The organism is Flavobacterium myungsuense, assembly GCF_042677265.1.
Lineage (GTDB): Bacteria > Bacteroidota > Bacteroidia > Flavobacteriales > Flavobacteriaceae > Flavobacterium > Flavobacterium myungsuense.
In genome coordinates this window covers 1-57,671 of the sequence record NZ_JBHTIZ010000024.1, presented here as the reverse complement: position 1 = coordinate 57,671, position 57,671 = coordinate 1, and the positions used below count along the sequence as shown (strand labels likewise).

Annotated in this window: 36 protein-coding genes and 1 tRNA gene (1 of these 37 running past the window's edge); 16 read left to right on the top strand and 21 right to left on the bottom strand. The window is 32.9% G+C overall.

From position 1 onward, the window contains the following. Window positions 1-4,378: the 3' portion of a DNA polymerase III subunit alpha gene (gene dnaE / locus ACFQ0S_RS09475; RefSeq protein ID WP_379758565.1), read on the top strand. It extends 170 nt beyond the left edge of the window; 4,378 of the gene's 4,548 nt are visible here — the last part of the coding sequence; the start codon falls outside the window, past its left edge; its stop codon occupies window positions 4,376-4,378. 175 nt (window positions 4,379-4,553) lie between these two features. Here dnaE and ACFQ0S_RS09470 read toward each other — a convergent pair whose 3' ends face one another. Further along, a complete protein-coding gene (locus tag ACFQ0S_RS09470; RefSeq protein WP_379758562.1) occupies window positions 4,554-5,543 on the bottom strand; it encodes a hypothetical protein in 990 nt (329 codons plus the stop codon). A 269-nt stretch (window positions 5,544-5,812) separates the two neighbouring features. On the opposite strand from ACFQ0S_RS09470, the gene trxA reads away from it, so the two are divergent. From trxA to ACFQ0S_RS09455, 3 genes are all read left to right on the top strand, one after another. Next, on the top strand, window positions 5,813-6,130 hold the full coding sequence (gene trxA, locus ACFQ0S_RS09465; protein ID WP_379758559.1) for a thioredoxin: 318 nt from the start codon (window positions 5,813-5,815) through the stop codon (window positions 6,128-6,130). Between the two features lie 109 nt (window positions 6,131-6,239). Further along, window positions 6,240-7,166 (top strand): DUF58 domain-containing protein, encoded by a 927-nt coding sequence (locus tag ACFQ0S_RS09460; RefSeq protein ID WP_379758556.1) that lies wholly within the window; start codon window positions 6,240-6,242, stop codon window positions 7,164-7,166. Between the two features lie 86 nt (window positions 7,167-7,252). After that, window positions 7,253-7,326, top strand: a tRNA-Asp gene (locus ACFQ0S_RS09455). Window positions 7,327-7,794: 468 nt separating this feature from the next. Here ACFQ0S_RS09455 and ACFQ0S_RS09450 read toward each other — a convergent pair. From ACFQ0S_RS09450 to panC, 7 genes are all read right to left on the bottom strand, one after another. Next, window positions 7,795-9,414, bottom strand: coding sequence for a DUF4139 domain-containing protein (locus tag ACFQ0S_RS09450; RefSeq protein ID WP_379758553.1), 1,620 nt, complete (start codon window positions 9,412-9,414; stop codon window positions 7,795-7,797). Between the two features lie 11 nt (window positions 9,415-9,425). After that, window positions 9,426-11,381 (bottom strand): transglycosylase domain-containing protein, encoded by a 1,956-nt coding sequence (locus ACFQ0S_RS09445; RefSeq protein WP_379758550.1) that lies wholly within the window; start codon window positions 11,379-11,381, stop codon window positions 9,426-9,428. Window positions 11,382-11,409: 28 nt separating this feature from the next. Beyond that, window positions 11,410-12,771, bottom strand: coding sequence for a DNA repair protein RadA (radA, locus tag ACFQ0S_RS09440; RefSeq protein ID WP_379758547.1), 1,362 nt, complete (start codon window positions 12,769-12,771; stop codon window positions 11,410-11,412). An 8-nt stretch (window positions 12,772-12,779) separates the two neighbouring features. Further along, window positions 12,780-13,922 (bottom strand): alpha/beta hydrolase, encoded by a 1,143-nt coding sequence (locus tag ACFQ0S_RS09435; protein ID WP_379758544.1) that lies wholly within the window; start codon window positions 13,920-13,922, stop codon window positions 12,780-12,782. Window positions 13,923-14,044: 122 nt separating this feature from the next. Continuing rightward, on the bottom strand, window positions 14,045-15,265 hold the full coding sequence (locus ACFQ0S_RS09430) for an alpha/beta hydrolase (RefSeq protein WP_379758541.1): 1,221 nt from the start codon (window positions 15,263-15,265) through the stop codon (window positions 14,045-14,047). Window positions 15,266-15,320: 55 nt separating this feature from the next. After that, window positions 15,321-16,283, bottom strand: a complete 963-nt coding sequence (locus ACFQ0S_RS09425; protein WP_379758539.1) for a lysylphosphatidylglycerol synthase transmembrane domain-containing protein — start codon at window positions 16,281-16,283, stop codon at window positions 15,321-15,323. A 72-nt stretch (window positions 16,284-16,355) separates the two neighbouring features. After that, complete coding sequence (gene panC, locus ACFQ0S_RS09420) at window positions 16,356-17,204, bottom strand: pantoate--beta-alanine ligase (protein ID WP_379758536.1); 849 nt, start codon at window positions 17,202-17,204, stop codon at window positions 16,356-16,358. A 107-nt stretch (window positions 17,205-17,311) separates the two neighbouring features. On the opposite strand from panC, the gene ACFQ0S_RS09415 reads away from it, so the two are divergent. The 6 genes from ACFQ0S_RS09415 (at window position 17,312) to ACFQ0S_RS09390 (ending at window position 32,251) form a co-directional block, all read left to right on the top strand. Next, window positions 17,312-18,118: a glycogen/starch synthase gene (locus ACFQ0S_RS09415; protein ID WP_379758533.1), complete on the top strand. Its 807-nt coding sequence runs from the start codon at window positions 17,312-17,314 to the stop codon at window positions 18,116-18,118. A 21-nt stretch (window positions 18,119-18,139) separates the two neighbouring features. Further along, window positions 18,140-19,723, top strand: coding sequence for a DUF4270 domain-containing protein (locus tag ACFQ0S_RS09410; protein ID WP_379758530.1), 1,584 nt, complete (start codon window positions 18,140-18,142; stop codon window positions 19,721-19,723). A 9-nt stretch (window positions 19,724-19,732) separates the two neighbouring features. Further along, window positions 19,733-21,577, top strand: a complete 1,845-nt coding sequence (gene glmS, locus ACFQ0S_RS09405; protein WP_379758527.1) for a glutamine--fructose-6-phosphate transaminase (isomerizing) — start codon at window positions 19,733-19,735, stop codon at window positions 21,575-21,577. 270 nt (window positions 21,578-21,847) lie between these two features. Next, window positions 21,848-24,802 carry a TonB-dependent receptor gene (locus tag ACFQ0S_RS09400; protein ID WP_379758524.1) on the top strand — a complete coding sequence of 985 codons (2,955 nt, stop codon included), beginning with the start codon at window positions 21,848-21,850 and terminating at the stop codon, window positions 24,800-24,802. Between the two features lie 30 nt (window positions 24,803-24,832). Further along, complete coding sequence (locus ACFQ0S_RS09395) at window positions 24,833-26,410, top strand: G-D-S-L family lipolytic protein (RefSeq protein WP_379758521.1); 1,578 nt, start codon at window positions 24,833-24,835, stop codon at window positions 26,408-26,410. Window positions 26,411-27,304: 894 nt separating this feature from the next. Further along, window positions 27,305-32,251, top strand: a complete 4,947-nt coding sequence (locus ACFQ0S_RS09390; protein ID WP_379758518.1) for a LamG-like jellyroll fold domain-containing protein — start codon at window positions 27,305-27,307, stop codon at window positions 32,249-32,251. 297 nt (window positions 32,252-32,548) lie between these two features. Here ACFQ0S_RS09390 and ACFQ0S_RS09385 read toward each other — a convergent pair whose 3' ends face one another. From ACFQ0S_RS09385 to ACFQ0S_RS09370, 4 genes are all read right to left on the bottom strand, one after another. Continuing rightward, window positions 32,549-35,035, bottom strand: a complete 2,487-nt coding sequence (locus ACFQ0S_RS09385) for a PAS domain S-box protein (protein WP_379758515.1) — start codon at window positions 35,033-35,035, stop codon at window positions 32,549-32,551. A gap of 90 nt (window positions 35,036-35,125) precedes the next feature. Further along, complete coding sequence (locus ACFQ0S_RS09380; RefSeq protein WP_379758512.1) at window positions 35,126-35,665, bottom strand: heme NO-binding domain-containing protein; 540 nt, start codon at window positions 35,663-35,665, stop codon at window positions 35,126-35,128. A 26-nt stretch (window positions 35,666-35,691) separates the two neighbouring features. Continuing rightward, window positions 35,692-36,087, bottom strand: coding sequence for a response regulator (locus ACFQ0S_RS09375; RefSeq protein ID WP_379758509.1), 396 nt, complete (start codon window positions 36,085-36,087; stop codon window positions 35,692-35,694). A gap of 742 nt (window positions 36,088-36,829) precedes the next feature. Then, window positions 36,830-36,994, bottom strand: coding sequence for a hypothetical protein (locus ACFQ0S_RS09370; protein WP_379758506.1), 165 nt, complete (start codon window positions 36,992-36,994; stop codon window positions 36,830-36,832). Window positions 36,995-36,999: 5 nt separating this feature from the next. On the opposite strand from ACFQ0S_RS09370, the gene ACFQ0S_RS09365 reads away from it, so the two are divergent. From ACFQ0S_RS09365 to ACFQ0S_RS09345, 5 genes are all read left to right on the top strand, one after another. Further along, window positions 37,000-38,256 carry an MBOAT family O-acyltransferase gene (locus ACFQ0S_RS09365; RefSeq protein WP_379758503.1) on the top strand — a complete coding sequence of 419 codons (1,257 nt, stop codon included), beginning with the start codon at window positions 37,000-37,002 and terminating at the stop codon, window positions 38,254-38,256. Next, window positions 38,256-39,137, top strand: a complete 882-nt coding sequence (locus ACFQ0S_RS09360; RefSeq protein ID WP_379758500.1) for a hypothetical protein — start codon at window positions 38,256-38,258, stop codon at window positions 39,135-39,137. The genes ACFQ0S_RS09365 and ACFQ0S_RS09360 overlap by 1 nt, the downstream gene beginning before the upstream one ends. A 332-nt stretch (window positions 39,138-39,469) precedes the next feature. Then, window positions 39,470-40,906, top strand: coding sequence for a circularly permuted type 2 ATP-grasp protein (locus ACFQ0S_RS09355; RefSeq protein ID WP_379758497.1), 1,437 nt, complete (start codon window positions 39,470-39,472; stop codon window positions 40,904-40,906). 39 nt (window positions 40,907-40,945) lie between these two features. Next, the gene (locus ACFQ0S_RS09350) at window positions 40,946-41,899 is read left to right on the top strand and encodes an alpha-E domain-containing protein (RefSeq protein ID WP_379758494.1); all 954 of its coding nucleotides are present in this window, start codon (window positions 40,946-40,948) and stop codon (window positions 41,897-41,899) included. Between the two features lie 5 nt (window positions 41,900-41,904). Next, on the top strand, window positions 41,905-42,852 hold the full coding sequence (locus ACFQ0S_RS09345; protein ID WP_379758491.1) for a transglutaminase family protein: 948 nt from the start codon (window positions 41,905-41,907) through the stop codon (window positions 42,850-42,852). Between the two features lie 87 nt (window positions 42,853-42,939). On the opposite strand, the gene ACFQ0S_RS09340 is transcribed toward ACFQ0S_RS09345, so the two are convergent. The 6 genes from ACFQ0S_RS09340 to ACFQ0S_RS09315 form a co-directional block, all read right to left on the bottom strand. Continuing rightward, window positions 42,940-44,175: a M20 family metallo-hydrolase gene (locus ACFQ0S_RS09340; protein WP_379758488.1), complete on the bottom strand. Its 1,236-nt coding sequence runs from the start codon at window positions 44,173-44,175 to the stop codon at window positions 42,940-42,942. A gap of 60 nt (window positions 44,176-44,235) precedes the next feature. Further along, complete coding sequence (gene preA / locus ACFQ0S_RS09335) at window positions 44,236-45,504, bottom strand: NAD-dependent dihydropyrimidine dehydrogenase subunit PreA (RefSeq protein WP_379758485.1); 1,269 nt, start codon at window positions 45,502-45,504, stop codon at window positions 44,236-44,238. A gap of 41 nt (window positions 45,505-45,545) precedes the next feature. Further along, the gene (locus ACFQ0S_RS09330; RefSeq protein WP_379758482.1) at window positions 45,546-46,931 is read right to left on the bottom strand and encodes an NAD(P)-dependent oxidoreductase; all 1,386 of its coding nucleotides are present in this window, start codon (window positions 46,929-46,931) and stop codon (window positions 45,546-45,548) included. Between the two features lie 39 nt (window positions 46,932-46,970). Continuing rightward, entirely contained in the window at window positions 46,971-47,837 is an 867-nt protein-coding gene (locus ACFQ0S_RS09325) for a nitrilase-related carbon-nitrogen hydrolase (RefSeq protein WP_379758479.1), read from the bottom strand. An 87-nt stretch (window positions 47,838-47,924) separates the two neighbouring features. Further along, window positions 47,925-49,307: a dihydropyrimidinase gene (gene hydA, locus ACFQ0S_RS09320; RefSeq protein ID WP_379758476.1), complete on the bottom strand. Its 1,383-nt coding sequence runs from the start codon at window positions 49,305-49,307 to the stop codon at window positions 47,925-47,927. Between the two features lie 40 nt (window positions 49,308-49,347). Next, complete coding sequence (locus ACFQ0S_RS09315; RefSeq protein WP_379758473.1) at window positions 49,348-50,805, bottom strand: NCS1 family nucleobase:cation symporter-1; 1,458 nt, start codon at window positions 50,803-50,805, stop codon at window positions 49,348-49,350. Window positions 50,806-51,247: 442 nt separating this feature from the next. Here ACFQ0S_RS09315 and ACFQ0S_RS09310 point away from each other — a divergent pair, with 442 nt between their 5' ends. After that, window positions 51,248-52,642 carry a CotH kinase family protein gene (locus ACFQ0S_RS09310; RefSeq protein WP_379758470.1) on the top strand — a complete coding sequence of 465 codons (1,395 nt, stop codon included), beginning with the start codon at window positions 51,248-51,250 and terminating at the stop codon, window positions 52,640-52,642. Between the two features lie 58 nt (window positions 52,643-52,700). On the opposite strand, the gene ACFQ0S_RS09305 is transcribed toward ACFQ0S_RS09310, so the two are convergent. From ACFQ0S_RS09305 to ACFQ0S_RS09295, 3 genes are all read right to left on the bottom strand, one after another. Next, window positions 52,701-55,841 carry a DEAD/DEAH box helicase gene (locus ACFQ0S_RS09305; RefSeq protein ID WP_379758467.1) on the bottom strand — a complete coding sequence of 1,047 codons (3,141 nt, stop codon included), beginning with the start codon at window positions 55,839-55,841 and terminating at the stop codon, window positions 52,701-52,703. Beyond that, window positions 55,838-56,224 (bottom strand): (deoxy)nucleoside triphosphate pyrophosphohydrolase, encoded by a 387-nt coding sequence (locus ACFQ0S_RS09300; protein ID WP_379758464.1) that lies wholly within the window; start codon window positions 56,222-56,224, stop codon window positions 55,838-55,840. The genes ACFQ0S_RS09305 and ACFQ0S_RS09300 overlap by 4 nt, the downstream gene beginning before the upstream one ends. A gap of 417 nt (window positions 56,225-56,641) precedes the next feature. After that, entirely contained in the window at window positions 56,642-57,391 is a 750-nt protein-coding gene (locus ACFQ0S_RS09295) for a hypothetical protein (protein WP_379758461.1), read from the bottom strand. Between the last annotated feature and the right edge of the window lie 280 nt (window positions 57,392-57,671).

Below are 57,671 nucleotides of genomic sequence, written 5' to 3'. Positions count from 1 at the left end.
TATTCCTTATGATGCCGAACGGATACACGGAATATCAACAGAATTAGCTGATGCTGAAGGAATCACACTAGCTGATGTTTTAGAAAAATTCAATAATGCTCTATCAAAAACTAAATTTATTGTTGGTCAAAATTTAGGTTTTGACATCAATATCATGGGTTGCGAATTTTATCGATTGGGTATTGAAAGTCCGATGAGTGAAATGCCTATTTTAGATACCTGTACAGAAACAACTGCATCCCTTTTGAAATTACCTGGAGGTCGTGGTGGAAAATTCAAACTACCAACTTTAACAGAATTACATCAATACCTTTTTAACAAACCATTTGCGGAAGCCCACAACGCCACTGCCGATGTCGAAGCAACGACACGATGCTTTTTTGAATTAATTCGTACAGAAGTTTTTACCAAAAAAGAACTTGAAGTTGAACAGGAATATTTCGAAGATTTTCAATTAAAGAACCCAAAACAAATTCAGCTTATAGGATTAAAACACATTAATCTAAAAGAAGCATCTGAAAAAATTCGTCAGCAACTAGGAGATAAGGTTGTAGCGCCTATTTCTAAAAAAGAACTTTCCGAAAACAAACAAATACTCATTGATACTGATTTTGTGCATTTACACAATCATACTCAATTCTCTGTTTTGCAATCAACAATAAGTGTAGCATCACTTGTAAAAGCTGCTGCTCAACAAAAAATGTCTGCTGTTGCCATTACCGACCATGCTAATTTAATGGGTGCTTTTCATTTTGTTCGCGACATTATCAATCATAATAAAACTGCCGAATCAAAAAACAAATCGGCTATAGATAATGGCGAACTTCCAACAGAAGTTTTAATAAAACCTATAGTTGGTTGTGAATTTTTTGTTTGTGAAGACCATAAAGATAAATCCCGAAAAGACAACGGCTATCAAATTGTGTTTTTAGCGAAAACCAAAAAAGGGTATCATAATTTAGCTAAAATGTCATCGCTTGCGCATACTGATGGGTTTTATTACGTTCCTCGTATTGATAAAAATTTAATAGAAGAATACAAAGAAGATATTATTGTTTTATCGGGAAATCTTTACGGAGAAATTCCAAGTAAAATTTTAAATTTAGGAGAAAATCAAGCTGAAGAAGCACTCCTTTGGTGGAAACAACAATTTGGCGATGATTTTTATATTGAAGTCATGCGTCACAATCAAGAAGACGAAAACCGTGTTAATGAAGGCTTGATTTCATTAGCAAAAAAACACGATGTTAAGATTGTAGCCACCAATAATACATTTTACATCGAAAAAGACAATGCCAATGCTCACGATATTTTGCTATGTGTTCGTGATGGCGAAAAACAAACCACCCCAATAGGACGAGGTCGAGGCTATCGGTATGGGTTGCCTAATCAGGAATACTATTTCAAGAGTGGCGATGAAATGAAACAACTTTTCTACAATTTACCCGAAGCAATTTCGAATATTTCAGAGATTGTTGATAAAATAGAAATTTACAACTTGGCACGTGAAGTTTTACTTCCCAAGTTTGAAATTCCTGCTGCATTTGAAATTGAACAAGACAAAACAGATGGTGGTGTTCGCGGAGAAAATAACTATTTAAAACATCTTACCTATTTAGGCGCCAACAAACGCTATAAAGAAATCACAGAGGAAATTAAAGAGCGAATAGATTTTGAATTACTCACTATTCAAAATTCGGGTTATCCTGGGTATTTTTTAATTGTTCAGGATTTTATAGCTGAAGCACGTAAAATGGGCGTTTCTGTTGGTCCAGGTCGTGGTTCTGCAGCCGGTTCAGTTGTAGCATATTGTTTAGGAATTACCAATATTGACCCATTATTGTATAATTTACTTTTTGAAAGATTTTTAAATCCAGATAGAGTTTCTCTTCCTGATATTGATATCGATTTTGATGATGAAGGTCGAAGTAAAGTTATGGATTATGTAATTCAAAAGTACGGTTCCAAACAAGTAGCACAAATTATTACTTACGGGACTATGGCTGCTAAATCAGCTATTCGAGATACAGCAAGAGTTTTAGATTTGCCGTTGTTTGAAGCTGATAAAATTGCAAAATTAATTCCGAATTTAATTCCATCCAAATGGAGTTTATCACGGTTTTTAAGAGAGGCAGAAGGCGAGATCAAGAAAATTCTTCGTCCAGAAGATTTCGAAAAAATAAAAGAATTAATAGCATTATCTAAAGAAGATGACTTAGGAAGTGAAACCATACAACAAGCACAAATCCTAGAAGGAAATTTAAGAAATACAGGGATTCATGCTTGTGGCGTAATTATTACCCCTAGCGATATTACCAATTTTGTTCCTGTAGCAACAGCAAAGGATTCTGATTTATATGTAACTCAATTTGACAACTCTGTCGTTGAAAGTGCAGGACTATTAAAAATGGATTTTTTGGGTTTGAAAACCTTAACCTTAATTAAAGATACAGTTAAGCTTGTAAAATATAGAAGCAATATAGACCTTAATCCTGACGAATTTCCTATTGATGATGTAAAAACCTATGAGCTTTTTCAACGTGGTGAAACAGTTGGTATTTTTCAGTATGAAAGTGCAGGAATGCAAAAATACATGAAAGAATTGAAGCCAACAGTTTTCAATGATTTGATTGCCATGAATGCTTTGTATCGTCCAGGGCCAATTGCGTATATTCCTAGTTTTATTAAAAGAAAAAACGGCGAAGAACCTATAGAATATGATTTAGAAGCTTGCGAAGAATTACTAAAAGACACCTACGGAATTACCGTATATCAAGAACAAGTAATGCTTTTGTCGCAAAAACTGGCCGATTTTTCTAAAGGCGATGCCGATGTTTTGCGAAAAGCCATGGGAAAAAAACAACGCGACGTTTTAGATAAAATGAAGCCCAAATTCATATCGCAAGCGGCGTCAAAAGGACATTCTGAAGAAAAATTAGAAAAAATTTGGAAAGACTGGGAAGCCTTTGCCGAATATGCTTTCAACAAATCACATTCTACTTGTTATGCTTGGATTGCCTATCAAACAGCCTATTTAAAAGCAAATTATCCCGCAGAATATATGGCAGCAGTTTTGTCAAATAATATGAGTGATATTAAACAAGTTTCGTTCTTTATGGAAGAATGCAAGCGAATGGGATTAAAAGTTTTAGGTCCTGATGTAAATGAAAGCTTCTATAAATTTACCGTAAATGATGATTATGCCGTTCGGTTCGGGATTGGAGCTGTAAAAGGTGTTGGAATGGGCGCTGTTGAAACCATTGTTGAAAACAGAAAAGAAAGCAAATACAAATCTATTTTTGATTTAACTAAACGTATTGACTTACGTGCTGCGAATAAAAAAGCTTTAGAAAATTTAGCTTTAGCTGGCGGATTTGACTCATTTATAGGAACCACACGTGCCCAATACTTTCATGACGATGGTGACGGAATTACATTTTATGAAAAAGCCATACGGTATGGCGCCAAGTTTCAAGAAAACGAAAACTCCTCGCAAGTAAGTTTGTTCGGCGAAAGCAGCGATGTTCAAATTGCTGAACCTATCGTTCCTCCTTGCGAAGATTGGAGTACCATGGAGAAATTAGCCAAAGAAAAAGAAGTAGTTGGGATTTACATTTCTGGACATCCACTGGATGATTATAAATTTGAGATGAAATATTTTTGTAATGTGAGATTGTCAAATTTAAAAAATATAGAAACATTAGTGGGTAAAAACCTAACTTTTGCAGGAATAGTAACCAATGTACAATACCGTACTGGAAAAAACGGAAAAGATTGGGCAGTGTTTACTTTAGAAGGCTATGACGAAAGTCACGAGTTTAGAATTTTTGATGAAGAGTATTTAAAATTTCGGCATTTTTTAGTAAACAATCAATTTATTTATTTTAAAGTAAATATAAAAGACGGATGGGTCAATAGAGAAACTGGTAAAAAATCAGATCCAAGAATTACGTTTCAAGACGCCAAATTATTAGCCGATGTTTTACCTACTTTTGCTAAAAAAATTGCGATACAATTAAATATAAATGATTTGAAACTAAATTTAATTGAAAATTTAGAGAAAATCTTTCAAGCTAATAAAGGAGACCACCAAGTAACCTTTGAAGTTTTAGAAGTGGAAAAAAATAAGAAAGAATTAGAAGCCCCTACAATACAAATAGAAACTATTGTTTTAGATAATTCTGAAATTGACATTGATGATTTAGATTTTGAACAAGAAATTGAAGATCAAGTAATCCAAACAAATGTTTCTAATATTATAGAGGAGAATATAGTTGTAACAAGACTTTCTATGCCAAGCAGAAAGTTAAAGATAAAAATTTCTAATGAACTGTTACAGAATTTAGAAAAGATGCAAGTTAATTTTAAATTGAATTAGTAATAAACTACCTCGGGGCAGAGCACCAGAGGTATTAAAAAACACAGATTTCACAAATTTGCACAGAAAAATCTGTGTTAATTTGTGAAATCTGTGTCAAAAAATCGGAGCAGAGCTTCAAGGAATTAAACCTAAAGAGATTAAATTTAGAATAGAACTCCCATGAAAAAATAATTTATTGTAATTTAGCTAACCAATAAGATGCGTTTAAATGCAATCTGGAGTGACTATCAGCAACAGTCGCATCAGACCAGCCATTATACAATACATCAGTTGTATTTCCTGTGCCATCATCAGCTGGTGAACTATCTGTCACTAAAACTACTCTTCCATTGAAAAAAGTTGATGACGCACACATCACACCAGATGTACTAGTTTTTGCTAATCCAGTTTTCCAAATCATCCCTTTAACAGCAGCATTTGCTGTTGGTGTTAGTTTGATAGAAGAACCCGCACTAAATTTTAATTTTGTAACCGGTCCCTGTGCACCATTCAAAATAGTATTTGTAGCATCACTCAAAATGTTGGTAGTTGTTTGAGAAAAATTGACTAATTCTACTGTCAATCCAAATGGATTAGATTTAACAGAATTGTTTGTCATTAAATCATTCCAAATTGCCGCTGAATCTCTTCCGTCGTTATTTCTATCAGAACCATTATGATTAGCAATCATAAACAAACCACCTCCATTTTTAACAAAATTTAGAATAGCTGTTTTTTCTGCAGATGTAAATAATATATTTGGTTCATCAACAACAAAAACATCAAACTTAGATAAATCTTGAGCATTAGAAGTATTACCATAAGTTATAGAACCTCCAGAGACAATAGATTCAACATAGTGCCCTTCTTTTACCAATGCAATTCCCCAAGAAGATAATCCTCCCCGCCAATACGTTTCAAGCGTAGTTGGTGTTACGGTGAGCTGGTCTGGATTTGGATAACGTAACGGTGTTCCGCTACTGTTTTCAGAAATTACCCAATCCGCATTTCCAGCAGTTTCAGCTTTTATAGCGTCAAAAAGGAATTTTTTTGGAGTTGTTGATATGGACAAACGTTTAATAGCTCTACTGCTTTTTTCGGTTGTTGTGGTATTTATTTCATCTGAACAAGAAAATAATAAAGCAACAAATGTTAATGAAGTTAGGATTTGTTTAATTGACATATGTGAGGCATTTAAAAAATTTAGAAATCAAATTTATAATTTTTTTCTTAATTATTTTAAAAATCATAATTAAAAACATTTAATATTTAAAAAAAATGTAACAGTAATGAAAAAGAAAACCCTACCTAGAGTATCGTATTTGTGCTAAAATGTTGATTTTTTTAAAAATAAGTATTGATAATACATTCATAACTAAATCTAATTTCAGAAATGAATTTCATTACAAATAAAGCCGTAAATTTGTATTTCAATTATTAAAAGAAATTAAAATGGCATTAGCAATAACAGATGCGACTTTTGAAGAAGTGGTATTAAAATCAGACAAACCAGTAATGGTCGACTTTTGGGCAGCGTGGTGCGGTCCTTGTAGAATGGTAGGCCCAATCATTGATGAAATTAGCGAAGAATATGCAGGAAAAGCAGTAATTGGTAAAGTAGATGTTGATGCCAATCAAGAGTTTGCGGCAAAATATGGTGTTAGAAATATTCCAACGGTTCTAGTTTTCCAAAACGGAGAAGTGGTTGGTCGCCAAGTAGGAGTTGCTCCGAAACAAACTTATGCAGATAGCTTAGACGCATTGTTATAACTAGCAATCTAAATATATTAAACAGAAAGGTTTGGCGAGAGTCAAACCTTTTCTTATAAAAATGATTTTTCAAATAACCTCACATTGAATCTTTTAGTATATTTGAGTTATGAACATTGAATCACAACAGGAAAAGATTTCCAGTTTTCAACACTTAGAATTACTTGCTAATCAAGTAGTGGAAGGCTTTATTTCAGGTATGCACAAAAGTCCTTTTCATGGTTTTTCGGCTGAATTTGCTGAGCATAAAGTATACAATTCAGGAGAAAGCACCAAACACATGGATTGGAAATTATTTGCCAAAACAGATCGTCTTTATACCAAACGTTATGAAGAAGAAACCAATTTGCGCTGTCACTTGATTATCGATAATTCCTCATCAATGCATTATCCAAAACTAAAAAAAGAACAACCTTTTTATGAAAGTAAGATTGGATTTTCTGTTTTGGCTTCGGCAGTACTAATGAATCTACTAAAAAAACAACGCGATGCCGTTGGACTAAGTGTTTTTTCTAATAATTATGAATATTATGCTCCAGAAAAAGGAAGTGATCGTCATCATAGAATGCTATTGAACACTTTAGAAAATCTTTTAGAAAATACTACAGCTACAAAAAGTACAGACACTATAACATTTTTACATCAAATTGCCGAAAAAATGCATCGCCGTTCGTTGATAGTACTTTTTACAGATATGTTTCAATCTGAAAAAGAAGAAACTTTATTCAATGCGCTACAGCATTTAAAACACAACAAGCATAAAGTAGTATTGTTCCACGTCATTGATAATAAAACTGAACTGAATTTTGATTTTGATAATGCCCCAAGAAAATTTATTGATGTAGAAACAGGTGATGAAGTAAACATTTTTGCCGACACTATTAAAGAATCTTATGAAAAACAAGCTGAAGACTATTTTAGGAAAATTTCTCTGACTTGTGCTCAAAACAAAATAAAGTATGTTCCTGTAAATGTTGGAGCTAACTTTGAAAAAATATTAACAACATACTTGATTGAAAAACAAAGCTTTGGTTAATAGTCAAAAAATTAAAAAAATATTTTTCACCGAAAGGTTTGCAAATCTAAAAATCTATAGTATATTTGCAACCGCAATTAAGCAGAGGTTTGGTAGTTCAGTTGGTTAGAATACGTGCCTGTCACGCACGGGGTCGCGGGTTCGAGTCCCGTCCAGACCGCTAAAATTGGGAAAAGGTTTTCAGAGATGAAAACCTTTTTTGCCCAAAAATAGTATTTAAAGTAGTTGTGTTGTTTTCGCTACGGCTTTGTAACCCGTAGCAGGTTTAGTAGTTAGACCAATGAAAAGCTGTCCACTTTTGTGGAGAGCTTTTTTGATTTAAGGAGTTTTTTTTTAAATTTATTACAAGTTAAAGCCTTCAAGATTTGAATCATAAAAACACTTTCCGATTTTCCTTTAAATGATTTCATGTGAATCAACTGCTATTTATTTATGAAAAATATTTAAACTTACCATTAACATTTATAAAATTCCCCAGTAGTATTGGGCAACCTATCAAACTGATTTAAAATAATTTCAATAACAATTTCATTTTCTTTAACCCAAATAACCAGAGGTCTTTATAGGTTTGGATATTTAATTTTGTATACTCTTTTTTATTACAAATCAAACCATCCTTTTTAACACATTACAAATTCCCAATACTTTTGTCTTTGGGATACTTGACCTTGTAACTCAAACGAATTTTCTTGGTTTCATTGGGTTTTAAATCTAAATCCCAAGTTATAATTCCAGTTTCGGTATTTATTTTAGCTGAGTTACTTTCTTGCAATTCAACTTCAATTTCTTTATCAAGACTTAACGGATATTGGTCTTTTAACAACATTTGAACGGCTTCTTTTTTGTTGTTTCTAACTGTAATATCGAATGTAAAAGTTTGCTCTTTTTTTGAAGATAGAAATTTGGTTCCTGATTTATCGACTACCTTTTCTCTTTTTATACTAATTTTTTTGTCTCTTCCCATACTCAAATTTAATGTATCTGAAGTTTGATTGGGATTGATAAATGTTTTACCAACATACATACCTTCAAAAATAATATTGGCTTCGCCTTGAAGTAAATTGTATTTAGAATAGTCTTTTATTTCAGCTAATAAAAAAGCTTCTTTTTCGACTCTTGGTGCGGCGTAATATTTGTAGGTTGCAGGTAATTTTATTTCTTTTAAAGCTACACTATGCGCTTTTCCATTAGATAAAATATCATAAGGAATATCAATATCGAAGGAAATATTAAGTTGATTTTCTGAAACGGTTGTATAATTGGAAACGGAAGACAAATCGTTCATAACAGTTTCTTCGCCTAAAGCAATTCTAGGAGCACTACTTTGTATTTGATTACTCACACTTTTTTGCTTGTACTCATATTGTTTTTGAATACTGAATTGCAACCACCATGCATTTAAAATAGGTGCTTGATTGTTCTGATTCGGATTGCCGCTAGACAAAGTTAACTTTACTTTTTTCCAATCAATTCCAGTATTTTGAACTACTTGAGCTTTATACATCATGTTAATAGGTTCTAAAATGCTGTTGGATCGCAAATCATAAAAAGGATTCCAAGAGGCAGCATCTGAGATGTAATTGACATCTAAATCAACAGTTCCAGCAACCTCATTCATTACTTGAAGAATCAATTTTCCTTTTGAAGTTTTCTCTTCATTTTTAGTATTAACTTCAAGCCTAGCATTTAATTTTACCAAAAGCTCATTAAGTTTAATTGTCTTCTCGTCTAAAGCGTCAAAAGCATTACTTACCTCGGTTCGTTTGAGTTTGTAGTAATCAACCATTTTCATTAATTCAGTTACATTCAACCCAGAATTCAGACCAGAAATTTGCTGATTTTTGTCTAATAATTCGATGGCTTTTACATCTGAATCTCGTTCATTTTCTACCCTTTGTATTTCCTTTTTTACCAAATTAATGCTGTCACGTACTTTTTTTATTGCTGGATTGTTTTCGTTTATTTCATATTCTGAAATGTAATTATTGGTAAACTGCACAGAAAGTACAGTTATATTTGAAGGAGCACCAATTTGAACTGTATTTTCATTTAAATAATCGGCTACATTTTTTACTACAATTTCGCTAGTGCCTTTTGGCAAAAATACTTGCGCAGATTGAGAAAGTTCAACAGAATTAAAATATACGGTTGCAGCTCTAACTCTTGCCGAAGTAAAAATAGATTTTTGAGCAAAAGCAAAATTAGAAATAAAAAGGAGTACAAGTAAAGAAAAAACTGATGTTTTCATGAGTTTATATTTTAAAATGAAAATTCTTCAATAGAAGTAGAATCAATTTGTATGGTATCTTTTACTTCGGTTTTAATAAACGAATTGGCTCTGCCAGAAACATAAATAGGCATTTGATTGATGGTGTCGTCAGGAATTATAATTCCGCGACGCATCATAATATTTTTCAGATATTTTTCCTTGTTAACAGCAAACGATTTTAAATTGCCTTCTGAATTGAATTGGTACATGAAATTTCGAGGACTCGGAATAATAGTAGCCAAAAACAAACATTCGTTTAAGGTTAATTGATCGGGTGTTTTTTCGAAATAGAACTGAGACGCTTCACCAATGCCATATACATTTGGCCCCCATTCAATAATATTAAAATACACTTCTAGCATGCGCTCTTTACTTACAATTCTATTGTTTTCGAGAATATAAACGAGTAAAATTTCTTCTAGTTTTCGAGACAATGTTTTTTCGCGAGTTAAAAAAGCATTTTTTATCAATTGCATACTAATGGTACTGCCTCCTCTAGAAAATTTCTTCGTTCGAATGTTTTTCACAATCGATTGTCTGAACGCTTCTGTAATAAATCCTTTGTGCGAAAAGAAAGAAGGGTCTTCGGTGGTGAGTACTGATTTTCTTAAATAAGGCGAAATTGCATTTAATGGTGTATAGTTTGGATTGGCTTGACCCACTAAAATAGGCCTTTGCAATACGTTTTTAATGATGGCGCGATAAATGAATTCTCCGTTAAGTTTGTTCAGATTGGCTTCGCCATATTTTGTAATTTTTAAATTCTCCTTATCTAATTTGCTGTCAAAAACAATAGTGTTGGGTTTGTTTTTGTTAAATACAAAATTCAGATTGTAAATGAAATTCCCAGTGGCTTCCATTCCTTCAAAATGAGTAAAAAGACCATCGGGTAATGAAGTAATAAAATCTTGAGCCTTCATTTTTGGAATATCGATTTTTAAGGTGTAAATTTTATCTGTTTCATTGTTGTAAGAAACATATGGGTTGAATTTTATCTTATTCAATTCTACAGTAGAACTGCTGTCAATCGCTATAAAATTTTCTCCAAATAGTAAGTTATAGTTGAAATTTGCATTTTTAATTACAACATCTTTATTGGCAATTTTAGGATGGTTGACGGTAAAATTTGAAATAGATGTAAACCCATCTAGATGTAATTCTCCACTATCCATATCCATATTTGTAACTTTGAATCGAATAGAATCAAAACTAGCTTTTATATTATACCGCTCATCAAAATAGGGCACTTTTATTTTTCCGGTATCTATATTAAAGAAACGAATATCGGTTTGTTTTTTTCTAGGATCGGCAAACCCTTTTATGCTCCAGTTTTGATTAAAAGTATTGGTTTGAACAAGGATTGACGACTCAAGGTTTTTGTCAATTAGGTTTAATTTATTGAGCCTTACCGTTGCTTTTTTACCCATATCATTCATCCTCAAGGAAAGGTTTTCTAAATGCATGTCAGTAGGTACTAAGTTTAAAGCTCTATTTAGTAATTTATAGGCTAGTTTAGCATAATTGGTTTTTTTGCCAGTATCAACGGTGTCTTTGTTTTTAGACAAAAAAGCTTCGAAATTTCGACCATTTTTATTTTTTACTAATTGCAAAAAACCATTTTTGGCTTCTAATTTTTCTATTTGAATGGTTCCGGTAAGTAAACGCCAAAAGTTAATTTTTGTCTTAAGATTTTCAATGTTAAAAAGGGTGTCCGCTTTTTTTGGAACTAACAAAACGTTTTCCATTTCTACTCCAGAAATGCCTATAAAATTCGCTTTTTTTACTGAAAAGGAGCTATTATAATCCCGATCCAATTTATGCGTAATCTGAACAATGGCTTTTTGCAAAATGGCATCACGAAAAACAAAAAGACCTGCAATAACTAATGCAAAAAATATGCTAACGATTTTAGTGATTAGGAATATCTTTTGTTTTCTAGTTCTCATGTATTTTATTTAATTCAATTAGTTTGATTTACCCAAACAATTCACTTGCTACATCTTCAATTTTAGAAACCAATCGTATTTTTATAAACGTATTTTTTAATGAAATCTTATTGTACTTAGATACAAAAATGGTCGAAAATCCTAATTTCTCCGCTTCTTGAATGCGTTGGTCCACACGATTCACAGGGCGAATTTCGCCAGAAAGCCCAACTTCACCAGCAAAACAATACCCTTCTCCTATTGGAATATCCTCGTTTGAGGACAAAATAGCGGCAACCACAGCCAAGTCAATCGCAGGGTCATCAATAGAAATTCCTCCAGTAATGTTCAAGAAGACATCTTTAGTTCCCAATCTAAAACCAGCACGTTTTTCAAGAACTGCCAAAATCATATTCAGCCTTTTAGCATTATAACCTGTTGTGCTTCGTTGTGGAGTTCCGTATACTGCCGTACTTACTAATGCTTGAATTTCTATCATTAAGGGTCGCATGCCTTCTAATGTTGAAGCAATAGCAGTACCTGAAAGTGTTACATCTTTATGCGAAATCAAGATTTCGGAAGGGTTCGAAACTTCTCTTAAACCACTTCCTAGCATTTCATAAATTCCTAATTCAGAAGTAGAACCAAAACGATTTTTTAAGGACCGTAAAATGCGATACACATGATTCCTATCGCCTTCAAATTGCAAAACGGTATCAACCATGTGCTCTAAAATTTTTGGGCCAGCAATATTTCCGTCTTTAGTAATGTGACCGATTAATATAACAGGAATATTGGTTTCTTTCGCAAATTTTATTAGTTCAGCAGTAGTTTCTCTTATTTGAGAAATACTTCCAGGGGATGCTTCTATATATTCGGTATGTAAGGTTTGAATAGAGTCGATGATGACAATTTCAGGTTCAATCGCTTCTATTTGTCTAAAAATATTTTGTGTTTTAGTTTCCGTAAGAATGTAACAATTGTCGGTTTTTGATGTAATTCGTTCCGCCCGCATTTTTATTTGCTTCTGGCTTTCTTCTCCAGAAACATATAAGGTTTTGTATGGTAATTTAAGAGAAATTTGAAGCAATAGGGTGCTTTTTCCTATTCCGGGTTCACCGCCTAAAAGAATTAGAGATCCCGGAACTATTCCGCCACCTAGAACACGATTTAATTCGCCATCACAAGTATCCATTCGGATTTCTTGAGCGGAATCGATTTCATTAATTTTTAATGGTTTTGAAGCTTTTTTGGTTTCTGAGTTGCCCGATTTCCAAATTGACTTTTCTTCCTTTTGAATGATTTCTTCGGCTATTGTATTCCATTCTTTACAGGAATTACATTGTCCTTGCCATTTGGCGTATTGGGCTCCGCAATTTTGACAAAAAAAAGAAGTTTTTACTTTAGACATTTTAGATTTTACTGATTCTTAAGTTCATCTGCTTTATCTAACATAATTTGTGTGGTTAAATCTCTTATTTCTTCTTTGAGATAAGCTCCTTGGTATAATTTAGAGGCCTTTTTAAATTCCCCTTTCTTTTCATACATTAGTGCTAAGTAGAAATCGCTCAACATGGATTTTGGGTAATCTCTTTTGGCCAAATCTGATAAATCTTTAAATTCATCATAAGTTTTATTTTTTAAAATAGCAGCTTCAATTGCCCTATAATCGTTAATTCGGATAGGCATATTAATACTCAAAGTTTTTTTAATATTTTCATATTTATTAACCAAGTAATCAACATGACCATCAGGAAGTTTTACAATAACTTCTAAAAATTCTTTTATTGAAATTGGACTATACGTGTAAAAGAAAGAACTTAAGGCTTTAGGAATGGATATTGAAACCATAGAATAATGGTTTTCGCCTTTAAAATTATTAAATTTATAGTTTAATTTTGAATTTGAAACAGTACTGACTACACTATCTAGTTCTCTAATATTGGTTTGCATTTTTTTTATGTCACCATCAGCCGTTGATAAGTAATAAAAAATAGGTTTTTGAATAACAGCAAGTCTTTTCGGGATTTCATTTATCATTCCTTTAGCAAGAATGGGACTCATAGAAATGTAACCATCAAATAATGGTACATCTTTATAAAGATAAAAATTTAAGAAACCAGCCGTGGTGTCATGACCCGCAATAATTTTAAAAGGAGCAAGTCGATATTTTTCTTGAATATAGGGAATTAATTCCTGCCCAATAAACTCAAAAAAAGCACTTCCTTGATCAATAGGGAGGCCAGTATTTTCTCCGTAAGTACTGTCGGATTCTCGTTCATTATTTTTATTTTGACTAATTCCAACAGTAATGGTCTCTGGCAAATCATCCCAATAAGCACCGTATCTCAATGCGCCAAGGAAAGGGTCAAACAAATAATCGCCGTCGAGTATAATAACTAATGGATATTTTTTCTCTGGGTTTTTATCGTAATTTTTAGGCAATCCTATAGTAATTTCTCTTTCTCCGTTTAGTTTCAAAGAAGGGTACATTATTTTAGTTACTTGACCGAAATTACTGGCAGAATAAATCAGAAAGAGGAGTAAAAATAATTTTCTCATACTTTATAGAATGGTCTATTTTTATGACTTAAAAATGATTAGCAAGATAATAAAAAAATTCATTTTATTTTATGTTAATAAAAAAAACGAATCATGTTACGTTTTTTTTTAATTAGTTACTACTACTCGGCCTTTTTTTCTTCTGTAGGTTGTTCGATAATTGGTTCCGTTTGTTCGACAATTTTAGCATCTTTACTAGGGATTAAGCTTTTTAATTCTTCTGATTTATCAAACATCATGTTTTTTGTTAAGCTTCCAATTTCGTCTTTTTGAAAAGCGTTTATATAAGCTTTAGCAGCTTTTTTTAAATCGTCTGTTTTTTCATACATCATTGCTAAATGATAATCACTAAGCATTGTTTTTGGATAGTTTTTTTTGGCTAATTCTGATAAAGTTTGAAACTCGGCATAGGCTTTGTTTTTAAGAATTGCCGCTTCAATGGCTTTAAAATCATTGATGCGTATAGGCATTTTTATATTTAATGTTTTTTCTAATGCATCGTATTTATTGCTTAAATAGTCTACGTATCCTGACTGTAGCACAACTATTTTATCTAAAAATTCTGAACTTGAAATAGGTTTATAAGCATCAAAAATTTGATAGAGCGCATTTGGGATAGATTTTAAAACTAAAGAATAATGATTGGATTCTTTAAAATCATCAAATTTGTAATTTAAGTTTGGTTTTTTGATGGCTTTAGCTAATTGGTCTAAATCTCTAATTTTTTTTTGTTCTTTTTTTATATCTCCATCTGATGTAGATTGATAATAAAAAATTTGTTGTTCAAGAAATGCTAGCCGTTCAGGAATTTGTTCTGCCATACCTGACTTTAGTTCTGGGCTTAATGAAATATAAGCATTAAAAAGGGGTTGGTCTTTATAAAGATAAGAATTTAGAAAACCGGCTGTAATATCATGACCGGCAATAATTCTGAAAGAAGAAGTTCTATATTTTTTTTGAATGTATGGAATTAATTCTAAACCAATAAATTCGTAAAATTTCTCGCCTTTATCAATGGGCAGCCCATTAGCGTTATCAGTAGCGCAATCTAATTCACGTTCATTGTTTTTGTTTTGACTGATGCCAACTATAATAACTTCTGGCAAGTCATCCCAATACGCACCATAATTTAGCGCTCCTTGAAACGGGTCAAATAAATAATCACCATCGAGTAAAATCAATAAAGGATATTTTTTTTCTGGAGTTTTATCGTAATAAAGTGGGAGTCCAATAGTAATTTCTCTTTCTTCATTAAGTTTTGAAGAGGCAATCATTTCTGTGGTTTTTTGAGATAGAACCTTAGAGGCAGTAATGAAAATGAGAAATAAAAATATTTTTTTCATTTAGTTAGTAGTATTTCTTTGTAATAAAATTAAAATAGTTTACTAATGTAAACAATTATTTATTTCTATTTAAAATTGGTAAAAATAAAAATGATAAAAGACCAAGTATTAAAACCAAAAGCATTTGAGAACTCCATACAATCCAGCCAAAAGCATTTCCTGCAGTTTCAGGAATAGAATAAAAAAGTAAAATTTTAGAGATTAAAAAGGGATATGATCCTAAACCACTGTTTGTAAAAGATATTGCTACACTTCCAACAACAAAAGCAGTCATAATTGCGCCAATAGATAGATTACTGGTTTGCGGAATTACAAAAAGAGTAATATAGAATGTAAACAAATAAGAGAACCAGATAAATGAAGTATGAAAAAAATAAGACCATTTCTTTTTAATATGAAGAATACTTACAAAACCTTCTTTTAAACCAGAAACTTTTTCTTTTAATTTTAGAACCCATTTTTTCTTCGAGTATATATAAGTTCGTAATAAAACAACGAAAAATAAAACAACGAGTACAATTAAAAACAATAATTTTTTTAGTGGAATTTTATCAATTATAAATGTTTTTACAATGTCAAACTGCAAAAAAACAGCTACAATTACAAAGAAAAGCAAAACAATCATGTCTATAATTCTTTCTGCAACTATAGACCCAAAACCTTTGTCAAACGGTACATTTTCATATTTTTTTAAGATAACTGCTCTTGAAATTTCACCTGATTTCGGAACAGTTAAATTTAGTAAATATCCAATGTTTACAGCTATAAAATTATTGTAAAATGAGGTTGAGTACCCCATATGCTCTAGTGCAAACTTCCATCTATAAGCTCTCGAGGCATTACCTAAAAAAGCCATAACCAAGCCAATATATATATAGGAATAATCAGCATTTTTAAAATAGCCTTTTATTTCAAGAATTTGTTCGGCTGTAAACTTTTCGTAGGTATAGATAATTAAGAAAATGCCTAATAAAACAGGAAGTAAAATGGAGAGCCATTTGCTAATATGTTTTTTCAATCGAGTTGTATTTTTTCTATAGTTCAAAAAGCAGAAAACGCTTGCTTCCAAAAATTATTGGAGCAAAAGTAATTAATTTAATGAAATGGTATCAATCAATCTTACATTGTTCACATATACAGCAATGAAAGCTCTATAATTTGTGTTCTTATTTTTCCTTTTGCAAGGCAATAAAAATGTTTCATCGGCAATTTCAAAATATTCTAATTTTAGGTTAGGAACAGTTTTAAATTGTTTTTCAACCCAATTGGATATAGATAAAACACTTTCAGTTTTAAATTTTATTTTTACTTCTTTAATGGTTTTGTAAATTAAGGCCGCTTCATTTTTTTCATCTGAACTTAGTCGTTCGTTTCTAGAACTCATAGCGAGTCCGTTTGGTTCTCTAAAAACAGGACAGATAATAATATTTACAGGAATACGGAATGTTTTAACTAACTTTTTTATAATTAACAATTGCTGAAAATCTTTTTCTCCAAAATAGGCGTTTGTTGGTTTTACAATTTCAAATAAGCGCTTAACAACAGTTCCAACCCCGTCAAAATGTCCTGGTCTGAACTGACCTTCCATTAGTTTTTCTAAGCCATCAAAATTAAAATGTTCTGTAATGGTTTTTCCCTCATAAATATCATCAACTGTTGGAGCATAAATGATTACTTTACATGATATAGATTTAATCTTATCAATATCCTTTTCTAATGTTCTTGGATAGTTTGACAAATCGTTCGGGTTATTAAATTGCGTCGGATTTACAAATACACTAACAACTGTTATCTCGTTATTAAGTAAAGATTCCTTTATTAAGGAAAGGTGACCCAGATGTAAGGCTCCCATAGTAGGCACAAAACCAAGAGAGGCTTTATCACTTACTATTGTAGATAAATAGGTTAACAAATGAAGCTTTTTGTCGAAAATTAACATGTGTTTATTTTTGAAATAGGTGCAAACTTAAGTTTTTAGTTATTAACTGCATAAATTTTTGTAAATTTGCACTGTTTTTATTGACAATAAGTAAAGTAAATTACAATATGGAGGAAAAGAGGATATTATACGTATCATCTGAAGTGGTGCCCTATCTAGCGGAAAATGAAGTATCTTTAATGTCATATGACGTTCCTAAAATGATCAACGATCAAGGAGGGCAAATTAGAATTTTCATGCCAAGATATGGAAATATTAATGAAAGAAGACATCAATTGCATGAGGTAATTCGATTGTCTGGAATGAATTTAGTGGTAAATGATTTAGATTTGCCACTCATCATCAAAGTTGCATCTATACCTAAAGAGCGTATTCAGGTTTACTTCATAGATAACGAAGAGTATTTCAAAAGAAAAGCAACTTTTACCGATGAAGACGGGGTTTTATATTCAGATAACGACGAAAGAGCCATATTTTTCGCAAAAGGTGTTGTAGAAACCGTAAAAAAACTCAATTGGGTTCCTGATATTATTCATGTGCACGGATGGATGGCCGCCATGTTGCCCATATATATGAAGCATTTTTATAAAGACGAAGCATTGTTTGCACATACTAAAATTATAACATCTGTTTATAGTCAGTCTTTTGATGGTACTTTAGATGTTGAAATGATAAATAAAGTAAATTTTGATAATGTTCCTTTAGAAGCGATTGCACATTTAAAATTGCCAAACTATGAGAATGTATTAAAAGCTTCTATACTTCATTCTGACGCGCTAATCGTTGCATCAGACAATTTATCTTCAAGTTTAACACAATTTATAGAATCCTCAGGTAAACCTTTTTTACCTTTCACTCCAAAAGATAAATTTGCTGAAGCGTATACTAATTTTTACAAAAATACGCTACTATAATTCAATAATTTAAAGTCAAGCATGAATACTACTCCATTAAAAAAATACATTCTATTTACTTTAACAATCATTCTATTTGCTGCTTGTGATCAAGATTTTAACGGAATTGGAACAGATATTATTGGCGATGATAATTTTGAAATAACTAAAATAGAGCCAAGCGTAGTAGCTTTCAATCAAAATATAGGGCCAGTACAATCCAATAATCTGCCAATTAACGCTTTAGGGATTTATAACAATACTGCTTTTGGAGAAACTACTGCAAATTTTGCTACTCAAGTAGTTTTACAAACTGTAAATCCAACTATAGACACTGCTTTAAAACCAGTAATCGAAAGTGTTATTTTATACATTCCTTATTTTACAGACGCTACAAAAACTACTACTAGTACTGACGGAGATAGTACCTACACCCTAGATTCTATTTACGGACCTAAAGACGCAAAAATTAAATTAGGAGTATACGAATCAGGATATTATATGAGAGATTTTGACCCTGCAACTCAAGACGGTCAAGTTTATTATTCTAACCAAAATGGTCTTTTTGATAACGTAAAAGGCCAGCGATTAAACAATGGTGAGGCGGCTCAAAATGATGAATTTGTTTTTAGTGATGCCGAATACAAAGAAGAGACCAAAGATTCAGATGGAAAAGTAACTTCTACAGTTAGAACAGCCCCAGGAATGCGACTAAATCTTGATATCAACTATTTTAAATCCAAAATATTGGAAGCCCCATCAGGAAAATTGGCAACGAATGATGTTTTTAAAAATTATTTTAGAGGATTGTATTTCAAAGTAGAAAAATCAGGAACTTACTCGCAGTTAGCGTTAATCAATTTTAGCAAAGGAACTATAACTATAAAATATAAAGAAAACAAATCACTTACCGAAACAGATGAAAAAGATAGAGTTTCAAAATCTATTGTGCTCAACTTAACTGGAAATTCAGTAAATTTATTTCAAAATAATTATTTACCAATTTATTCTGACGGAATAGCATCGCCAAATAGTACTATTGGAGATGAAAAATTATTCCTAAAAGGAGGCGAAGGTTCAATGGCGGTGATTGATATTTTTAAAGATAATGAGCTAGATTTGTTGAGAAAAAGTAAATATCTTATCAATGATGCCAGTTTAACATTTACTATTGATGCCGCTGCAATGAAAAATGATAACGAACCCAATAGAATCTATTTATATGATTTAAATAATAAAAGACAATTGTTAGACTATTCTCTAGACGCTTCTATTGGTAAAACTTCAAAATTAAATAAAACGGTTCACGGCGGAATAATTGAAGAAGTAGAAAAAAAAGGAACTAGATATAAGATAAGATTGACAAATCATATCAGGAATTTAATAAGTAATGATACTGTAACTAATGTAAAATTGGGACTAGTAGTTACAGAAAACATAAACGATGTAAGTATTAAAAAACTGGCTACACCAATTAGTATTAATGGCGTAGGCATTAAACAAATACCAACATCTTCAGTCATAAATCCTTTAGGAATAGTTTTATTTGGAAATAATATTCCTCGTGGAGACAAGGATTATGAAAAAAGATTGAAATTTGAAATTTATTATACAAAACCTAATTAATTAAAAATTATGTGCGGAATAGTAGGATACATAGGACATAGAGAAGCTTACCCAATTATTATAAAAGGGTTGAAAAGATTAGAATATAGAGGATACGATAGTGCAGGATTGATCTTGTATGATGGTAACGATTTAAAACTTTCTAAAACGAAAGGTAAAGTTTCAGATTTAGAAGAAATTTCAAAAGAAATTACTACTAACGGAACTATCGGAATGGGACATACGCGTTGGGCCACTCACGGAGTGCCTAATGATGTAAACTCTCATCCGCATTTATCCAATTCAGGTAATTTAGCTATAATTCATAACGGAATTATAGAAAATTACGAGCCGTTAAAAAAAGAATTAATCAAAAGAGGATATATTTTTCATTCAGATACTGATACTGAAGTTTTAGTAAATTTAATTGAAGAAGTTCAAAAGAAGGAAAAATTAAAATTAGGAAAAGCTGTTCAAGTAGCCTTAAACCAAGTAGTAGGAGCTTATGCTATTTGCGTATTTGACAAACAAAATCCAGATGAAATTGTTGTGGCTCGTTTAGGAAGTCCATTAGCGATTGGAGTTGGAGAAAACGAATATTTTATTGCTTCTGACGCATCTCCTTTCATAGAATATACTTCAAATGCCATTTATTTAGAAGATGAGGAGATGGCAATTGTTAGAATGCACAAACCATTAAAAATTAGAAAAATTAAAGACGATAGCCTTGTAGATCCCTATATTCAAGAATTGCAAATGAATTTGGAGCAAATAGAAAAAGGAGGTTATGATCATTTTATGCTTAAGGAGATTTACGAACAACCGAACGTAATAAAAGATACTTACAGAGGAAGATTGCATGCCAATAAAGGGCTAATTCAAATGGCAGGTATCGAAGATAATTTAGAAAAATTTCTAAATGCTGATAGAATTCTTATAGTTGCTTGTGGAACATCATGGCATGCTGGTTTAGTAGCTGAGTATATTATTGAAGAGTTTGCAAGAATTCCTGTTGAGGTTGAATATGCATCAGAATTCAGATATAGAAATCCTATCATCAATAAAAACGATGTGGTAATTGCCATTTCACAATCAGGAGAAACTGCCGATACGCTTGCAGCAATTAAATTGTCTAAAGAAAAAGGAGCTTTTGTATTTGGAGTTTGTAATGTAGTCGGGTCATCTATTTCTAGAGAAACTCATGCTGGTGCTTATACACATGCGGGTCCAGAAATTGGTGTTGCCTCAACAAAAGCATTTACCACTCAAATTACAGTTTTAACTATGATTGCTTTGCGTTTAGCGAAAGCCAAAGGAACTCTTTCAAATTCTGATTTTCATAGGTATTTACAGGAATTAGAACTTATCCCAGAAAAAGTTGCCGAAGCATTAACCACCAATGATAAAGCAAAAGAAATTGCCGCGAAATTTAAAGACGCTCCAAATTGCTTGTATTTAGGTAGAGGATATAATTTTCCAGTAGCCTTAGAAGGAGCTTTAAAGCTTAAAGAGATTTCTTATATTCACGCTGAGGGTTATCCAGCTGCAGAAATGAAACACGGTCCAATTGCTTTAATAGACGAACATATGCCAGTAGTTGTTATAGCTCCTAAACAAGGACATTATGATAAAGTGGTGAGTAATATTCAAGAAATTAAATCAAGAAGCGGAAAGATAATTGCAGTGGTTACAAAAGGCGATACTCAAGTTCGGGAATTAGCAGATTATGTAATTGAAATTCCAAATACTTCGGATGCATTATCTCCTTTGTTAACAACAATTCCATTGCAACTCTTATCCTATCATATTGCTGTAATGAGAGGATGTAATGTTGATCAACCAAGAAATTTAGCTAAATCGGTTACGGTTGAATAGTTAAAGTTTTAATATTTTAATAATAACGTCTCGATAATTTGAGGCGTTTTTTTTGCAATAAATTTAAATTTAGCGTCAAATTATAGGTGTGCATAGTATTATTTTTAGGCTTATTCTTAAAATGTTAATAAAAGCTTAAATTTTATTAAAATAATAAATATATAATAAAAAGTAACGATAATTATAAATACAAAAATTAATTGTTACTATTTTTATTAATTTCAAAAATATTTGTACTTTGGCTTAATAAACAAATAAAAATTAAACCAAATGAAAGTGTATTTATTTATTTTGTTATTGTTTTTTTGCGGAATAACGTACTCGCAAACTACAATTACAGGGGTTGTCAAAGACGTCAACAAAAAACCAATTTCCGGAGCCAATATTAAGATTATCGGAGATTCGGCAGGAACAGTTACTAACTTAGATGGTAATTTTGAATTAAAATCATCTAAAAACCCACCTTATGCCATTGAGGTTTCAAGTGTTGGGTATGGTGCAAAAAAAATAGATATTAAATCTAACAATCAAAAAGTAAGTGTAACTCTTGTAGATGAAGAAACTTTATTAAATGAAATTGTAGTTTCAGCTTCTAGAACACCGGAACGAGTTAGAGAGTCTGCTGTTACTATAGAACGAATGACTGCAAAAGACATCAAGAAAACTGCTTCTCCAACCTTTTATGATGGTTTGGAAAACTTAAAAGAAGTACATATGAATACAAGTAGTATGTCTTTTAAGTCTATAAATACAAGAGGTTTTGCAACAGTTTCCAATACCAGATTTTTACAATTAGTTGATGGCATGGATAATTCTTCTCCATTATTAAACTTTGTTTTAGGGAATCTTATAGGTGTTTCTGAAATTGATGTAGCTAATGTAGAGCTTTTACCAGGAGCTTCATCTGCTCTTTATGGCGCAAATGCATTCAATGGAATATTGTTTATGAACAGTCAAAGCCCATTTACAAATCAAGGAATAACGGCCTATGCAAAATTTGGACAAACGAGTCAAAAAGCAGCAGGGAATAATGATTATTATGACTACGGAATTCGAGTGGCTCATGCTTTTTCTAAACATTTTGCTGCTAAAGCCAACTTTAGTTTTATGAAAGGAACAGATTGGTTTGCTACAGATTACAGAGATAAAGATTTGGATAATAACGTCGGTTTAGACAGAAGCTTTCATAATTATAATGGAATAAATGTTTATGGAGACGAAGCTACAACCAACTTAAACGGAGTTGCAAAAGGATTATTAGATGCAGGAAGAATTACTCAAAGTCAATTTAATTCATTTAATCAAATTTTACCTAACTATAATATTAGTAGAACAGGCTATAACGAAACCGATTTAACAGATAATGTTGTTAAAAATGCTAAAGCAGATATGTCACTACATATTAGACCATGGGCAAATGATTTTGAAATTATTTTACAAAGTAAGTTCGGCACAGGAAATACGGTGTATCAAGGAGCAAATAGATATTACTTGAATAACTTTTTTATGCAACAACATAAATTGGAGGTAAAAGGTAAAAATTTCTTTGTTAGAGGGTATACGACTACTGAAGATGGCGGAAGATCATACGACATGACTTTTACAGCATTAAACGTAAATAGAAAATGGAAAGATGATAATACTTGGTTTGGACAGTACGCTTTAGCATATGTTCAATCCACTTTAGCAGGACAAACTCCTCAACAAGCTCATGCTATTGCTAGAGGATATTCAGATAATAATATTGTTCCAGCAGGGATAGCCTTGCCTGCTGCGACAGGAAGCGCAAGATTTTTACCTGGAACCCCTGAATTTAAAAAAGCATTTAATGAAGTTATCGCAAATCCGGATGTGCTTACAGGATCAAGATTACAAGATAATTCCAGAATTTGGCATTCTGATGCCAATTATAACTTTAAAGATGTGTTTAAACCAGCTGAAATTCAGGTGGGAGGATCGTTTCGTTTGTATGAATTAAATTCAGGAGGAAGAATATATACAGATGCTAATGGTCAAATAGATTATAGAGAATTCGGAGCTTATACTCAAGTTCAGAAAAAATTAATGGAAGATAGATTAAAATTGACAGGATCGGTACGTTATGATAAATCTCAAAATTTTGACGGGAATTTTTCTCCAAGAGTTTCTGCAGCCTATTCTGCAGGCGAGAATAAAAACCACAATTTTAGAGGTTCATTTCAAACTGGTTTTAGAAACCCAACAACACAAGATCAATACATTGGGTTTAATGTAGGAAGTGCGGTACTTATAGGTTCAGCACCAGACAATTTAACGAGATATACCGAAATTAGAGGCGGTGGCGGTGCTAATGGCTCTATATCAGCAACGGGACAAGCGATTCTTTCTGCTATAAACGGGAGACCTACCTCAACAGTTACATTAAATGGAGAAAATGCTTATTTTAATTCGTATACAGCAGCTTCTGCTAGAGATTTTGCAAACTTTGCTAGAGCAAATCCAACAAATTTACAAGGTGCAGCGGCATTGCTTAGAAAAACAAATGCAGATTATGTAAAACCAGAAACGGTTAAAGCATTTGATTTGGGATACAGAGGTCAAATTAAAGATTTTGCATTTGATATTAATGGATATTACAACATATACAATGATTTCTTAGGGAATTTAAATGTAATTGCACCCTATTATGGAACAGCTGCAGATAACATAACATTAACTGGTGCTGGCAATCCAAACCCTGCAGTTTCTACTGAACAATCTGTAATTGCAATTGCTAACGGAGATACACGAGTATTTCAATTGTATACCAATACAACTTTAGAAATTAAATCATTAGGTTTTGGACTAGGAGTTTCTAAAAAAATCATTAAAAATTTTGAAATTAGTGCTAATTATAATTATGCTGAATTTCAATTTGATCAATCTAAAGACAAAGATTTCGAAGCTGCGTTCAATACTCCAAAGCATAGAGTAAAAGCATCTATAGGGAATGAAAAATTATTTAAAAATTTTGGGTTTAATCTAAGTGCAAGATGGAATAGTGAATATTTATGGCAATCTAATTTTGCTGACGGAATGATAGAAGCTGCTACAGTTGTAGATGCTCAAATAAATTATAGTATTCCAAAATTAAAATCGATACTTAAAATAGGTGCATCAAACCTTGGAGGACAAGAATACCAACAAGTATTAGGAGCAGGTCTAATAGGGCAACAGTATTTTGCTTCTTGGACAATTACACCTTGATTGTATTAAATAAACATAAAAATTAATATCATGATAAAAAATATAAAATGGTTACTATTGGTTTCATTAACCTTCGTAGCATGTAATAATGACGACGAAACTATTGTTTCAAATTCATCTGACGGGGCGCCCTTAACTTCAGGAACTGCCGACTTTTCTAAATATGTTGCTTTAGGAAATTCATTAACAGCAGGATTTAGCGATGGAGCACTATTTATTGAAGGTCAAAAGGGCTCATACACCAATATTTTAGCACAACAATTTGCTCAAGTTGGCGGAGGTGAATTTAAAATTCCATTTATGGCCGATAATGTTGGAGGACTATTATTTGGAGGTGCGCCAAATCCATCATTTGGACCAAGATTGTTTTTTGATGGATGCGGTCCAGTACCTGTTACAGGCTCTTCAACTACAGAAACGTTTGCGCCTAATTCAGGCGGAATATTCAATAATATGGGTGTTCCTGGAGCAAAGAGCTTTCATTTAATTTTTAATGGTTATGGTAATCCAGCTGGTTTGGGGACTGTTCCTGCAACAGCAAATCCATATTATGTTAGGATAGCTTCAAACCCTAATAAATCAGTTCTTGAGGATGCAATGGCACAATCACCAACATTTTTCTCTTTATGGATAGGAAATAATGATGTATTAGGATATGCTTTAGCGGGCGGTGATCCAACTATAGATGCAATTACACCTACAGCAACCTTTGATTTTGCTTATTCTACCTTGGTTAACACTTTAACTTCAAATGGGGCAAAGGGAGTAATTGCAAATATCCCATATGTTACAAGCATTCCTCAATTTACTACAATTTCTGTAAAACCTGTAAATCCTAATTCTTATTTTAAAGATACTGATGAGCCAAATTGTAGTGTTACTTATCCTATTTCTGCGGGAGATATTGCAACAATAAATGCAATCAATTCAAGTCTTATGTCAGCTTTAAGCTCTATATTACCAGATAGATTTAGTTTGTTGTCAACAACAGCAAATAATCCATTAATAATTCAAGATGAATCATTAGAAGATAAAGGTGCTACAATAGTTTTTGCCGCAACAAATAGCGGAAATCCTACACTTGTTGCATTAGCAAACTATTTAGGTGCAACTTATGGTAAAGCGCGTCAATCCAATACAGGCGATTTAATTCCGCTTACAACAAGAGGAGTTATAGGAACTCAAAACACTAATCTTCCTGCACCTATATTGCAAGCAGGTCTTGGAGCGTACGGCATTACATTCCCGTTACCAGACCGACACGTTTTGGTACCGAGTGAGATTGCTGAGTTAAAAACAGCTACCGATGCCTATAATTCTACTATTAAATCATTGGCAGATTCAAAAGGTTTGGCTTTTGTAGATGCTAATTCAGTATTAAATGAAGTTGCTACAAAAGGTGTTTCGGCAAATGGCTTTACTTTAAGGTCTACATACGTAACAGGCGGAGCCTTTTCATTAGACGGAGTTCATCCTGGCCCAAGAGGATATGCGTTAATAGCAAATGAATTCATAAAATCCATTAATGCAAAATACGGTTCGAATTTAAAAGGAGTTGATTTAGGAAATTATAGAATATTATTTCCTGCTAATCCACAAGCTTTTTAAAATTAATATATTTCTTTATTTAAAACCATCACATTTTATGTGGTGGTTTTTTTTTTAATTAAAAGGTCTAATTTACTTGATATTTTTAGATTTCATAAATAATTTAAATATTCTTTCTATCAAAGAAACATAGATAAAGCTACTAAACAGGAGAAAAATCAACATTCATAATGTAAAATTTGTGATGTCTTAAGTCTCATTAATCTATTATCAAGACATTGGTTTGAACCTCTTTTCAAGTTTGTTAAACAAATAAAAACTTCTCTTTAACATAAAAACAGGTAGCAATATCTTATACAATAAAAAAAGCATTACAATAATCACTTGAAGATAAGCAAAATTTTAGCACTAATGATTTATGGTGGGAATAAAATAATAAAAGATAAAGTAATAAATATAGTCTAACCTTCAAGCTGTATCAATCAAAAGAAATATCAAAAAAATAAAAGCAAAATTTATAACCAGATCCTTATTTGGTATATAGAAACGATTTACATGTTATTATAAAAATACTTGAACTCACAGTATCAAAGCCCCAATCGGGTTAGATTGAGCCCTTTTCTTGAGCCTTAAACTATCAGTAAGAAGTATTCAAGCAAAGAAAGCCTTTACAGAAATATAGAGCCTTCTTTTAGTTGCATACAAATTTTATAATCTGTGCTAAATTACCCCGATGCAAAAACACGAAAAACTATTTTGACTAAAACTAAATCGTTTTATTTGTATTTATATACTTACAAAAATTAAATTTATATGTATTTAATCGAATTTTTAAGTATTTAATCAGTTATTTTTAAATTATTGAATAATTTTAAAAAGTAATGCAAAATGAGTTTGTGCCCCAAATTTATTTTTTCTAAAACTAATTTAAAAACGATTATTAATGATAACGTTATGGAAAAAACTACCCTACTAGCTGAAAAAAACTGTCTTTTTACTACTAAAAATAACATAATATATATAGTATTTTTAATACTATTATTTTTCGTAACTATTCACGTTAAGGCGCAAACACAGGTAACACCACAAGTTAACTTTTCTCAAAGAACTTCCTCAGCCTCACCAACTCAAAAAATATATAATATTAAAGGCGACTTTACATTAATTGGAAATACTAATTTATCGCTTGCAAATTACTCCAACACCACCAACAATCAAAGAAACACAATGGAATTCATTGATATTGATGGTGACCCTGCTACCCTTAATTCTTCAACGGCAACTCTAGAACTTTCTAATTCTGGGGAAAATGGTGCCAATCAAAACTGTTCAAATGTTCTTTTTGCAGCACTCTATTGGACTGGTAAATCAGATGATCTTGATTCTTTTACTGCTTCAAAACAAGTTCAAAGTGGAACAAAAACAATCAATGATAATTTGATGGTAATTGACAATCAGTATATAGTTAATACAAATTATAATTTAAATATAAATAGAAACAATCCTAGTAACAACAATCGAAGCCCTATTTATACCTTTTCAGGAAATGGCAATACCTATGTTTTTAGGTACACCAATAATGCGGCTCCAAATACAGTAACACTTTCTATAAATGGTAGCGCTGCAACAAATATTCCTGTAAACATAATTGTATCAGGAACCACAGCTACTGCAACTCTTACTACTCCCTATAGTATTGTAGATGGAACGACAACTTTAACCATTAATCAACTAATCAGAAACACCGCAACAAATTTAAGTCCGGCGAATACTCGAAATAGTTCTTCAGCAACGGTTATTGTTTCAGGTACTGTTCCTACATATACAACTTTAACTAAAGTGTATGACAAAAAAGTAGTTTCTCTAAAAGGACCAGGCGATGCAGCTTACATTACAATCACGGCAAAACCTAATGGTGTAAATTCTGACATCTGGTTTCCTGGAGCTGCCCAAAGTGGAATTTTTGTTGGCTACCAAGAAATCACAGATTATGTAAAAGCACATGGAACTGGTGCATACACTGTAGCCGATATAGCTTTAAAAGAAGGAATCGATGCATCACCTGGTTATTCGGGAGGTTGGGGAATAGTAGTAATTTACTCAAATCCTTTGATGAAAAGTCGTGCGGTTACACTTTTTGATGGGTATGCTAATATAAATGGACAAGCGAACAGAGGTCAATATGGCCTCATCCCTATTTCAGGATTTACAACTGTTGGTTCAGGGCCTGTTAATATGAAACTGGGGGTAATGGCAAGCGAAGGAGATGTTGCCTTAACTGGTGATTATTTAGCTGTGCAAAAACTTAATGCCGATCCAACGGTTTATCCTGCGAACTATTTGGTATTAAGTCATTCAGGCAATTCAACTACTAACTTCTTTAATTCTTCAATATTCCCGTTCCCTGCTGCTGGAAATAGTATTCCTAATTTAGTAAACAACACAGGGGTTGATTTTAGTATGTACACAATCCCAAATGCAGGTAATTCAATCATTGCTAACAATCAAACTTCTACAACTTTTAGATTTGGATCCAACTCTGATATATATACCATTTTTGGATTCGCCATGTCAGTTGACGCTTATTTACCTGAACCGAAAGGATTAATAAGTGTTAATTCGATTAATAATATTACAAACCCTCCCATACTAAATGCATTGCCTGGTCAAACAATTAATTATTCACTCGATATCACAAATGAAGGTACCGATGCTACAAACAACACTATAATTTCAATTCCAATTCCAGCAACCTCAATTTTTCTTACAGGAACTATTGTATATCACACCTACCATGGTTTTGCACCAAACACTGCCCCCTATTTCGATCCAATATTGAATAAAATTATTTGGGAATTGGGTACATTACCCATAACGCCTGGTCATCCTGAATATATATATGCAGATGTAAGCTTCGACCTTGATGTTACAACTGATTGTGATATAATACTAAATGCAGGTTGTAATCCTGTGGTTTCTTTAGATGCTGGAAACATAACAGGTCAAGGTGCTATTTCAGGAATTACTTTCACAAAGAATTTTTTTCAAGGATATGATACATCTGAATGCAATTTACCTATTGAAGGTGCAATTCAAGTAACCATTGATAAAAGTTTATGCTTGGCAGGTATGGCGGGTCCCGATCAGATATCAGCTTGTGGTGGCGATAATGTTACCTTAGCAGCAAACACAGGAACAACAGGATCTTGGTCAATCATTAGTGGTCCGTCAGGTGGTGGAGAAATATTTTCGGATAGCACAAGTCCAACTTCAGAATTTTACAGCCCAAATATTGGAATTTATACCTTAAGATGGACAACAAGTTGCGACAATACTGACGAAGCTCTTATAACACTTTCGCTTTGTAATGTTGTCAATTTTGATGGAAATGATGACAATGTTAACTTTAAAAATAACTTTAATTTAAATAGTGGAAATTTTAGCATAGAGGCATGGATAAAACCGAACGCTACCAATAGCAATACACAAACAATTCTCTCAAAACATCTCAGCCCAAGTTCAACTGACGGCTATGATTTAAGATTGGTTAACAATTTTGTTTCATTCAATTGGGATAACAATTCCATAATCGCCACACATGCCATAGACACTAATAGATGGTATCATATTGCGGTAACTTTCGACGGTACAAACTATCAATTATTCATCGATGGAATATTGGATAATACCGCTGCTGGCGCAAACCCAACAGGGAATAATGTGGATTTTATTTTGGGTGCAATGAGTCAAAACAAGTCCATTCCTCATAATTATTATAACGGCTATGCAGACGAACTGCGCATTTGGAATACTTGTTTGACAGTAGATCAAATTCGTCAAACGATGAATCAGGAAATCACAGATGATGGGAATGGCAATGTAAAAGGAGTAATTATTCCCAAAAATACAAATGACTTAAGTTGGACTAATTTGTTAGGTTATTATCAAATGAATCGTGCAAGCGACATCAATAATGGCTATTTAGTAGATAAATCTGGAAACTCTAAAAATGGTAAATTGAAAGGCATTTATATTCAAGAACCAGATACAGCACCAATTCCTTATACTTCAGTAGCTGATGGAAATTGGGAAACGGACAATACTTGGACCAATTATCCAGTTTGGGATGTCCCTAATAGTATTGGTATTGATGCCTCAACAAGAATTGATTGGAATATAGTTCAAACCTCACATAATATCTCATCTAATGGTAATAAAACCGTATTGGGATTATTAGTAGACAGTAACACATTAACGGCAGCAAATGATTCAAAAATAGAAATTTCTAGTTATCTAAAATTAGACGGTAAAATAGACTTACAAGGAAAATCACAATTGATTCAAACCATAAATAGTGATTTAGAAGTTACAAGTGCTGGATATATTGAAAGAGACCAACAAGGACAATCAAATAAATTCAACTATAATTATTGGTCATCTCCTGTGGGGTCAATAAAGACTACTAGCAACAATAATTCCTTTACGGTTGCTGGTATTATGAAAGACGGAACATATCCCGAAAATATTCAGGATATCGTTTGGACATCTGGATATGACGGTAGTCCCACAAACCCAATTACATTAAGTACATATTGGATAAATAAATTCCAAAATCTAACTCCTATTTATGCCAATTGGACAAGAGTATCCCAAACAGGAACTTTACTTCCAGCTCAAGGATTTACCTTGAAAGGAAGTGGTGCGGCTACAGAAACTCAAAACTATACTTTTGTAGGAAAACCAAATAATGGGATTATTACTAGTACAATTGCAGCCAACAACATCAATTTGTGCGGAAATCCATACGCATCTGCTTTAGATTCCTATGCTTTTATCAATGCAAATATTGATTCTATAACTGGAACATTATATTTTTGGGAGCATTATAGTACTAATAGCTCTCACGTATTGGCTCAATACCAAGGAGGATATGCAACTCGAAACCTTGTTGGAGGCGCTGCTGCAGTTGCTCCAGCTGGGATTAGTGGTTTAGGTTCAAGCAACAGAGTTCCTGGAAGATACATTCCCGTAGGACAAGGTTTTATTTTATATGGAAGTAGTACAGGTGGAATCATAAATTTTGACAACAGCCAGAGAGCTTTTATAAAAGAATATGATGAAACAAATCCCAATCCCTTGTTCAGAAAATCTGCTTCAACTGTTGTTGAAAATAAATTCAATAATAAAAATGATGTAATTCCGTCAAAAACTGAATTCCCTAAAATTAGATTAGGATTCATAGCTGCAAATAATCTCCACAGGCAATTACTTCTTGGATTCATGGACAAAAACGCAACTAGTGGGATTGATACTGGCTATGATGCAAATATGATTGATGTTCAGCCAAACGATATGTATTTCTTAAATACCAATACAAAACTAGTAATTCAAGGTGATGGCTATTTTAATACTTCAAATGTGTATCCTTTAGGAGTTGTTACCGCAGTGGAAGGAAATGTGAAATTTAATCTTGATAATCTTGAAGAATTTGATTCGAATCAAAACATATATATTTTTGATAATGTTACTAATTTATATCATGACATTCGCAAAGAAGCTTTCGAAATTTATCTTCCTGTAGGAACTGTAAATAATCGTTTTTCTTTACGATTTAAAAATACAGCTGCTATAGAGGAAAATATCTTAGTCTCAAACGAAAACATTATGGTAGCATTTACAAAAAATGACAAAATGATAAATGTAAATAACAACGCAATAGATACAAAAGTAAAATCAGTTATTCTATTCAATATTCTTGGTCAATTTTTAAATGCTTGGGAGGTTAAAAATGAAGATCAAGCAAAAATTAAAATCCCAGTTTATAATATAAGTTCTGGAACATATATTGTAAAAGTACAAACATCAAAAGGTTATATTAATAAAAAGATTATCATTAATTAAAAAATCCCTTGCTCCTATTTGATACCAATTAATTATTTCCTACAGATCAAAAAAATGAAAAATAAAATTTATAAAAACCTTCTGGTATATCCAGAAGTGATTTACAAGCTATAAAAAAATATAAAGCAGCTATTCATGAGGCTCCAATAACTATAGGAGTTGCTCCTGTTTAGATAATCACAGGAAAGATAAACTACTAATCAAAGCCATTATGGCGAAGTGGATTGTTTTTTGTTTTTTTAAGTATTCTATCTAAACGTACTTTACCTTTTTAATTAAATCACTTTTGGTAAAATGTTATTTAGGTAAAGTAAAATAAAAGGTAGTGCCTACGTTTAATTTTGATTCAAACCAAATTTTACCACCCGCAGACTCAATTATATTTTTAACAATTGATAATCCGATACCGCTAGAATCTGTTCTATTATTTAGTTTTTTAAAGACTTGAAAAATGAAATCAAAATGTTCTTCGGCTATACCTATGCCGTTGTCTTCAATAGAAAACAGTATAAATTCATTTTGATTTTCCCAATTAATAGTAACAATACTTTTTTTATTGGCATCTCTATACTTGTAGGCGTTCTCAATTAAATTTTGAAAGACCTGTTTGGTTTTAGTATTGTTTAATTTAATAACTGGTAATGGCTTTAGTATATTGATACTAACACTTTTCATTTTGTTAATATCTATATTCATTATAATGCTTTCAACAACTAGCTGAGTTTCAGATTTGTTGTGTTCTTTTTGAGAGGATCTAAGTTCAGAATATTGTAAAGTACTAGAAATTAACTGATTCATATCAATTATAGATTCATTAATGATAGAAATATACTCTAAGCTATCCTTGCTTAATTTACCCTCATTATCTTCTTTAATCCAATCGACACACGATGCAATACTATGTAAAGGTGTTTTAAGATCGTGGGATACGATATGGGCGTAATTAGAAAGTTCTAAATTACTCTCTGTTAAATCTGAAATTAATTTTTCGTTTTTAAAAATTAAGGTTTTTATTTCTGTAATATCCAAATGAATACCTAACGAGCCGATTATTTCACCATTAATATTGTAATTAGGAGAACCGCTTACTAGCCAATACTTCGTTTCTCCATTTTTAGCTAAAATTTCAATTTCATATACATCATCAATACCCTCTTTTCTAATTCTTATTTTCTTATCTAAGATTTCTAAATATTCGTTTGTAATTAATACATCTTTTGCTCTCTTTCCAATAAGTTCATCAGAATCATAACCACTCATAGTGCAAAAAGCGTTATTTAAAGATAAAATGATATCATTATTATCAACTTCCATTAATCCAAGATTAATATTCTCAATAATATTTTTGTATTTTGTATTTTGAAATTCTAAACTTTTATCATAATTAATTTGAAGTGTAACATCTCTATATCTCCAAACATGACCGTCTAATTTGCCGTTTAGTAATATTGGGGTATAACTTCTAGAAACAAATTTACCGTCTTTCAATTCAAGTATTTCATCATATACCGCCTCTTGATTTTTAATTATTTCTTCAACTCTACTAACAAATTCATTTTCATAAAGAAAAAAACCTTTAAGGTTTTCTCTTGCAATTTCACAAGATAAGCCTATTAATTGATCATGTGCCTCTGTAGGTATGTTAAAAAGATTTAAAAAAGCATTGCTGGCAAATTCTATATGTCCGTCTTTAGATTCTATAACTTTAGAATCCGAATAACTTTCAAAAATAATTTCTAATCTGTTTTTGGTAGCTTCTAGTTCTTGTTGCTTTAAAAATTTTTCTAATTCTGAAGATGAATTTTTTATATGAAGAGAAATTAAAATTGAAATTTTAGATAAAGCAGCTAATTTATCTTTAGTATAGTGATTTTTTTCAGGATGTTCAGAATCAATAATTCCAACTACCTGGTCATCCAACAAAATGGGAACAGTAATTTCGGAAAGCCGAGACAAATCGTCAATAATATAATCTTTATCTTTAGTGGTATCATTAATTATTTCGCCTTTTTTAGTTCTTGCTACTCTTCCAACCACACCTTTATCTATGGGTATTGATAATTTATTTTTTATGATGTGATTCGCGTCTAATTTATTACTTGTTGATGCTAATTGGACTAACTCTCCGTTTATAAAACCATAAAATACGCAATCATCCGTATTTAAAAATTCAGCTATATGATTCACCAAGTCAAAAGCATTGGTAAAAATATCATTACTCTTTAATAAATCTTTTACTATCTGTGATTCAAACTTTTCAAATTGCTGTTGCTTTTGTACTTTTAAGTCAAGCAAATACTTTTCGGTTACGTCCCTTACAATGGCTTGGTGCGCATAGGGGATTTTTTCAGAATCAACTAAAATTTTCGATTTAATAGTAACGTATTTTTTATCTTTTTTTGCATTTATAAATTCATAATAAAAAACTTCATTTTCGCTTTCAAGATTATCTTTGCTTAATAGTTTGTGAATTTCCTTTTTGTGTCTATTAGAAAATTGTGTTAAATTATCTATTTTAAAATCATTATTAAGGCCAAGAAGTTTCATTGCTTCTTTATTAATTTTTAAAATTTCACCCTTAAAATCAACTACAAATAATGCATCTACTAGATTGTCTAAAAGATCGTTCTGAAATTCTTCTTGAGTCAATACTCTATTTGAAAGCTGTATGTTATTAACATAAAGCTCCCTCAAGCGATTTTCTACAAAACCTTCAGCAAGTTCTCTAGCTTTTCGCTCTCTTTCAAGTGCTTTTCTTAATATTTCTATATTATTTGTAAGCAAAATAAATAGGTCTTTTAGTCATTTAAATAAAAAAATAAGGAAAAATGATAATGTATTTATTACAGGTAAAAAACATTAAATTACAGGTATCTAATTTAGTTCAATATCAAATTTTACTCCATTTTTAGCATCAAAAGACTTGTCAATAGTTACAGCTCCACTAACATTAAAATGATTTAAGGTTTCTTTTATTAAACCTATAGCAAAGTAGGTTAACCCTTTTGAAGAATTATAAATTACACTTAATTTTTTGGTTGTTTTTTCAACAACTCTAAAAGTTGGAAGGTCTGCATCATTATAAAGTTTTCTTACTTCAATATGAATATGATTTTCAATACCTGCTATTAAATCTAAAGCATTATCGAAGTGCTCAATGATATAGGAATGCTTACCGATAAGATATGGAAAAACAAAAATCCCAAATTTCTCTAATAAAATTTCCGGATTGACATCTGTCTTTTTAGAGACATAAGTTAAAAGACTAACTAATTCATCAAAGTCATAGTTGCTAAATGAACTATAAATACCTTCAGAGGGTAAATTGCAATTAGTGATCATTTCATCAACCATTTCTAATCCGTGGGTTGTTTCAACAAATTCTATAAAATTGGTAAAAATAAATCCTTTCATGAAGTGTTATTTAGGTAATTGAATTTTTAATGTCTCTTTGATTCTGTCCAATAATTTGCTATGAGTTTGATGTTAGATTTGTATTTTACCATATCTAATTCTTTTACAAAATAGCCGCAAATTCCTAACTCTTCACACTTTTTAACTTCTGAAGAATTAAAAGATGTTGTATGTATAATTACAGGTAAGGTTTTTAAACTTTCATTTTTTTTAATTGCTTTTAGAAATTCAATACCATTCATTATTGGCATATTCAAATCTAGTAAGATGAAATGAGGTAATTCTGATGGGTTTACTGTGAGGAACTCTAAAGCTATCATCCCGTTTTCAGCAGTATTTATTTCTATATTAGGATATTCAGACAATACTTTTTTTATCCCCATTAAAGCAATTTTATTGTCTTCAACTATTAAAACTTTCATAACTAAAATTTAATGTTTTTTCATATTTACCTAAAAATTTAGTTAAAGATTTATTTATATTTTTTCAAACTTTACTAAATTAGCACAAAACCAACAAAAATTTCTAAACTTAATTTAGTTCTATACTATTTCAATTTTTTTATAATCAAGTGTTAAAAAAAAAGCAAAAAATACCTTAAATTCAAATTTAATATAACAAACATATATATATTTAAACGTTTGAACAAAAGAATAATAGGATAATTTAAGTTCAAAACACTTCGTCTACAGCAAAATGAATTTCGTCGAAAAAATGTAAGATAATTCGCATTGTAGATCAGGCTGTTTTTCTTTTATTTATAACTATATTGCAAGCGATTGGTATTAAATCTGTTTTGTTTATGTATTTGTAATCATGGGTTTTGTTTAAAAATAGCAATAACCTGAATTCGATAAATAAAATTTTGATTTTTGATAAGCTTTAAGTCCTGCAAGGTTTCAAAAACCTTGTCTTATAACCAGAAATGATTAATAAGTTAATAGAAGAACTCCTAAAATCATAATCGCTGCTCATTGCTTCTTCACTCAACAATGAAAAAGAGGAATAAAAACTATTCAAATAAAATACATAGCTTTTCTATTTTTAAAAATTCAATTTTTTTTAAAGTTTGAATAGTTTTTCGTTAAAGAAATTTAATGTTATTTTAGCAATTGAATAAGTATTCAAAGTTCTATTCCATCCATTCTTGATTCTTTATGTTTTTTAATTCTCTCCATTTCGCTCTCTTTCTGCCAATCGTTTTTCTATTGTTTTGGTTGGGCTTCTCAAAAACGAAAACAGTTCAAAACGCATTTTTATTATTGGTAAGTTATGTTTTTTACTCGTTTTGGGATTGGCACTTTCTTTTTTTATTACTCTTCTCAACATTTTTAGTGTATTATACAGGAATTAAAATTCAAGATTGTACAACTACAAAAAGTAAATCGTTTTGGTTTTGGGCAAGTATCATTATCAATGTTGGGTTTTTAGGAATTTTTAAATATTATGACTTTTTTGCTGTTTCTTTTTCAAATTTATTACAGAATTTTGGTTTCATGGTTAGCCCATTAACCCTAAAATGGATACTTCCTGTTGGAATCTCTTTTTATACTTTTCACGGATTATCCTACAGCATTGATGTGTATAAATCCCGAATCAAAGCCGAAAATAATTTTACAGATTATGCTTTATTTGTTAGCTATTTTCCGTTATTGGTTGCTGGCCCAATCGAAAGAGCAACTCATTTATTACCCCAAGTAAAAACAAAAAGAGTTTTTAACTTTCAACAAGCTAAAGAAGGAATTTTTATGATTGTTTGGGGCTTGGTAAAAAAAGTAGTCATTGCTGATACTTGCGCCACTTATGCCAATGCCATTTTTGATCATTATGAGTCAATGAACTCTCTTTCATTGGCTTTAGGAGCCGTCTTTTTTGCTTTTCAAATTTATGGCGATTTTTCTGGCTATTCTGATATGGCTATTGGAATTTCTAAATTGTTCGGTATAGAATTGTTACGAAATTTTAATTATCCTTATTTCTCTCGTGATATTGCCGAATTCTGGCGGCGTTGGCACATTTCGTTATCGTCTTGGTTTAGAGATTATGTGTATATTCCACTTGGCGGGAGCAAAGGAACTAAACTAAAACAGGTGCGAAATGTCTTCATAATTTTCCTTCTCAGTGGTTTTTGGCACGGTGCTAATTGGACGTACATTGCATGGGGATTCCTAAATGCATTGTACTTTTTACCGCTTTTACTTCAAAACAAAAACCGATCGAATATTGAAACCATTACTTTAAAATTAAATTTTGATTCTTTTAAAACGGTCTTTCAAATTCTATTTACCTTCATTCTAACTTGCTTTGCCTGGATATTTTTTAGAGCCAATTCTATAACTGCCGCTTTCGACTATATTAAACTACTGTTTACCAATGGTGCTTTTGAATGGCAGTATCTAGCAAATCGTCGTTACAATTACGAAATTATAATGCTAATTATTTTATTTATTGTTGTCGAATGGAATACAAGAACCAAACAAGAACCAATTTCTGGAAAGCAATCCATGCTAAAACTGATTATTTGTATCGCTTCGCTTTTAGCCTTAGGAACCTATTCTGATTATAAAGAATTTATTTATTTTCAATTCTAATGAAAGAGTTTTTAATACTTATTACAAAAACGTTTGTCATTCTGCTTTTAACTGCAGCATGTCTAGATGCGATTTATACTTATGTCTACTTGCGTTCTTCTAACCGCGGCAAAGTAGAAGCTGTTTTTAATAGAAAGCCTACTCAATATGATGTGGTGATTTTAGGAACTTCAAGAGCTAACAATCATTTTGTGCCTGACCTTTTTGAATATAGAGGATTAAAAACGTTCAATTACGGCATGAGTGGTTCTCATTTATTTGAAACAGCAATGTTGTTAGAGCTTATGATGGAACGCAACTATAAAATCAATACCATTATACTTGAAGCCGATTTAAGTTTGAGTAACGAAAAAAGAGACGAAGGCACTACAGCTCGTTATCTTCCTTATATACATCACTCTTCGGTTATTGCAAACCATTTTAAAACCGAAAAAGAGTTTTCGTTGTGGTATTACATTCCTTTTTATAGATACATAAAATACGATTCACAAATTGGGTTTAGAGAAATGTATCAATCCATTATTGGCAAACCAACTAATCATTTAAATAATAACGGCTATTATCCGTTACCTTCAAAAAAAGGAACGAATATGAAAAATGATTACAGACGCTTAAATCCGCTGAAGAACAAATATTACGAACAAATTAAACAAATTTGCAAATCAAACAATATTCAACTAATTACTGTAACGACTCCTGTTTGCGAAAATGTTAAAGGAATGGATTACTTTGAGAAAGTCACAAAATTATATCCTGAAATACATAATTTAGAAAATCTAGTTCAAGGAGATGACTATTTTTCCTCTTGCGGACATTTGAATGATAAAGGAGCACGAATGTTTACTCAAAAAGTGCTTCTCCTATTTTTTAAAGACCAATAAAAAAATTGTTGTTTGCATAAATTAAAAATAACAATAAACTACCTTAACCCCTAAAAAATTTAGGGCAATTCCTGTTTTTTTTGTAAATTATACAAATACACCCCGTAAAAATTAGAGTCTTTAACAAATAGACTGTTGATAAATTCGAAAAAAAAGATTTTTTAAAAAAGAAATTGTCAAAAAACAATTATCAAAAAAAAGAATACGGCATAAATTATCAATTTTATATTAAAATATAAGTTTTTAAAAAAATAATATACTATTTTAGCGTTAAACAGCAATTTATTTAAATATAATGAGCTAAAATTTAATTTTTTAATAAAACTCATACTATGCTAGAATTGTTATCTAAATTAAACCCTAATGGTTGGGATGAAATGTTTTCTAGTAAAGGCGTTAGAAGTTCATATCGTCATGTGCTTCAAACTTTACAAGGTTTAAATCAAGAAAGACTAGAAAACAAGCAAAAGCAAGCTTCCGATTTTTTTATGAATCAAGGAATAACTTTTACTGTTTATGGTGATGACAACCAAGGAATTGAAAGAATATTTCCTTTTGATATTATCCCGAGAATTATTACTCAAAAAGACTGGCTTGAAGTTGAAGAAGGAATTAAGCAAAGATTAAAAGCGTTAAATTTATTTTTAGAAGATATTTACAACGAACAGCACATTGTAAAAGACGGCATAATTCCTGCTTCTCTAATTGCATCTTGCCCTCATTATATTCAAGAAGTTCATGGTGTAAAAATCCCTCATGATATACATGTTCATATTGCCGGAATCGATTTAATTCGAGGTGCTAAAGGAGAATTTTATGTTTTAGAAGACAACTTAAGGTGCCCTAGTGGTGTAAGCTATATGCTTGAAAACAGAGAAATAACCAAGCGTATATTTCCAAAAATGCTTACTTCTAACAACGTAAGCATGGTGGGGAATTACCCAATGATTTTACATAATATTTTAGTGTCTTTGTCTCCTAGAGGAGTTTCAAATCCTAATGTGGTTTTATTGACGCCCGGTATCTACAATTCAGCCTATTATGAGCATACTTTTCTAGCAAGACAAATGGGAATTCCATTAGTTGAAGGAAGAGATTTAGTGGTTAATAATTCCAAAGTCTACATGAAAACAACTTCTGGATTGCAGCAAGTAGATGTGATTTACAGACGTTTAGATGATGAGTATTTAGACCCATTAGTGTTTAAACCTGACAGTGCCCTTGGAGTTCCAGGATTAATAAGCTCCTACAAACAAGGAAATGTAGCTATAGTAAATGCCGTTGGAAACGGTGTTGCTGATGATAAGGCCGTTTACGTTTATGTCCCTGATATGATAAAATACTACCTCAACGAAGAGCCAATTCTTAAAAATGTTCCAACCTATCAAATGGAGAATATTGAAGAACGCGAATTGGTTTTTGCCAACATGGAAAACATGGTTATCAAAGAAACCAATCAAAGTGGTGGTTACGGAATGATTATGGGAAACAAAGCAACCGAACAAGATTTTAAAAAAGCAAAAATCGCTATTCTTGAAAATCCAAGAAACTTTATTGCTCAACCTATTATTCAATTGAGTACTGTTCCGTGTTTAATAGATGGTGAACTAAAACTTAGACATGTCGATTTAAGACCTTACGCTTTATATGGTCCGAACGGAGTAGAAATAGTTCCCGGAGGGCTAACTCGAGTAGCATTAAAAGAAGGATCGCTAGTAGTAAACTCCTCTCAAGGCGGAGGAAGTAAAGACACTTGGATTGTAAAATAGTGATAAAAAAAGACTAATTCTAAACTTAAAAAAAACAAAATGAATGTAAATATGCTCAGTAGGGTGGCAGACGGAATGTTTTGGTTGAGTCGCTACATGGAAAGAACCGATGGAATGTTGCTTACTTTAAACACTTTCTATATCTTATCTTTTGATAAAGAAATGAATGATTCGCAAGGATACAAGCCTTTATTAGAATATTATACCGACTTGACTAAAGAACAAATAAGCAGATCACAATATGACACAAGCTTTGTATTGAAGTACATTATTTGCGACAATCAAAATTACAATTCAGTTAAAAATTTAGTAATCAAAGCGCGGGAAAATGCTAGAGGTTCTCAAGATAAGATAACCAAAGAATTATGGGAACACATCAACTCGTTGTATCATTTTATGAATTCACCAGAGTTACCAAAAAAATTAGAAACTAATGATGCGTTAAATATTATTACCAAACTTAACAAAGATCTTTTACTTTACAATGGTATTCTTCATGTTACGATGCCTCGAGGATTGGGCTGGTGGTTCTCTAGCATAGGCAAGCACATCGAAAGGTGTCTGCAAACCATTTCTTTAACTCAAGCGTATTATAAAACCATCAATTACAATCTAGATGGAGACGAAGATTTACTGTATTGGAGAAGACTACTGTTGTCGTTGTCCGGTTACGAATTGTATTTAAAAAGCTATAGCAACATCCCGCACAATCGTAAAATTGTTCAGCAAGTTATTTTTAATAGAGATTTTGCTCACTCTGTAACGTATACTTTAGAATATATTGATAAATATCTTGAAAGCCTATTTAAAGACAACAATTTGAGCGAAGCAAGAAGATTGCAAAATCAATTTGGGAGACTTAAAAGCTATGTGGAATTTACAGATTACCAGCACCTAACCAATCAGCAACTAGAAGAATTACTCAACAATACGAAAGTACAATTAATTCAATTTTCGACAGATTTTTCTAAATTATTTTTCTCTTATACCTAAACAAAATGGCGGTTTTTAAAATAGTTCACAGCACGAAATACCAATACAATTGGCCTATTAAGGAAAGCATTAATGAAATTCGCTTGTTTCCCTATAATTTTGAGAATCAGGACGTACTTAAATTTGAACTCAACATCACTAACAACCCAAATGTAGATATATCACAAGACCTTTATGGGAATAGAGTTGGCAACTTTAATACTCTAGAAGTACATTCCGAAATGGCTATTGAAACTCGGATGATTGTTAGGGTAAATCATTCGTTAAAAATTCCTGAAATAGATATAACTACTATTCAAGATTTAGCAGTTGAAAAAGAAAAAAGTATTGAGCTTCTAAGATTGAGCTATCCTGAGGATATAGAAAAGCAAAATAAAATTATTGCTATACTCAATAAAATAAAATACCAAGACAAACCCGTTATTGAAATTGCAAGGTTATGCAACCAATATATATACTCTAATTTTTCTTACACAAAAGGCATAACCAATATAGAGACAACTCTTGATGAAGTTTTGCAACACAAAAAAGGAGTTTGTCAAGACTTTGCTCACGTATTATTGCAGCTTCTTCGCACTGCAGGAATCCCATCACGATATGTAAGTGGTTATGTTTGCCCAAATAAAAGTGGTCTAAGAGGAGAAGGCGCTACACATGCTTGGGTAGAAATTTATACGCCTACACAAGGCTGGCTCGGAATAGACCCTACCAATAATATCTGGACTATGGACAACCATATCAAACTTTCAGTAGGAAGAAATTTTAGCGATTGTACTCCCGTTAAAGGAACTTTTAAAGGCTTAGCAAAGCAAAAATTATCAGTTTCTGTTTCTGTTGAATATGAAGATGGAAGACAATTTGAGGAAGTAAACGAAGTACAATTACAAGAAATATCTTTAGAAAAACAAAAAGAGTTGGATTACATTGAACATGTGCATCAACAACAGCAATAAAAAACGAATACTTATAAAATCAAAAAGACTGCCAATTCTGACAGTCTTTTTTTTGTTTTGATATCTTTTAAAAGTATTACCGCAAATTTACTTCTTCAAAATCTGAACCACTGTCCCCAACATAACATTAGCTCCAAGACTCAAATCCTCATTCGAAGAATATTCTAATGGATTGTGACTAATTCCATCTTTACATCTCACGAAAATCATTCCGTAATCGCAAGCATAGGATAGAGCCAAAGCGTCATGAAAAGGCCCGCTCATTAACTCTGGAGCATCCAGTTCTAATGCCTTACATTCATTGTGGATGATTTCTTTAATCCAATCAGCACAATAACGAGGGTCGCTTTTAGTGTCTCCTGAAATGGAATAGGTTAATTGATGCTTTTGAGTAATAGCCTCAATACGGTCACGCAATTGTTTTTCATAACGGTTTCTTCTATCCAAATCAATATCCCGTAAATCGATGGTAAAAACCACTTCTTCTGGTATAATATTTCGCGAAGCAGGAAAAACAGTGATAGTCCCAACAGAACCAACAGTTGGAGCACCTGGAATTTGATTGGCTATTTCGTTTACTGCAACGATAATTTCGGCAGCACCTACTAGAGCATCTTTACGAATAGGCATAGGCACAGAACCCGTATGACCCGCCATTCCTTTTAGTTTAACGGTCCACCAAATAGGTCCAGAAATCCCTGAAACCACTCCAATAGGTTTATGAGCCAAATCCAAAACCGGCCCTTGCTCAATATGCAATTCCAAAAAGCAAAAAATACTTCCTTCTTTGTATTCTGATGCTTTAAATTGGGTAATATCACAACCAAAAGCAGTCAACGCCTGCCCTCTAGTAATTCCATCCTTGTCGGCTCGTTCTAATTCTCCGGCTTCTAGTTTACCTAAAATACCGCGAGAACCAAACAATCCTTTATTAAAACGCCAGCCTTCTTCATCGGCAAAGGAAATCACTTCAATAGGACGTTCAGGAACAATATTATTTTCGGTTAAAGTTGCAACAACTTCAATAGCGCACAATACTCCTGCTACTCCATCAAATCGTCCTCCATACGGTTGAGAATCGAGATGCGAACCCATCATTAAAACGGGTAATTGTGGATTTTTGCCTTCGAGTCTTCCTATTAAATTTCCAAAATTATCAATGTGAGTAGTCATTCCTGCGGCTTTCATCCATGATGCAGCGAGTTCAAAACCTTGTTTTTCTAATTCAGTGTGAGCTGGTCTACAAGTGCCCGTTTCGCCTATTTTACCTATTAGACTCATGGCTTCGAAATGACTTTGAAGACGACTAGAATTTATTTTCATTTATTTTTAATTAAGAACCCTGATAGGGTTTAAAACCCTATCAGGGTTAATTTATTATTTCTAATGATCGTTCAAAGGCAACCCCTGTGCTTGCCAATCTTTCCAGTTTACATATTCCGGTGCAACACGATGTTCTTCCATAGTAATACATTCATCAACAGGACATACTAACTTACACAAATTACAACCCACACATTCCTCTTCTTTAATCGTATAATTGTTGTACGGATTGCCTCTTTCTACATTAATAGATTGATGCGATGTGTCTTCGCAAGCAATATAACACAACCCACAATGAATGCATTTGTCTTGATTGATTTTAGCTATGTGATGGAAATTGATATCCAAATCTTCCCAATGCGTAATTTTTTCAACTGATTTTCCAATAAAGTCAGTTGTTTTTTCATAGCCTTTTTCGTCCATCCAGTTGTTTAATCCTTCGCACATGTCCTCTACAATTCTAAAACCATGGGTCATGGCGGCAGTACATACTTGCACAGAAGTAGCCCCTAATAACATGAACTCAACAGCATCTTTCCAAGTACTTACTCCTCCAATTCCAGAAACCGGAACTCTTGAAGCTACTGGATCTTGAGCAACAGTCGTTAACATTTTTAAGGCTATTGGTTTAACCGCTGGACCGCAATAACCACCAAAAACACTTTTACCAGCAACATAAGGATTCGGAACTAAAGTATCTAAATCGACACCTGTTACACTCTGAATCGTGTTAATTAAACTCAATGCATTCGTGCCACCTTCGACTGCAGCTCTAGCGGTTGGAACAACCGAGTGTACATTGGGTGTTAGTTTTGTAATTACTGGGATGGTCGCTTTTTCCATAACCCATTCCACCACCATTTTAGCGATTTCTGGATCTTGACCTACAGCTGCTCCCATTCCTCTTTCAGTCATTCCGTGCGGACAACCAAAGTTCAGTTCAAATCCCATTGCTCCTGCGTCTTCGCACTTCATAATTAATTCATGCCACGATTTACGGTCGTTATCAGCCATAAGCGAAACAATCATCGCTCTGTCAGGAAACATTTTTACGACTTCTAAAATTTCTTTCAAATTAATGTCTAATGGGCGGTCACTAATTAATTCAATATTATTGAATCCCATCATCCTTTTTCCTCCATAATTCACTGAGGAATAACGAGAGGAAACATTTTTTACTTGCGACCCTAATGTTTTCCATACTACACCGCCCCAACCTGCTTCAAAAGCACGAACAACGTTTATAAATTTGTCTGTTGGTGGTGCACTGGCTAGCCAAAAAGGATTCGGTGATTTTATGCCTAAAAAATCTGTTGATATATCTGCCATAATAGTTTTATTTAGTTCCGAGAATTTCGGAAGTTGACTTTTTAATTGTTGAAAGTTGGTTTTAGTTCGCAATCTAAAATATATTCTGGTCCAAAGAAGTATTTTACAATCGCTGCCGCTCCGTCTTTCCCAGCCTGAACCGCATCAACTACTTCTCTACCTCCGTTTACACAATCGCCACCAGCAAAAACGCCTTCTTGATTGGTTAATGCTTTGTCGGTAACCGTAACTTTTCCTTTGTTGTTTTGGAAAGAATTATCGTTTACTAACGTTTCAAATGGCATTTGTCCAGCTGCTTTAATCACCATATCTACCTCTAATGTAAATGTTTCTCCTGAAACTACTGGGCTTCTTCTTCCACTCTCGTCAGGTTCTCCCAATTTCATTACGTCGCAAACCAATTGTGACACTTTTCCGTTATCGCCTTTAATTTCTTTTGGCGCTGCTAACCAAATGATTTTACAACCATCTAATTTAGCAATATTCAACTCATGCTCCGTACAAGGCATTTCGTCCTGAGTTCTTCTATAAACTAAGGTCACATCAGAAGCGCCTAATCTTTTAGCTTGTGTGGCTGCATCAATAGCCGTCATTCCCATCCCTATTACTGCTACTTTATCACCAACAGCAATTTTAGAATAATCGTTGTTTCGTAATTCGTAAATGAATTTGATAGCATCTTCAACACCTTCTAAATGTTCGCCAGCAATATCTAATTGACGTGCTAAACCAACACCAAATGCTAAATATACAGCATCATAATTCTTCTTTAACTCTTCAATAGTAACATTTTTACCTAATTCTTGATTGTATTTGATGTCAATACCTCCTATCGAAGTAATGTAATTTACCTCATCTTCGCAAAATTCAGGGGTAACTTTATAGGCGGCAATTCCGTAGGTCATTAATCCTCCTCCTTTACTTTCTTTTTCATAAATGGTAACATCAATACCTTCTCTACTCAAAGTGTGGGCACAACTCAATCCAGCGGGACCTGCGCCAATTATAGCAACTCGTTTGCCTGTAGAAGGTTTTCTTTCAAATAACTGCCAATTATTTTCCATCGCTTTTTCGGTAGAATAGCGTTGCAATTTGGCAATATGAATAGGCGTTTCATGCATTAAATTATAAACACAAGCACCTTCGCATAATTTTTCAACGGGACATACTTTACTACATCCTGCCCCCATAATATTAGAAGAGAAAATGGTATGTGCTGAACCTTTAATGTTTTCAGTTGCGATTTGTTTAATAAATTTTGGAACGTTGATAGACGTTGGACACGACTTCATACAAGGCGGATCGTAACAAAACAGACAACGGTTGGCTTCAACCAATGCGGCGTCTGGAGTTTCAAAAGGCGGATGAATATCTGCAAAATTTTCTTCGTATGCTGCGGTGGTTAATCGATTGTTCTTTATGCTCATATTTTTATAATTTATTTTTTGGTAGTATTTTTATTCGTTTTATGGTGCTGTTATCTCACCATACGTCTCTGGTCTTCTATCACGATAAAATTGCCATTTGCTTCTGATTTGTTCAATTAAATCCAAGTCAAATTCAGCTACTAATAATTCATCTTTATCTTCAGAAGCACAAGCGATGATCTCTCCTAATGGATTTACAAAATAGGAGGTTCCGTAAAATCGACCTAAATTCCACGGTTTTTCTATTCCAACTCTATTGATGCATCCCATAAAATAACCATTTGCCACTGCGTGTGCGGGTTGTTCTAGTTTCCATAAGTTTTGCGATTGCCCAACGGTTGTCGCTGACGGATTGTAAACAATTTCAGCTCCGTTTAATCCTAAACACCTTGCGCCATCAGGAAAATGGCGGTCGTAACAAATGTAAACGCCTACTTTAGCATATTTGGTTTGAAAAACAGGATATCCTAAATTACCGGGTTTAAAGAAAAATTTCTCCCAAAAACCTCCTGTTTGCGGAATATGATTTTTTCTGTATTTGCCTAAATACGTTCCATCGGCATCTATAACAGCCGCAGTATTGTATAAAACACCTGCTTGGTCTTTTTCATAAACGGGAACCACAATAACCATGTCATATTTCTTGGCATAGACTTGCATGCGCTCTGTCGTAGGCCCCGGAACCGATTCAGCTGACGCATACCAAGCACTGTCTTGTCCTGGGCAAAAATAAGGCGTATTGAATATCTCCTGAAAACACAGAATTTGAACACCTTGCCTACCTGCTTCTTCAATATAAGGAATGTGCTTTTGCACCATCGCCTCCATGATTTCTGCAATCGTGCCTTCGCCTTCTGTTTTGGCTAAACTTAACTGAATAAGCCCTGATTTTACTATTCTTGCCATACTTTTATTTTTTAAACCATTAAGAAATTAAGGGTATTTAAGCTTTTTAAAAAGTTGCTTTTTTGACATTGATATTGCAATTGAAAATTATATTTTCCCTTGTACTTTTTTTCGTTTTATAAACTGCCCGTATCCTTTAGAAACTTTACATTCATTATTGTCTATAACTACTTTCCCTCTCAACAAAACCGTTTTTACTTTACCAGTAAGCTCCCAACCTTCATAACTGCTATAATCGACATTCATGTGGTGCGTTTTGGCCGAAACGATATGTTTTTCGTTAGGATCTAGAAGTACAATATCGGCATCGCTACCAATTGCAATGGTTCCTTTTTTAGGAAACATTCCAAATATTTTTGCAGCATTAGTACAAGCCACTTCTACATATTTGTTTAAGGTAATTTTTCCTTTGTTTACCCCTTCGCTAAAAAGCAATTCCATACGGTTTTCAATAGCAGGATGCCCGTTTGGAATTTTAGAAAAATCGTCCTTACCCATTAGTTTTTGTTCCCACATAAACGGACAATGATCGGTAGCTACCACTTTTACAGAACCTTGATTTAATCCCGCCCATAGGGTTTCTTGATCTTTCTTCTCCCGAAGCGGTGGACTCATCACCCATTTTGCTCCTTCAAAATTTTGTTCATACAAACTCGCATCTAAAATCAAATATTGAATACACGTTTCTACAAAAACATTTTGGTTTCGTTTGGTAGCATTTCTTACAGCATTTAGCGCCCCTTCGCACGTTAAATGCACAATATATCCTGGGCAACCGGTGTAATTCGCCATATCGGCAAATCGACCGCTGGCTTCTGCCTCGGTAACTTCGGGTTGTGATAGGTAGTGGTATAAAGGTTCAAGCTTGCCTTCTGCTTTGTGCTTCGCTATTAAATAGTCAATCATGTCACCATTGGTTGCATGAACATTTATTAGTCCGCCATACTTTTTAACTTCTTCCATGAGCCCAACCATTTGGCTGTCATTAATCATTAAAGCACCTTTGTAAGCCATAAACGTTTTAAAGGAAGTTATGCCTTCCACTTCTACCATATGCTGTATTTCTTTTCTGGTATTCTCATTAAAATCGGTTACGGCCATGTGAAAACTATAGTCTCCTAAAGTATTGTTATTGCTTCTTCCTTTCCATTCATCCAATGCCGATTGTAAACTTTTACCTTGAGTTTGAAGAACAAAATCGATTACGGTTGTGGTACCTCCAAACAAGGCCGCACGAGTTCCTGTTTCATAGTTATCACTACTATAGGTTCCCATAAATGGCATTTCTAAATGCACATGAGGGTCAATTCCTCCAGGAATAACCAACCTCCCTGAAGCATCAATTATTTCGTCTGCTTGAACATTTAAGTTTTTCCCAATAGCCGAAATAGTCTCGCCTTCAATAAATATATCAGCCTGATAATCATCGGCTGCTGTAATAATTCTTCCGTTTTTAATTAAAATACTCATTTTTTTCTTATATTATTTTTAGAATGTTTAACAATCAAAATCAATTATTTTTTTTCATTAACATCCAATAAACAATGCCACTTATACCAAACCCCACAAACCATGCATAATGATACAAACCTGAAATCCATTCTGGAAACACAGTCGAATCAACTACTTTAATTGTTGTTAAAAATCCAGGTATATTTGGTAAAATACCTATTAATAAGGCATAAATAGCATTTCTATTGAAACCGTTAGTAAATTTATAGATTCCTTTTGTATCATACAAGTCATTTAAAAGTAATGTTTGTTTTCTGATGAAATAATAATCGACAATCATAATTCCTCCGACGGGCCCTAATAAACTAGAATAACCAACCAACCAGGTGAAAATATATCCGGTAGGATCCGCTATCAATTTCCAAGGAAATATCAGAATACCAATAACACCTGTAATATAACCGCCTTTTCTAAAATCGATTTTAGAAGGAGCAAAATGAGCAAAATCATTGGCCGGACTCACAATATTAGCCGCAATATTAGTAGCCAATGTAGATATGGCAACAGCTACCATAGCTACGCTTACTAATAACTTACTATCAAACTTTCCTGCGAGTATCACTGGATCCCAAATCGTGGTTCCAAAAACAATAGTAGTGGCCGAAGTCACTACCACTCCCACAAAAGCAAACAATGTCATCGAAGTTGGCAATCCATAAATTTGCCCTCGTATTTGCGCTTTTTGAGACGTCGCATAGCGGGTAAAATCAGGAATGTTTAACGATAAGGTTGCCCAAAAACCAACCATTCCGGTTAATGCAGGAAAAAAGAAGTGAAAGAAATCAGTGGTATTTGTAAATTTTGATGGTGTTGCTAAAATGGGTCCCAAGCCATGAGCCGCTACTAATGCCCAAGCTAAAAGTGCTAAGGCTGCTATTGGTAAAAAAAAGGCTTTAAAAACCAATAACTTTTTAATACTATCAACACCTAAATACACCACATACATATTAAGAAACCAAAACAAGATAAAGCAAATCGCCGGTCCTGTTTGCAAACCAAAAGAATCTGGGAAAATTTGAGGCAAAGTTTCTAATGCTGGAATCCACAAACGCATCATTTGGTAAATGGCAAATCCGCCTATCCAGGTTTGAATCCCAAACCAACCGCAAGCCACAATGGCTCTAAGCAAAGCTGGTATATTTGCGCCTTTAGTCCCAAAACTCGCTCTAGCAAAAACCGGAAAAGGAATGCCGTATTTCGCTCCGGCGTGACCGTTTAATAACATAGGAATTAATACAATGGTATTGCCTAAAAAAATGGTCAATATGGCTTGCCACCAATTCATACCGCCTTCTATTAAAGAACTCGATAACATATAGGTAGGAATACACAAGCTCATGCTTATCCACAAAGCGGCATAATTCCAAGTGCTCCATGTACGATTGGATTCCGTAATGGGAGCCAAGTCTTTACTATATAGCGAAGAATCCGTTGTGTTTAAATGTGTGTCTGTCATAGGTTAGAAGAATTTAATCCAAAAAAAGCTCTTTTTTAGTGCCAAAAACCGCAACTTGCAAGGCTTCTTCTTGGGTAAAATCAAGTAAATTGAAATCGTGAATTAGTATAAATTTAATTAATTATATAATTATTTTACAAAAATATTTCATAAATGTAATAATAATTTCAATATAAGCAAGTTTTATTGACAAATAGTTCATTGGCTTCACAAAAAAAAGAGTGCTATAAATTAGGTACTTTTAATTATAATCTTTCGTCAGTTCTGTTTTATCCCGAAGCTTCGGGAAGAAAATCGTATCGGGAACAAGAAAAATTTAATTAAAAACGGTTCACAATACAAGTCACTTCAAAAAAAGAATGCTATAAATAGGCAATTTCAAATATACAAATCCTACTTTCTCGCTTTATCTTAAAAATTCTATCTTTGGTAAAAATACAACATGAAAAAGCTTCTTCCGCTGTTTATTATATTTTTTCTGTCTAGTTGCGGAATCCTTGAAAACTATACCACACCCGACAATAAACCAGCACTTTTCAATCTCAATAACATTCCTGAAATAACTTTAGAATTCAACACTAAAGACTGGAATAAACTCCTAACCAACTATGATCTCAATCCTAGTAATGAGAAAAAAGTGGTCTCTAAATTTACTTTTGACGTAAACGGAACAACTATAGCCCTAGACAGTATCGGACTCCGATTGCGAGGCAACACGAGCCGTCGCCGTCCAGAAGGAAATATTGGAGAATTGCACAATCCAACCAATCCCGATTGGCACCATGCGCATTTTGCCCTCGACTTTTCTAAATACAAATTAGACCAACGATTCAAAGGACTCAACAAAATGAACCTAAAATGGTTTAAGGACGATGCTAATTATTGCCGCGAAATATACAGCTATGACCTCTTTACCCGTTACGGTTGCTGGAATGCCCCAAGAGCTTCTTACGGCAGAGTAACCGTTGCCATAAAGGGCGATGCTAAACCTGCTTATTTCGGAGTTTATGCCATGGTAGAAAACGTAGACGAGGATTTTCTAGAAAAACGAAAAGACCAATGGGGTTCAGGAACTGGATTTTTATGGAAAGGCGGTTGGAGCGGTGGCACAAATGCTTCCCTACAGACTTCCTCTACTCAAAGCATAGGGGTTGAAGATGTAAATATAGACCCCGCACTATCGGTTTATTATGCCTACGATTTAAAAACCCGAAAAGACGAACTTCCTGCTGCTCAAGCCGAACTGATACAATTCATCACCGACCTCAACACCAAAACCGGTAGTGCTTTTCAAACTTGGATTGCCCAAAAAATGGACATCCCGCTCTTTCTAAAAACCTATGCTACTAATGTTATGCTGGGCATGTGGGACGACTATTGGGTGAACGGCAACAACTTTTATTTGTATTTTGCTCCTAATGGCAAAGTGTACTTTATTCCTATAGATTATGACAACTCATTAGGCACGTCTCAAATCATGGAAAACGCGGGTACACAAGACCCGCTTAAATGGGGAAGCTCTAGTAAACGCCCCCTAATAAATAAAATCCTTGCCATTACCCAATACCAAAACCTATATAAAAGCTACATAAAAGAACTAGCAAACCCCGCCAACGACCTTTTTACTGCCGAAAAAAGCATGAAGCGCATACAGGTTTGGCAAAACAAAATGGCCCCTTATGTCCCTAACGACACCGGCGAAGACATGAGCATAGAAGACAAACCAGCTTCTTGGGGCAACCAACAAAATTACCGTCTTACCACAGGCAACAACCAAGGTGGAAGCAACGGCCCTGCTAATTATTTCTTGAGCCGAGCAGCGAGTATTACTTGGTAAAACAAAACTTTTTCAACTATAAATGAACCTCTGACCGTTTGTGTTGGAGGTTTTTTGATTAACCAACAGACATTTTAGCAGAAGCTGCCCAAAGATAATTAGGTATTGGCTCGTTTAATTCCCATTTAATATTCATTGGTTTTTCACCTTCATTTTCTTTGAAGTTTCCTTCGCCAATAAAAACATACCCCATCGTGTTTCCTTTTTCATCACTTGCTTTTTCTCTAACAAAAAGTAAAATCTTTTTAGCATTTTCTTGATGCTTAATATATGACAGTCCCTTTCCTATATCTGGCCTTGATGAATTTTGACTTTGCCAATGAAATAGGGTTTCACTAATTGCATAATCATCATACATAGTGGTTGGTGAAAAGTTTTCCTCCGATTTAATAAGATTGATAAAAAGCAATTCTGTGTTTAAATCTATATTTTCCGCTACGCCTTCTCTACTAGGCGATTTCCTTTCGAAAGTACTTAATCCAAAAGCAGCTAAAATTTGGTCTCTAGTATATCGAGCATGAACTTTTAGAGGTTGTTTAAAAGGCAATTGAATTTCAATTTCTTTAAAATCAACCCTGTCTATTAGTATTTCTAAAACTTCAATAATTTCATTAACTAAAATTTTATTCTTACCAATTGTTTTAATACTTTCTTCTAATGATTGAAACAAACCATGATTTTGCCAAACATCATAATGCAACATCAACAACATAGCTTTCTCATTTTCATCAAATTTATTTAGATTGAAATTGAAACCTTGTTTTGCGATTTTAAGAATAAAGTTAAAATAACTTGTTGAATTTGTTGACAACCACTTTTTACTTATTGTAGAGAAAATTTGTTTTTCATTGGTAATTTCAAAATCATTAATAACACCCGCTAATTGACAAAGTCTTGACCATGTCCCTTTTTTATAAATCGTTTCAATTGAAATATGATTCAAATCAATAAAATTATTTAGCGTTAATGGTAAAGTCGTTTGATGCTGAAAATTTCTGATCTTAGTAATCAGTTGATTAATATTTAGGGATGTCGCTTTTTTAATGTTTTCAAGAATTGTTTCTTTTGTTTTTTTCTCTAATACAATGGAACAACCTAATGGCAAATGAGGAAAATCATCTTCTATTTCTTTTTGAACCGATGTTGTTGTTTTTCCAATTAATGCTCGAAACTTACTTTCAAAATCATATTCAGGTCTTGAATTCCCAACAAAATCGAGTACTGTTAAACAATCTTTACCATCAGCTAGACGTAATCCACGTCCTAATTGTTGAAGAAAAACGGTTAAACTTTCTGTAGGTCTTAAAAACAAAACAGTATCAATTTCAGGAATATCAACACCTTCATTAAAAATATCGACAACAAATAAATAATTGAATTCTTTTCTCTTGAATTGCTCTCTAATTCTATCTCGCTCGATTGAGTTTTTAGCAGTTAAAAACTGTGCTTTTAGACCTGCTAAATTAAATTTTTCAGCCATGAAAGTGGCATGCTCAATGGTAACACAAAAACCGATAGCTCGGACTTCATTTAAGTCATTAGTATATTTATCGAGGTTGGTAATTATTTCACCAACACGAACATCATTTTTAGTATATAAGCTTGTCAATTCACTAGCAACATACTTGCCTTTCTCCCATTTTACATTGGTTAAATCGATACTATCAGTAATTCCAAAATATTGAAATGGACTTAATAATTTTTTATTCAAGGCTTCAGGCAACCTAATTTCGGCAGCTATACGATTACAAAAATCCGCCAAAATATCTTCTCCATCCATTCGCTCTGGAGTAGCAGTTAACCCTAAAAGAACAACAGGTTTAAAATAATTTAAAATCGGTCTATAGGTTGATGCAGAAATATGATGTACTTCATCGATAATTATAAAATCGTAATATTCAGGAGAAAGTTTAATTTCTTTAAGCCTATTATTGAGGGTTTGCACCGAAGCAAAAACATATTCAGTAGAGTTCGGTTCTAAACCATCAACCCATAAATCTCCAAAATTATTATCTTTTAAAACGCCTTGAAAAGTTGCTTTTGCTTGTTGCAAAATTTCTTTTCTATGAGCAACAAAAAGTAGTTTTGATGACTTACTGTTACTTCTGAAATTCTTATAATCAAATGCAGAAATAACTGTTTTCCCGGTTCCTGTTGCAGCAACTAAAAGATTTCGATATCTATTATGAACTATTCTTTCAACTTCTAATTTTTCAATTATTTCATTTTGATAATGAAAAGGTTTAATATCAAAATACGATGTGGTAAACGTATATTCCTTTGAAAATTTTCCTTGTTTGAGAGCTTCTATTAATTTTACGGAATGAATATTTTGATTATATAATTCAAACTCTGGATTTTGCCAATATGCTTCAAATGTTTTCTTAAATTTATCAATAATATGACCAACTTCTTTAGTAGTTATTTTCAAATTCCATTCTAAACCATCGGTTAAAGCTGAACGAGAAAAATTAGAAGAACCAATATATCCTGTATGAAATCCAGTATTTCTTTGAAACAAATAGGCTTTTGCGTGTAATCTTTCATTACCTGTATTATAGGAAACTTTGACTTCTGTGTTTTCTAAAGAAGCTAAAAATTCAACTGCTTTTGCATCGGTCGCTCCAATATAAGTAGTTGTAATTACTCTTAATTTTCCACCTCTTTCAGTAAATTCTCTTAATTCACGTTCCAGAATTCGAATTCCTTTCCATTTGATAAAAGAAACTAACAAATCAATTTTATCAGAAGATAAAATCTCTTTTCTCAATTCGCTTTCGAGTGTTGTACCTGAGTTTCCACCTGTAAAAAGTTCGCTATGAATTAATCTTGTGTAAGGAGTAATTTCTTTTAAACGCAAATCCAAATCGGTAAAGTGAGCATCAATTTTGGTGAAAACGGCTTTTAATATTTTGCCTTCCGTTTCAATTAAATCATCTTCAAACTCTTCTTTTTTTAATTCTTCTTTTAAAAATAAAATGATTTTATTAGCTATTTCAATTTGTGTTTCTAAAACATCTTCTCCTTTAATCAAGGTGAATGCATGTCGTATTGTTTTTCCAATATGTTGAGATAATATCTGGGCCGCCTCAGCTTTGTCTATTGGCGTTTTCTTTACTTGAAAAGTATCTTTATTTAATTCGTTTAATTTATAGTTGATTACTTTTGTAACTAATTCCTCATATATTCCTTGGTTCATAATTCAAGTTTTAAAAATTCTTCTACAATTGGAATATCTGCCGCCGCCCAATCTAAATGTAATAATTCTGATTTATCTAATAATTTATATGCTTTATGTTCAGCCAAAACAATTTCACCCGACACATAATTTGCTACAAAAGGAATTAAATTAATTTTAAAAGTTCCATAATCAAAAATGCTGTTTGAAAGTTTATGCAAAACTTCAATCTCTATATTTAATTCTTCTCTAATTTCTCTTTTGATACAATCTATTTCACTTTCATTTTCCTCTAATTTCCCGCCGGGAAACTCCCATTTTAATGGCAATTTCATCTTCTCACTTCGTTGAGTGACTAAAATTTTACTATCAAAAAAAACTAAAGCACAAGTAACGTTAACCATGTTCTGATTTTTTATAAACTTAATTATAATTTTTTGATTGATTAAAAAATTTTTTACTTTTAAAAAAAAGCAACAAAGGGTCACAGTAATAGCTACCCCGATATCGCGGATTTATAATCCGTGATCTACCAATCCTAACCCCGATATCGCGGATTTATAATCCGTGATCTACCAATCCTAACCCCGATATCGCGGATTTATAATCCGTGATCTACCAATCCTAAATCCCCTAATAAACTCCGCTCTTCAAAGTCTCCTGACTTCGGATACACTTTCTAGAAGAAACACTTTTACACGGCAATCACCGCCATTTCTAATGCTTATTAAAAAAAACTCCCCGTTGCACGAACAACGAGGAGAATTTCCAGCTACCATAATAATAATGAGATAGCGTTGTCAATAACGGCTCAAGTAATGTTACACCACATCCAAAATGTTAAGCACATTATAAGCACCGTCTTTCAGCGAGTACTGCGCTCCATTTACTTCCTGAAAAAATTCAATCAAAAGAAAATGAATTTGAGTACCATTCCCCTGAGGAATCCCGCTAGGGGTTAAGGTCACAGTAGCGGTAGCCATAGTTATAGGCAAATTAACAGGAGTACTGTAAGTAACATCCCGAACCCCACTGGCAAAATCCAAAACGACAAAGCTGCTACGCATACTAAAATGGGTCGCTCCCGGCGGATAGTTCAATTGCTCCTTTGGGGTAAAATCAGCAATAACGAAGGCTCCCGTGCTGTTGTCTACACTAAAAGGGGCAAACAAAACACTCAGCAAAGGAGCGCGATTATTAAAATCAAACCCTCGCAACACTTGTTGCCCCTCAGCAGTCAACAAACCTTCAGCCGCATTGCGTTCGCCACGAACCGAAACCGTGTCTAAGTTTTTGATCTTAGACATAACCTGTACAAGCCTACTCGACAACTTCGCGTCTTTCGCTTTAAATACCATAGTCCCCGATGCCATCCGCAGCATCTTCCCTGCGCCGGCACTCCGACCAAATTCTGCCCCATTTTCTCGCGTTCTTACAAACGCGGGGTCATTTAAAATACGGGATTTAGAAACCCCTCCTTTAGTGCGAACAAAATGTCCATCGGCACTTTTGTAAAAAGTAACATTGTCTAATGTTCCTTCTACTTTAAATAGGCTAGTATTTTTCGCCATAATTTAAAATTTTTGAATTAATTGAAGCAACTATTGCTTCCTACTACTATAACGTAAAGACAATAACTCTGTCCTATATTTTTTTTCATGATTGTGCTGAAAAGAGTCAAAGTTTCCTAAAATGGTATAAAGTTTCCCACACACAATAATAGAATAGCCATATAAAAACGAGCTAAAATCAAAAAGTAAGACAAAATATAGTGTCTTGTCCTAAAATAGCTATACACAAAAACAGTGTATATGGAACACCAACAACAAGAGATTTATGCTTCACGTGAGC

Excerpts from the sequence above, each read along its gene's own strand:
- ACFQ0S_RS09430 (WP_379758541.1), bottom strand. The coding sequence starts at position 15,265 with ATGAAAAAAATATTTTTATTTCTCATTTTCATTACTGCCTCTAAGGTT.
- ACFQ0S_RS09315 (WP_379758473.1), bottom strand. The coding sequence starts at position 50,805 with ATGACAGACACACATTTAAACACAACGGATTCTTCGCTATATAGTAAA.
- radA (WP_379758547.1), bottom strand. The coding sequence starts at position 12,771 with ATGTCTAAAGTAAAAACTTCTTTTTTTTGTCAAAATTGCGGAGCCCAA.
- ACFQ0S_RS09380 (WP_379758512.1), bottom strand. The coding sequence starts at position 35,665 with ATGAAAGGATTTATTTTTACCAATTTTATAGAATTTGTTGAAACAACC.
- ACFQ0S_RS09295 (WP_379758461.1), bottom strand. The coding sequence starts at position 57,391 with ATGGCGAAAAATACTAGCCTATTTAAAGTAGAAGGAACATTAGACAAT.
- ACFQ0S_RS09325 (WP_379758479.1), bottom strand. The coding sequence starts at position 47,837 with ATGGCAAGAATAGTAAAATCAGGGCTTATTCAGTTAAGTTTAGCCAAA.
- ACFQ0S_RS09460 (WP_379758556.1), top strand. The coding sequence starts at position 6,240 with ATGAACATTGAATCACAACAGGAAAAGATTTCCAGTTTTCAACACTTA.
- ACFQ0S_RS09395 (WP_379758521.1), top strand. The coding sequence starts at position 24,833 with ATGATAAAAAATATAAAATGGTTACTATTGGTTTCATTAACCTTCGTA.
- ACFQ0S_RS09470 (WP_379758562.1), bottom strand. The coding sequence starts at position 5,543 with ATGTCAATTAAACAAATCCTAACTTCATTAACATTTGTTGCTTTATTA.
- glmS (WP_379758527.1), top strand. The coding sequence starts at position 19,733 with ATGTGCGGAATAGTAGGATACATAGGACATAGAGAAGCTTACCCAATT.
- ACFQ0S_RS09390 (WP_379758518.1), top strand. The coding sequence starts at position 27,305 with ATGGAAAAAACTACCCTACTAGCTGAAAAAAACTGTCTTTTTACTACT.
- ACFQ0S_RS09400 (WP_379758524.1), top strand. The coding sequence starts at position 21,848 with ATGAAAGTGTATTTATTTATTTTGTTATTGTTTTTTTGCGGAATAACG.
- ACFQ0S_RS09410 (WP_379758530.1), top strand. The coding sequence starts at position 18,140 with ATGAATACTACTCCATTAAAAAAATACATTCTATTTACTTTAACAATC.
- ACFQ0S_RS09305 (WP_379758467.1), bottom strand. The coding sequence starts at position 55,841 with ATGAACCAAGGAATATATGAGGAATTAGTTACAAAAGTAATCAACTAT.
- ACFQ0S_RS09375 (WP_379758509.1), bottom strand. The coding sequence starts at position 36,087 with ATGAAAGTTTTAATAGTTGAAGACAATAAAATTGCTTTAATGGGGATA.
- ACFQ0S_RS09330 (WP_379758482.1), bottom strand. The coding sequence starts at position 46,931 with ATGAGCATAAAGAACAATCGATTAACCACCGCAGCATACGAAGAAAAT.
- panC (WP_379758536.1), bottom strand. The coding sequence starts at position 17,204 with ATGTTAATTTTCGACAAAAAGCTTCATTTGTTAACCTATTTATCTACA.
- ACFQ0S_RS09310 (WP_379758470.1), top strand. The coding sequence starts at position 51,248 with ATGAAAAAGCTTCTTCCGCTGTTTATTATATTTTTTCTGTCTAGTTGC.
- ACFQ0S_RS09300 (WP_379758464.1), bottom strand. The coding sequence starts at position 56,224 with ATGGTTAACGTTACTTGTGCTTTAGTTTTTTTTGATAGTAAAATTTTA.
- ACFQ0S_RS09445 (WP_379758550.1), bottom strand. The coding sequence starts at position 11,381 with ATGAGAACTAGAAAACAAAAGATATTCCTAATCACTAAAATCGTTAGC.
- trxA (WP_379758559.1), top strand. The coding sequence starts at position 5,813 with ATGGCATTAGCAATAACAGATGCGACTTTTGAAGAAGTGGTATTAAAA.
- ACFQ0S_RS09350 (WP_379758494.1), top strand. The coding sequence starts at position 40,946 with ATGAATGTAAATATGCTCAGTAGGGTGGCAGACGGAATGTTTTGGTTG.
- ACFQ0S_RS09450 (WP_379758553.1), bottom strand. The coding sequence starts at position 9,414 with ATGAAAACATCAGTTTTTTCTTTACTTGTACTCCTTTTTATTTCTAAT.
- ACFQ0S_RS09360 (WP_379758500.1), top strand. The coding sequence starts at position 38,256 with ATGAAAGAGTTTTTAATACTTATTACAAAAACGTTTGTCATTCTGCTT.
- hydA (WP_379758476.1), bottom strand. The coding sequence starts at position 49,307 with ATGAGTATTTTAATTAAAAACGGAAGAATTATTACAGCAGCCGATGAT.
- ACFQ0S_RS09370 (WP_379758506.1), bottom strand. The coding sequence starts at position 36,994 with ATGTTGAGAAGAGTAATAAAAAAAGAAAGTGCCAATCCCAAAACGAGT.
- ACFQ0S_RS09340 (WP_379758488.1), bottom strand. The coding sequence starts at position 44,175 with ATGAAAATAAATTCTAGTCGTCTTCAAAGTCATTTCGAAGCCATGAGT.
- ACFQ0S_RS09435 (WP_379758544.1), bottom strand. The coding sequence starts at position 13,922 with ATGAGAAAATTATTTTTACTCCTCTTTCTGATTTATTCTGCCAGTAAT.
- ACFQ0S_RS09345 (WP_379758491.1), top strand. The coding sequence starts at position 41,905 with ATGGCGGTTTTTAAAATAGTTCACAGCACGAAATACCAATACAATTGG.
- ACFQ0S_RS09355 (WP_379758497.1), top strand. The coding sequence starts at position 39,470 with ATGCTAGAATTGTTATCTAAATTAAACCCTAATGGTTGGGATGAAATG.
- preA (WP_379758485.1), bottom strand. The coding sequence starts at position 45,504 with ATGGCAGATATATCAACAGATTTTTTAGGCATAAAATCACCGAATCCT.
- ACFQ0S_RS09415 (WP_379758533.1), top strand. The coding sequence starts at position 17,312 with ATGGAGGAAAAGAGGATATTATACGTATCATCTGAAGTGGTGCCCTAT.